This is a genomic window from Bradyrhizobium sp. MI1.11 (genome assembly GCF_055811255.1).
Genome location: NZ_JBVVPM010000052.1, coordinates 1 through 54,404, shown reverse-complemented (window position 1 = coordinate 54,404; position 54,404 = coordinate 1). Strand labels below are relative to the sequence as shown.

51 protein-coding genes and 1 pseudogene are annotated in these 54,404 nt (G+C 64.6%); 27 read left to right on the top strand and 25 right to left on the bottom strand.

Going from position 1 to position 54,404, the window contains the following annotated elements; all coding sequences use genetic code 11:
* Nucleotides 1-148 precede the first annotated feature (148 nt).
* Nucleotides 149-2,989, bottom strand: coding sequence for a preprotein translocase subunit SecA (gene secA / locus AC0L30_RS33950; protein WP_473406164.1), 2,841 nt, complete (start codon nucleotides 2,987-2,989; stop codon nucleotides 149-151).
* Nucleotides 2,990-3,350: 361 nt separating this feature from the next.
* Between secA and AC0L30_RS33945 the strand changes: the two genes are divergently transcribed.
* Together AC0L30_RS33945 and argJ are read left to right on the top strand one after the other, a co-directional pair.
* On the top strand, nucleotides 3,351-4,280 hold the full coding sequence (locus AC0L30_RS33945; protein ID WP_473406163.1) for a peptidylprolyl isomerase: 930 nt from the start codon (nucleotides 3,351-3,353) through the stop codon (nucleotides 4,278-4,280).
* 103 nt (nucleotides 4,281-4,383) lie between these two features.
* Nucleotides 4,384-5,625 (top strand): bifunctional glutamate N-acetyltransferase/amino-acid acetyltransferase ArgJ, encoded by a 1,242-nt coding sequence (argJ, locus tag AC0L30_RS33940; protein ID WP_007599195.1) that lies wholly within the window; start codon nucleotides 4,384-4,386, stop codon nucleotides 5,623-5,625.
* Nucleotides 5,626-5,641: 16 nt separating this feature from the next.
* Here the strand turns inward: argJ and AC0L30_RS33935 are convergent, their stop codons facing one another.
* Entirely contained in the window at nucleotides 5,642-7,198 is a 1,557-nt protein-coding gene (locus AC0L30_RS33935) for a TadE/TadG family type IV pilus assembly protein (RefSeq protein WP_007599194.1), read from the bottom strand.
* Between the two features lie 140 nt (nucleotides 7,199-7,338).
* Between AC0L30_RS33935 and AC0L30_RS33930 the strand changes: the two genes are divergently transcribed.
* A complete protein-coding gene (locus tag AC0L30_RS33930) occupies nucleotides 7,339-7,749 on the top strand; it encodes a (deoxy)nucleoside triphosphate pyrophosphohydrolase (RefSeq protein ID WP_007599192.1) in 411 nt (136 codons plus the stop codon).
* 115 nt (nucleotides 7,750-7,864) lie between these two features.
* Here AC0L30_RS33930 and AC0L30_RS33925 read toward each other — a convergent pair whose 3' ends face one another.
* The gene (locus AC0L30_RS33925) at nucleotides 7,865-8,734 is read right to left on the bottom strand and encodes a methyltransferase domain-containing protein (RefSeq protein ID WP_007599189.1); all 870 of its coding nucleotides are present in this window, start codon (nucleotides 8,732-8,734) and stop codon (nucleotides 7,865-7,867) included.
* A 117-nt stretch (nucleotides 8,735-8,851) separates the two neighbouring features.
* Between AC0L30_RS33925 and AC0L30_RS33920 the strand changes: the two genes are divergently transcribed.
* The 5 genes from AC0L30_RS33920 (at nucleotide 8,852) to AC0L30_RS33900 (ending at nucleotide 11,709) form a co-directional block, all read left to right on the top strand.
* A complete protein-coding gene (locus AC0L30_RS33920; RefSeq protein ID WP_007599187.1) occupies nucleotides 8,852-9,166 on the top strand; it encodes an NIPSNAP family protein in 315 nt (104 codons plus the stop codon).
* Nucleotides 9,167-9,231: 65 nt separating this feature from the next.
* The gene (locus tag AC0L30_RS33915; protein WP_007599185.1) at nucleotides 9,232-10,029 is read left to right on the top strand and encodes a ComF family protein; all 798 of its coding nucleotides are present in this window, start codon (nucleotides 9,232-9,234) and stop codon (nucleotides 10,027-10,029) included.
* 47 nt (nucleotides 10,030-10,076) lie between these two features.
* Nucleotides 10,077-10,352 (top strand): glutaredoxin 3, encoded by a 276-nt coding sequence (gene grxC, locus AC0L30_RS33910; protein WP_035995401.1) that lies wholly within the window; start codon nucleotides 10,077-10,079, stop codon nucleotides 10,350-10,352.
* Nucleotides 10,349-11,227, top strand: a complete 879-nt coding sequence (locus tag AC0L30_RS33905; protein WP_007599182.1) for a carbon-nitrogen hydrolase family protein — start codon at nucleotides 10,349-10,351, stop codon at nucleotides 11,225-11,227. Before grxC ends, AC0L30_RS33905 begins: the two co-directional genes overlap by 4 nt.
* Nucleotides 11,224-11,709: a DUF1178 family protein gene (locus AC0L30_RS33900; protein ID WP_007599181.1), complete on the top strand. Its 486-nt coding sequence runs from the start codon at nucleotides 11,224-11,226 to the stop codon at nucleotides 11,707-11,709. The genes AC0L30_RS33905 and AC0L30_RS33900 overlap by 4 nt, the downstream gene beginning before the upstream one ends.
* On the opposite strand, the gene AC0L30_RS33895 is transcribed toward AC0L30_RS33900, so the two are convergent.
* From AC0L30_RS33895 to AC0L30_RS33885, 3 genes are all read right to left on the bottom strand, one after another.
* Nucleotides 11,706-12,605 (bottom strand): EamA family transporter, encoded by a 900-nt coding sequence (locus AC0L30_RS33895; RefSeq protein WP_007599180.1) that lies wholly within the window; start codon nucleotides 12,603-12,605, stop codon nucleotides 11,706-11,708. The genes AC0L30_RS33900 and AC0L30_RS33895 overlap by 4 nt on opposite strands.
* Before the next feature lie 263 nt (nucleotides 12,606-12,868).
* The gene (gene ubiG / locus AC0L30_RS33890; RefSeq protein ID WP_007599179.1) at nucleotides 12,869-13,642 is read right to left on the bottom strand and encodes a bifunctional 2-polyprenyl-6-hydroxyphenol methylase/3-demethylubiquinol 3-O-methyltransferase UbiG; all 774 of its coding nucleotides are present in this window, start codon (nucleotides 13,640-13,642) and stop codon (nucleotides 12,869-12,871) included.
* Between the two features lie 15 nt (nucleotides 13,643-13,657).
* Nucleotides 13,658-14,125, bottom strand: coding sequence for a PH domain-containing protein (locus AC0L30_RS33885; RefSeq protein ID WP_007599178.1), 468 nt, complete (start codon nucleotides 14,123-14,125; stop codon nucleotides 13,658-13,660).
* 149 nt (nucleotides 14,126-14,274) lie between these two features.
* Between AC0L30_RS33885 and AC0L30_RS33880 the strand changes: the two genes are divergently transcribed.
* From AC0L30_RS33880 to prfA, 3 genes are all read left to right on the top strand, one after another.
* Nucleotides 14,275-15,531, top strand: a complete 1,257-nt coding sequence (locus AC0L30_RS33880) for an aspartate kinase (RefSeq protein WP_027515136.1) — start codon at nucleotides 14,275-14,277, stop codon at nucleotides 15,529-15,531.
* Nucleotides 15,532-15,800: 269 nt separating this feature from the next.
* The gene (gene ptsP, locus AC0L30_RS33875) at nucleotides 15,801-18,068 is read left to right on the top strand and encodes a phosphoenolpyruvate--protein phosphotransferase (RefSeq protein ID WP_007599176.1); all 2,268 of its coding nucleotides are present in this window, start codon (nucleotides 15,801-15,803) and stop codon (nucleotides 18,066-18,068) included.
* 57 nt (nucleotides 18,069-18,125) lie between these two features.
* Nucleotides 18,126-19,211: a peptide chain release factor 1 gene (gene prfA, locus AC0L30_RS33870; protein WP_473406162.1), complete on the top strand. Its 1,086-nt coding sequence runs from the start codon at nucleotides 18,126-18,128 to the stop codon at nucleotides 19,209-19,211.
* A 15-nt stretch (nucleotides 19,212-19,226) separates the two neighbouring features.
* On the opposite strand, the gene AC0L30_RS33865 is transcribed toward prfA, so the two are convergent.
* Entirely contained in the window at nucleotides 19,227-19,709 is a 483-nt protein-coding gene (locus AC0L30_RS33865; protein ID WP_007599174.1) for a MarR family winged helix-turn-helix transcriptional regulator, read from the bottom strand.
* Nucleotides 19,710-19,822: 113 nt separating this feature from the next.
* Nucleotides 19,823-20,440, bottom strand: coding sequence for a hypothetical protein (locus tag AC0L30_RS33860; RefSeq protein ID WP_245285964.1), 618 nt, complete (start codon nucleotides 20,438-20,440; stop codon nucleotides 19,823-19,825).
* Nucleotides 20,441-20,691: 251 nt separating this feature from the next.
* On the opposite strand from AC0L30_RS33860, the gene AC0L30_RS33855 reads away from it, so the two are divergent.
* From AC0L30_RS33855 to AC0L30_RS33840, 4 genes are all read left to right on the top strand, one after another.
* Nucleotides 20,692-22,026, top strand: coding sequence for a substrate-binding protein (locus AC0L30_RS33855; RefSeq protein WP_473406161.1), 1,335 nt, complete (start codon nucleotides 20,692-20,694; stop codon nucleotides 22,024-22,026).
* 100 nt (nucleotides 22,027-22,126) lie between these two features.
* Nucleotides 22,127-23,002, top strand: coding sequence for a branched-chain amino acid ABC transporter permease (locus AC0L30_RS33850; protein WP_007599169.1), 876 nt, complete (start codon nucleotides 22,127-22,129; stop codon nucleotides 23,000-23,002).
* An 11-nt stretch (nucleotides 23,003-23,013) separates the two neighbouring features.
* A complete protein-coding gene (locus AC0L30_RS33845; protein WP_354200595.1) occupies nucleotides 23,014-24,861 on the top strand; it encodes a branched-chain amino acid ABC transporter ATP-binding protein/permease in 1,848 nt (615 codons plus the stop codon).
* Entirely contained in the window at nucleotides 24,858-25,556 is a 699-nt protein-coding gene (locus AC0L30_RS33840; protein WP_354200596.1) for an ABC transporter ATP-binding protein, read from the top strand. Before AC0L30_RS33845 ends, AC0L30_RS33840 begins: the two co-directional genes overlap by 4 nt.
* On the opposite strand, the gene AC0L30_RS33835 is transcribed toward AC0L30_RS33840, so the two are convergent.
* A complete protein-coding gene (locus tag AC0L30_RS33835; protein WP_354200597.1) occupies nucleotides 25,553-25,972 on the bottom strand; it encodes an HIT family protein in 420 nt (139 codons plus the stop codon). The two genes, AC0L30_RS33840 and AC0L30_RS33835, sit on opposite strands and share 4 nt — an antisense overlap.
* 89 nt (nucleotides 25,973-26,061) lie before the next feature.
* Here AC0L30_RS33835 and prmC point away from each other — a divergent pair, with 89 nt between their 5' ends.
* Together prmC and AC0L30_RS33825 are read left to right on the top strand one after the other, a co-directional pair.
* Nucleotides 26,062-26,955, top strand: coding sequence for a peptide chain release factor N(5)-glutamine methyltransferase (gene prmC / locus AC0L30_RS33830; protein WP_473406160.1), 894 nt, complete (start codon nucleotides 26,062-26,064; stop codon nucleotides 26,953-26,955).
* Between the two features lie 462 nt (nucleotides 26,956-27,417).
* Nucleotides 27,418-28,215 carry a DUF4167 domain-containing protein gene (locus AC0L30_RS33825; RefSeq protein WP_007599159.1) on the top strand — a complete coding sequence of 266 codons (798 nt, stop codon included), beginning with the start codon at nucleotides 27,418-27,420 and terminating at the stop codon, nucleotides 28,213-28,215.
* A gap of 73 nt (nucleotides 28,216-28,288) precedes the next feature.
* Here AC0L30_RS33825 and AC0L30_RS33820 read toward each other — a convergent pair whose 3' ends face one another.
* Nucleotides 28,289-29,035 (bottom strand): class I SAM-dependent methyltransferase, encoded by a 747-nt coding sequence (locus AC0L30_RS33820; protein WP_007599158.1) that lies wholly within the window; start codon nucleotides 29,033-29,035, stop codon nucleotides 28,289-28,291.
* A 109-nt stretch (nucleotides 29,036-29,144) separates the two neighbouring features.
* Here AC0L30_RS33820 and gloB point away from each other — a divergent pair, with 109 nt between their 5' ends.
* From gloB to AC0L30_RS33805, 3 genes are all read left to right on the top strand, one after another.
* Nucleotides 29,145-29,912, top strand: coding sequence for a hydroxyacylglutathione hydrolase (gene gloB / locus AC0L30_RS33815; RefSeq protein WP_027515123.1), 768 nt, complete (start codon nucleotides 29,145-29,147; stop codon nucleotides 29,910-29,912).
* A gap of 37 nt (nucleotides 29,913-29,949) precedes the next feature.
* Nucleotides 29,950-30,372: a cupin domain-containing protein gene (locus AC0L30_RS33810; protein ID WP_007599155.1), complete on the top strand. Its 423-nt coding sequence runs from the start codon at nucleotides 29,950-29,952 to the stop codon at nucleotides 30,370-30,372.
* Between the two features lie 75 nt (nucleotides 30,373-30,447).
* Nucleotides 30,448-31,131 (top strand): flavin reductase family protein, encoded by a 684-nt coding sequence (locus AC0L30_RS33805; RefSeq protein ID WP_354200599.1) that lies wholly within the window; start codon nucleotides 30,448-30,450, stop codon nucleotides 31,129-31,131.
* 8 nt (nucleotides 31,132-31,139) lie between these two features.
* Here the strand turns inward: AC0L30_RS33805 and yddG are convergent, their stop codons facing one another.
* From yddG to AC0L30_RS33790, 3 genes are all read right to left on the bottom strand, one after another.
* Nucleotides 31,140-32,009 (bottom strand): aromatic amino acid exporter YddG, encoded by an 870-nt coding sequence (yddG, locus tag AC0L30_RS33800; RefSeq protein ID WP_007599152.1) that lies wholly within the window; start codon nucleotides 32,007-32,009, stop codon nucleotides 31,140-31,142.
* A 141-nt stretch (nucleotides 32,010-32,150) separates the two neighbouring features.
* The gene (phbB, locus tag AC0L30_RS33795) at nucleotides 32,151-32,876 is read right to left on the bottom strand and encodes an acetoacetyl-CoA reductase (RefSeq protein WP_007599151.1); all 726 of its coding nucleotides are present in this window, start codon (nucleotides 32,874-32,876) and stop codon (nucleotides 32,151-32,153) included.
* 240 nt (nucleotides 32,877-33,116) lie between these two features.
* On the bottom strand, nucleotides 33,117-34,295 hold the full coding sequence (locus AC0L30_RS33790; protein WP_007599150.1) for an acetyl-CoA C-acetyltransferase: 1,179 nt from the start codon (nucleotides 34,293-34,295) through the stop codon (nucleotides 33,117-33,119).
* A gap of 303 nt (nucleotides 34,296-34,598) precedes the next feature.
* On the opposite strand from AC0L30_RS33790, the gene phaR reads away from it, so the two are divergent.
* Together phaR and AC0L30_RS33780 are read left to right on the top strand one after the other, a co-directional pair.
* Entirely contained in the window at nucleotides 34,599-35,195 is a 597-nt protein-coding gene (gene phaR / locus AC0L30_RS33785) for a polyhydroxyalkanoate synthesis repressor PhaR (RefSeq protein WP_007599149.1), read from the top strand.
* A gap of 42 nt (nucleotides 35,196-35,237) precedes the next feature.
* Nucleotides 35,238-35,855, top strand: coding sequence for a class I SAM-dependent methyltransferase (locus tag AC0L30_RS33780; protein WP_354200600.1), 618 nt, complete (start codon nucleotides 35,238-35,240; stop codon nucleotides 35,853-35,855).
* An 11-nt stretch (nucleotides 35,856-35,866) separates the two neighbouring features.
* Here AC0L30_RS33780 and AC0L30_RS33775 read toward each other — a convergent pair.
* Nucleotides 35,867-36,753: pseudogene (locus tag AC0L30_RS33775) on the bottom strand (branched-chain amino acid aminotransferase).
* A gap of 117 nt (nucleotides 36,754-36,870) precedes the next feature.
* Between AC0L30_RS33775 and AC0L30_RS33770 the strand changes: the two are divergent.
* Complete coding sequence (locus tag AC0L30_RS33770; RefSeq protein WP_473406159.1) at nucleotides 36,871-37,806, top strand: alpha/beta hydrolase; 936 nt, start codon at nucleotides 36,871-36,873, stop codon at nucleotides 37,804-37,806.
* 48 nt (nucleotides 37,807-37,854) lie between these two features.
* Here AC0L30_RS33770 and AC0L30_RS33765 read toward each other — a convergent pair whose 3' ends face one another.
* The 5 genes from AC0L30_RS33765 to AC0L30_RS33745 all read right to left on the bottom strand — a co-directional run bounded on the left by AC0L30_RS33765 (nucleotide 37,855) and on the right by AC0L30_RS33745 (nucleotide 41,107).
* Nucleotides 37,855-38,100 (bottom strand): hypothetical protein, encoded by a 246-nt coding sequence (locus AC0L30_RS33765; RefSeq protein WP_354200603.1) that lies wholly within the window; start codon nucleotides 38,098-38,100, stop codon nucleotides 37,855-37,857.
* A gap of 110 nt (nucleotides 38,101-38,210) precedes the next feature.
* Complete coding sequence (locus tag AC0L30_RS33760; RefSeq protein ID WP_007599144.1) at nucleotides 38,211-38,771, bottom strand: carboxymuconolactone decarboxylase family protein; 561 nt, start codon at nucleotides 38,769-38,771, stop codon at nucleotides 38,211-38,213.
* A 106-nt stretch (nucleotides 38,772-38,877) separates the two neighbouring features.
* Nucleotides 38,878-39,465, bottom strand: coding sequence for a peroxidase-related enzyme (locus AC0L30_RS33755; protein WP_354159956.1), 588 nt, complete (start codon nucleotides 39,463-39,465; stop codon nucleotides 38,878-38,880).
* Nucleotides 39,465-39,953, bottom strand: a complete 489-nt coding sequence (locus AC0L30_RS33750; RefSeq protein WP_354159958.1) for a CMD domain-containing protein — start codon at nucleotides 39,951-39,953, stop codon at nucleotides 39,465-39,467. Before AC0L30_RS33750 ends, AC0L30_RS33755 begins: the two co-directional genes overlap by 1 nt.
* Nucleotides 39,950-41,107, bottom strand: coding sequence for a PLP-dependent cysteine synthase family protein (locus AC0L30_RS33745; RefSeq protein WP_354200652.1), 1,158 nt, complete (start codon nucleotides 41,105-41,107; stop codon nucleotides 39,950-39,952). The genes AC0L30_RS33750 and AC0L30_RS33745 overlap by 4 nt, the downstream gene beginning before the upstream one ends.
* 86 nt (nucleotides 41,108-41,193) lie before the next feature.
* Between AC0L30_RS33745 and AC0L30_RS33740 the strand changes: the two genes are divergently transcribed.
* From AC0L30_RS33740 to AC0L30_RS33730, 3 genes are read left to right on the top strand one after another with little or no spacing between them, the layout of a single operon-like run.
* Entirely contained in the window at nucleotides 41,194-42,174 is a 981-nt protein-coding gene (locus AC0L30_RS33740; protein ID WP_473406158.1) for a LysR family transcriptional regulator, read from the top strand.
* Entirely contained in the window at nucleotides 42,171-43,631 is a 1,461-nt protein-coding gene (locus AC0L30_RS33735; protein WP_473367755.1) for an NAD(P)-binding domain-containing protein, read from the top strand. The genes AC0L30_RS33740 and AC0L30_RS33735 overlap by 4 nt, the downstream gene beginning before the upstream one ends.
* A 25-nt stretch (nucleotides 43,632-43,656) precedes the next feature.
* Nucleotides 43,657-44,961 carry a citrate-proton symporter gene (locus AC0L30_RS33730; protein WP_473406157.1) on the top strand — a complete coding sequence of 435 codons (1,305 nt, stop codon included), beginning with the start codon at nucleotides 43,657-43,659 and terminating at the stop codon, nucleotides 44,959-44,961.
* Nucleotides 44,962-44,967: 6 nt separating this feature from the next.
* On the opposite strand, the gene AC0L30_RS33725 is transcribed toward AC0L30_RS33730, so the two are convergent.
* Nucleotides 44,968-45,432 carry an Lrp/AsnC family transcriptional regulator gene (locus tag AC0L30_RS33725; protein ID WP_007599137.1) on the bottom strand — a complete coding sequence of 155 codons (465 nt, stop codon included), beginning with the start codon at nucleotides 45,430-45,432 and terminating at the stop codon, nucleotides 44,968-44,970.
* Between the two features lie 164 nt (nucleotides 45,433-45,596).
* On the opposite strand from AC0L30_RS33725, the gene AC0L30_RS33720 reads away from it, so the two are divergent.
* Entirely contained in the window at nucleotides 45,597-46,610 is a 1,014-nt protein-coding gene (locus AC0L30_RS33720; protein WP_007599136.1) for a 1-aminocyclopropane-1-carboxylate deaminase, read from the top strand.
* A 202-nt stretch (nucleotides 46,611-46,812) separates the two neighbouring features.
* Here AC0L30_RS33720 and recQ read toward each other — a convergent pair whose 3' ends face one another.
* The 5 genes from recQ to AC0L30_RS33695 form a co-directional block, all read right to left on the bottom strand.
* Nucleotides 46,813-48,678, bottom strand: a complete 1,866-nt coding sequence (recQ, locus tag AC0L30_RS33715) for a DNA helicase RecQ (protein ID WP_473406156.1) — start codon at nucleotides 48,676-48,678, stop codon at nucleotides 46,813-46,815.
* Between the two features lie 124 nt (nucleotides 48,679-48,802).
* Nucleotides 48,803-49,546 (bottom strand): polysaccharide deacetylase family protein, encoded by a 744-nt coding sequence (locus tag AC0L30_RS33710; protein WP_354159967.1) that lies wholly within the window; start codon nucleotides 49,544-49,546, stop codon nucleotides 48,803-48,805.
* A 104-nt stretch (nucleotides 49,547-49,650) separates the two neighbouring features.
* Complete coding sequence (gene metA / locus AC0L30_RS33705) at nucleotides 49,651-50,652, bottom strand: homoserine O-succinyltransferase MetA (protein ID WP_473406155.1); 1,002 nt, start codon at nucleotides 50,650-50,652, stop codon at nucleotides 49,651-49,653.
* A gap of 12 nt (nucleotides 50,653-50,664) precedes the next feature.
* Nucleotides 50,665-51,966 carry an O-acetylhomoserine aminocarboxypropyltransferase/cysteine synthase family protein gene (locus AC0L30_RS33700; RefSeq protein ID WP_007599130.1) on the bottom strand — a complete coding sequence of 434 codons (1,302 nt, stop codon included), beginning with the start codon at nucleotides 51,964-51,966 and terminating at the stop codon, nucleotides 50,665-50,667.
* A 259-nt stretch (nucleotides 51,967-52,225) separates the two neighbouring features.
* Nucleotides 52,226-53,800 (bottom strand): amidase family protein, encoded by a 1,575-nt coding sequence (locus AC0L30_RS33695; protein WP_473406154.1) that lies wholly within the window; start codon nucleotides 53,798-53,800, stop codon nucleotides 52,226-52,228.
* Between the last annotated feature and the right edge of the window lie 604 nt (nucleotides 53,801-54,404).

Genomic DNA, 54,404 nt, shown 5'->3' with positions numbered 1-54,404 from the left:
CCCCCCGCTCCCTCTTCCTATTTTTTTCGCGCCCCCCCCCCCTTTTTTTTCCACCCCCCCGGGGGGGGGGGGGGGGGGCCCCCCCCCCCCCCCCCCCCCCACGACAGTGGAGTGTGAGGCGCCGACGTCGGCGCTTGACATTCAAGCCTTACGCATACCGCCCGTGGCAGTGCTTGTACTTCTTGCCTGAACCGCACGGACAATCCTCGTTGCGGCCGATCTTGCCCCAGCTGGCCGGGTTCTTGGGATCGCGCAACGCGGCGTCGGTGGCCTGCGCTCCGAGCGTGACGCTGGCGAGCGCCATTTCGTCCTCGCCGGTGTTCGGGTCGAATTTGTGCGCTTCCATCTGAGGCAGCACCGGGGCTTCCTGCTCCGGCGGCACGATCTCGACCCGCATCAGCTGCGCCGTGACGGCCTCGCGCAGATGCGCGCTCATCTCCTGGAAAAGGTTGAACGCCTCGGTCTTGTACTCCTGCAGCGGATCGCGCTGGCCGTAGCCGCGCAGGCCGATGACCTGGCGCAGATGGTCGAGCATGATCAGATGCTCGCGCCAGAGATGGTCGAGCGTCTGCAGCAGAATGGTCTTCTCGACGTAACGCATCACGTCGGGACCCCATTGCCCGACCTTGGCCGCCATGTGCTCGTCGGCGCGGGTCTCGATGCGCGTGAGCAGCTCCTCGTCGGCGATGCCCTCTTCCTTGGCCCAGTCCTCGACCGGCAGGTCGAGATCGAGCACGCGCTTGAGCTCTTCCTTCAGGCCCGCGACGTCCCACTGTTCGGCATAGGCGTGCTCGGGCACGTGCTTGGCGACGAGGTCGTCGATGAAGGCGTGGCGCATGTCGGCGACGGTCTCGGCGACGCTGTCGTCCTTCATCAGGTCGACGCGCTGGTCGAAGATCACCTTGCGCTGGTCGTTCTGGACGTTGTCGAACTTGAGCAAATTCTTGCGGATGTCGAAGTTGCGCGCCTCGACCTTCTGCTGCGCCTTTTCGAGCGCCTTGTTGATCCAGGGATGGATGATGGCCTCGCCCTCTTGCAGGCCGAGACGCTGCAGCATGCTGTCGAGGCGATCCGAGCCGAAGATGCGCATCAGATCGTCTTCCAGAGACAGGAAGAATTTCGAGCGGCCGGGGTCGCCCTGACGGCCGGAACGGCCGCGGAGCTGGTTGTCGATGCGGCGGGATTCGTGGCGTTCAGAACCCATGATGTAGAGGCCGCCGGGCTTCTTCACGGTCTTGGCGGGCTTCGAACCCTTCGCCGGCTCGATCTCGACCTCTTCCTCGGCCTTCAGCACGATGTCGCGGAAGTGCTCGATGTCGGCCTTGATCTGCTCGATCTTCTTGGCCTTCTCGGCCTCGTCCTCGATCGAAGCGGCCTCCTGCTGGATCCGCATTTCCAGCGAGCCGCCGAGCTTGATGTCGGTGCCGCGGCCGGCCATGTTGGTCGCGATCGTGATCGCGCCGGGGACGCCGGCTTCCGCGACGATGTAGGCTTCCTGCTCGTGGAAGCGCGCGTTCAGCACCGCGAACAGCTTTGCCGGCTTGCCGGCGCGGGCCGCGGCGTACAGCTTCTGCATCGAATTTTCGCTGCCGAAATCGATCTGCCGATAGCCGTGCTTCTTGAGATATTCGGCGATCACTTCCGATTTTTCGATCGAGGCGGTGCCGACCAGCACCGGCTGCAGCCGCGCGTTGGCGCGCTCGATCTCGGCCAGGATCGCGGCGTATTTCTCGTTCTGGGTGCGATAGACCTCGTCGTCCTCGTCGAGACGGGCGACCGGCAAATTGGTCGGGATTTCCACGACCTCGAGCTTGTAGATGTCGAACAATTCGTCGGCTTCGGTCAGCGCCGTGCCGGTCATGCCGGCGAGCTTTTCGTACATCCGGAAATAGTTCTGGAAGGTGATCGAGGCCAGCGTCTGGTTCTCGGGCTGGACCTGCACGTGCTCCTTGGCTTCCAGCGCCTGATGCAGGCCTTCCGAATAGCGGCGGCCCTGCATCATACGACCGGTGAACTCGTCGATGATGACGACCTCGTCGTCGCGGACGATGTAGTCCTTGTCGCGCGTGAACAGCGTGTGGGCGCGCAGCGCCTGGTTGATGTGATGCACGACGGAGACGTTCTCGACGTCGTAGAGCGACTCGCCCTTGAGCTGGCCGGCATCGCGCAGCAGCGTCTCGATCTTCTCCATGCCGGCTTCGGTCAGCGTCACTGTGCGCTGCTTCTCGTCGACGTCGTAGTCGGACTTGTCGAGCTTGGGCAGGAAGCCGTCGATGGTGTTGTAGAAGTCGGAGCGGTCGTCGAGCGGACCGGAAATGATCAGCGGCGTGCGCGCTTCGTCGATCAGGATGGAGTCGACTTCGTCGACGATGGCGTAGAAGTGCGGCCGCTGGACCATGTCCTCGAGCCGGTACTTCATGTTGTCGCGCAGATAGTCGAAGCCGTATTCGTTGTTGGTGCCGTAGGTGATGTCGCAGGCATAGGCCGTCTTGCGCTCGGAATCGTCGAGGCCGTGCACGATCACGCCGGTGGTCAGGCCGAGGAAGCCGTAGATCTGGCCCATCCAGGCGGAGTCGCGGCGGGCAAGGTAGTCGTTGACGGTGACGACATGGACGCCCTTGCCGGCGAGCGCGTTGAGGTAGACCGCGAGCGTTGCGACCAGGGTCTTGCCTTCGCCGGTCTTCATCTCGGCGATGTCGCCCTCGTGCAGCACCATGCCGCCGATCAGCTGGACATCGAAATGGCGCTGGCCGAGCGTGCGCTTGGCGGCTTCGCGGACCGTGGCGAAAGCGGGGACCAGAAGGTCGTCCAGGGTCTTGCCCTCGGCGAGCTGCTGCCTGAACTCGACGGTGCGGGCCTTGAGGGCTTCGTCGGAGAGTTTCGAGACCTCGGGCTCCAGCGCGTTGATCGCGTTGACGCGGGACTGATATCCCTTCACCCGCCGGTCGTTGGCGGAGCCGAAAAACTTGCGGGCGAGCGCGCCGATCATGCTTAGTTCCTGTGTTCGCGATTCAACCGCGTTCGCGTTGCAGCCAAGAGGTTGTCACCCGCCTGCCTATCAACTCACCGTGACGCCTGCTGGGCGCCGGAGCCCGGACTGCGGGGGGTCCATCCGCCATATGGGTGGGAGTTGGGCAAGTCTGGGTTCAACGGCCAAAAACGCAGCAAAATAAACGCCATCGCATGGACGCGACCGGGCAGAGATATGGCCCGGTCAGGGCCTTGTCAACGGCGGGTGCATTGCGGCTAATTCATCATTTTGACAGACTTTTCGCGTTGCCAAGGCCCCCTGAATTGGGCGAGTGTCCGCCCCGCTCGAGCAGCCCCCTGCTTCAACAAAAGGATTTTCCATGACCACCTCGTTCCCGGTAACCAAAACCGGCCTGCGCTTCGGCCTCGCCACCGCCCTCGTGGGCTGCCTTGCGCTGGCGCTGATCGCGGGTCCCGGCCGGGCTGCCGACGATCCGGTGCTGGCGAAGGTCAATGGCGCGGAAATCAAGAAGAGCGACGTCGCCATGGCAGAAGAGGAACTCGGGCCGAGCCTCGCCCAGATGGACCCGGCCACCAAGGACGAGAACGTCCTGTCCTTCCTGATCGACATGAAGATCGTCGGCAAGGCCGCCGAGGACAAGAAGCTCGCCGACGGCGAGGAGTTCAAGAAGCGGCTCGCGTTCGCCCGCAACCGCCTGCTGATGGACAGCCTGCTCGCCGGCGAGGGCAAGGCCGCCACCACCCCTGACGCCATGAAGAAGGTCTATGAGGAGGCCTCCAAGCAGATCACCGGCGAGCAGGAAGTGCACGCCCGCCACATCCTGGTCGAGACCGAAGACGAGGCCAAGGCGGTGAAGGCCGAGCTCGACAAGGGCGCCGATTTCGCCGAGCTCGCCAAGAAGAAGTCCAAGGATCCGGGTTCGGCCGACGGCGGCGACCTCGGCTTCTTCACCAAGGAGCAGATGGTGCCGGAATTCTCGGCGGTCGCTTTCGCGCTCGAGCCGGGCAAGATCTCCGACCCCGTGAAGTCGCAGTTCGGCTGGCACGTCATCAAGGTCGAGGAAAAGCGCAACCGCAAGGCGCCTGATTTCGAGCAGGTCAAGGCGCAGATCGAGCAGTATGTCACCCGCAAGGCCCAGGCCGATTACGTCGCCAAGCTGCGCGCGGAAGCCAAGGTCGAGCGGCTGGACCAGCCGGCGGATGCGGCCAAGGACGCCAAGCCGGCTGATGCCAAGCCTTCGGATGCGAAGCCGTCCGACAGCAAGATGGCGCCGCCTGCGAAGAAGTAAGAATTCGCTGTCACTTCGGTGACGTGAAGAGTATCTAACCCTCCGTGATGCCCGGCCCCCGCGCCGGGCATCTGCATATCCAGATCCCATCAAGGCGCCCGCGATGTCCTCCTCCGTCTCTCCCCTCGCCCCGAAACACGTTCCCGACATGCCCGTGATCGCGGGGGTCCGTCTCGCGACGGCCGAGGCCGGCATCCGCTACAAGAACCGCACCGACGTGCTGCTCGCGGTGATGGACAAGGGCACCGCGGTCGCAGGCGTCTTCACCAAGTCGAAATGCCCCTCCGCACCGGTGGAATGGTGCCGCGCCAAGCTGAAGGGCGGCAAGGCGCGCGCGCTGGTGGTCAATTCCGGCAACGCCAATGCCTTTACCGGCAAGACCGGTCGCAGCTCCACGGCACTGACCGCGAAGATCGCGGCCAAGGCCGTCGGATGCACCGAGGGCGAGATCTTCCTGGCCTCGACCGGCGTGATCGGCGAGCCGCTGGATGCGACCAAGTTCGACGGCGTGCTCGGGCGGCTCGCGGAAACCGCCGAGGCCGGCGATTATCTCGCCGCCGCCAAGGCGATCATGACCACCGACACCTTCCCGAAGGTCGCGACCGCAACCGTGAAGCTCGGCAAGGCCAAGGTCACCATCAACGGCATGGCCAAAGGTGCCGGCATGATCGCCCCCGATATGGCGACGATGCTGTCCTTCATCTTCACCGACGCACCGATCGCGCCGGCCGCGCTGCAGGCGCTGCTCAAGAGCGGCGTCGAGGACACGTTCAACGCGGTGACGATCGACGGCGACACCTCGACCTCGGATACGCTGCTGGCGTTCGCCACCGGTGCTGCCGCAGAACACGGCGCGCCGAAGATCAGCCGCGCCAGCGACCCCCGCCTGAAAGCCTTCGTCAAGGCCTTCAACCAGGTGCTCGCCAATCTTTCCGAGCAGGTGGCCCGCGACGGCGAAGGCGCCCGTAAGCTGGTCGAGATCACCGTCGAGGGCGCCAAGACCAAGGCCTCGGCGCGCAAGATCGCGATGTCGATCGCGAACTCGCCGCTGGTGAAGACCGCAATCGCCGGCGAGGACGCCAATTGGGGCCGCGTGGTGATGGCGGTCGGCAAGGCCGGCGAGCCGGCCGACCGCGACAAGCTCTCGATCTCCTTCAACGGCATCCGCGTCGCCAAGAGCGGCGCGCGCGATCCGTCCTATGACGAGGCGCAAGTGTCGGAAGCGATGAAGGCGCCGGAGATCGCGATCAAGGTCTCACTTGGCCTCGGCAAGGGCCGCGACCGCGTGCTGACCTGCGACCTCACCAAGGAGTATGTCGCGATCAACGGCGATTACAGGTCGTAAGCGTCCCGACGGACGACTATTTCGTGATATGCGCGGTGATCAGCGCCTGATTGAACATGGCGTTCAGGGCGGCCGTGATGTCCGCCGGGGTATTCGCCGTATAGAAGTAGCCCGGCGTCGCGCAGCCCTGCAGGCTCGCCGGAATAAGCGGTATGTTCCAATTGGCGTAATCGTCCTCGTCATTGGCAAAAGACGCGTTCACCGGATCGATCACCTGGTAAGGAATGTAGAGCACCGAGATGATGATACCCTTGTCCTTCAAGGGTTTGCAGACGGTCGCCGGATTGATGACCGTGGCATGGTTACTGCCCGACCAGCCTCCATTCGGAACGCCTTTGACTTGCGGATCTTGTGCGCCGTCGGTGACGAGGAATACATAGGGTCGCGCGTTGCTCGAGGCGCTGCCGTCGCCGGCGCTGACGATCAAGCTGTTGAGCGAACTCAACGCGTTATCGATATGGGTGCCGCCCGATCCGAGAGCCGTATTCATGTTGGTGTCGAGCAACGAAGCGAGATTGGCGGCTGCGTAGTTGATTGTCGACGGATTCGTCGAAGAACCGTTGATGCTGGACGTCAGCGGAAAATAGTTCTTATCGAGGTACTGAATGAACGGATAGATACCAATCCGGAATTGATTAGCGACCTTCATGCTGCTGTTGGCGGTGATAAACAGCTGGTTCACGGCGTAGCCGACCGCATCCAGCCGGAGCTGAATGCAGTTATCGGTTCCGGCGGTGGGGCAGTTCGCAACGGTCGGAAGGGTCGAATACAGTGAGCCCGGTAGACCGGACACGACTGAAGACGACAGCTTCTTGCCCTTTGGATACGTTGAATTCACAGTCGTCGTCGAAAGCAGACCGGCATAGCCGCTTTGACTGACGCGCGAGATCGCATAGCCCAGACAGTAATTGTTGGTAGGATATCCCTGCGTTCCGCTATCGGTGCACGCACTGTTCTGGGGCGCGAAATGGCAGGCCAAGGTGCAGCCTGTGGGGTATTGCCTGAAGTTGTCCGGGTTGATCGATTGCATTCGGACGGCCTCGGCCGAGGTCGACGGCAGGCCCATGGATCCGGAGACGTCGAGCGTGAGATAGAAATCGAGATAGGGCGGCAGCGACGCGGAGGCATTCGAGGTGCCGGAGACGCTGAGCTTTTGGTAGCCGAGAATCTTCAGGAAGGTGACGGGGACGTCGGCACTGAACTGGACGCTGGCGGCCACGGCGATCCCAGTCTTCGTCACCGTGCTGTTGCGAGACAAGTTGGGCGGTGCCGTGACATTGCTCATGTTGGCGTCGAACACGTTATTGGCGTCGTTCACGCCCTCCGTGACGGAGCCATTGCCCGTCATGGCTGCGGCAGCGATAAAGCCGGGGGCCTTCTGTGAGACGGCGGCGACAGCGGCGCCATCGGCAGCAGCTTGCAGCTTTGCCTTCATCCTGGTCGCCATCGAATAGTCGACGGCGCAACCGATGAACGTGATCAGGGGGACGCAGCAGATTGCGAAGATCACCGCGACATTGCCGCGGCGATCGCGGAGAAACCGACGGAAGATGGGACGAAACTCAACGCGCATGGATCTGGCCCGGAATGGTTTCAGCGTTTCCACTCTAGGAACCGTGGATTAAATATGACTTATGGAGACCTCGGAAACACGGGCCGTCACAGGGTTAACGAACCGTTGCGGATGATCCTTCAGCGAGCGGAATTCCAGGGATGGCTGATCTCAAACTGACGCTCGTGGTGGCTTGCGCGCTGGTCGACGCCGACAAGCGCGTCCTGATCGCGCAGCGCCCCGAGGGCAAGACGCTGGCCGGCCTCTGGGAATTTCCCGGCGGCAAGTGTGAGCCCGGCGAGCGGCCGGAACAGAGCCTGATCCGCGAACTCCACGAGGAGCTCGGCATCAGCGTCGCGGAGCCCTGCCTGGCGCCGCTGACATTCGCGAGCTACGGCTACGAGACCTTTCACCTCCTGATGCCGCTCTACATCTGCCGGCGCTGGGAGGGACAGGTCACGCCACGCGAAGGCCAGACCCTGGCCTGGGTTCGCGCCAACAAGCTGCGCGACTATCCCATGCCGCCCGCGGACATTCCGCTGATCCCGCATTTGATCGATTTACTGATGTGAGCTCGGACCTCATCCTGAGGAGACCGCGCAGCGGTCGTCTCGAAGGATGGCTGCGGATGAGAGCCGGGCCTGCATGGTTCGAGATGGCGCCGACGCGCCTCCTCACCATGAGGAGTTACGTCCCTCCCGCCTTCTTCACCGCCTCCGCCAGGCTCGCCTTCGCTGATCCGGGCTTGAGCGGCTGCTGCTGGCTCGCATGCGGGGCCCAGCCTGAGAGCCAGATGATGTCGAATGTCGCACGGATGCGGCCGTCGGCATCGGCAAAGCGTTCCGCGTAGATTTCAGCCATCCGCAGCAGCGTCGATCGCCGGCTGGGCGTGCGTCGCCGTTCGATCAGCACATTGGCGGCGCCCATGCGCCTGATATCCTGCATCAGCGCGAAGGCATTGCCATAGCGCACCACGACGCGGTCGACATCGGTGACCGGCAGCGCAAATCCTGCCCGCTGCAACAGCGCGCCAACGTCGCGTAAATCGGCAAACGGCGCCACACGCGGCGAAACACCGCCCTCGCATTCGGCCTCGGCGGCGGCAAAAGCCTGGCGCAGCTCGGTCAGGCTGTCGCCGCCGATCATCGCCGCCAGCAGAAGGCCGTCCGGCCTCAGCGCGCGACGGATTTGCGCGAGCACCCCCGGCAGATCGTTGACGAATTGCAGCGCCAGCGCCGAGACCACGAGGTCGAGGCCCTCGGGCGCAAAGGGCAGCTTCTCCGCACCCGACGTATCGAGCTCAATGCGCTCGATCGAGGGCAGTCGCGCGCGCAACACGGCGAGACCCTCGCCGGGCGTCCAGAGATCGGCCGCTGTACGAAACTCCCGCATCACTGCGGCCAGCCGGTCGGACATGTCCTCGGCGACCCGATCCAGCAGGAAGCTCACGGCACCTTGCGCCTGCGCGCGGCGCTGTCGCGCGTGCAGCAAAGCACGGTCGAACAGAGCGGGCGCGGTTTGCGGGGTTGTGGCCATGGCGCTGGTTACGCCGATCATGCTGGTTCTGGCAATCCACTGCGCGCGGCGCTAGCCTTGCCTCGTGGAGGCCGACGCCGGCCCCCGTGTTCCAAACTAGCAATGCGCACCAGGTCCGCGGCGCCGGAGCGTCAAACGATGATCACCTGTTATCTGCGATACGAGATCCCCCCGGACAAGCTCGCCGAATTCGAAGCCTATGGCAGGATGTGGCTGGAACTGGTGCCAAGATTCGGCGGCATCCACCACGGGTACTTCCTGCCATCGGAAGGCGCGAGCGACGTCGCCCTCGCAATGTTCAGCTTCCCGAGCTTCGCGGCGTACGAACAATATCGGAAGGACAGCGCCGAAGATCCGGACGTCCAGAAAGCGATCGAATTCGCAAGGCAAACGCGCTGCTTTCGCCGTTATGAGCGATCGTTCTTCCGGCCCGTGCTGCCGAAAGAGCCGTAGGCCGGGCGCGGACGAGAACAGCCCATTGGCTTGAGCGTGGCGCAGGACGGCGCTAGCCTTGCCCAATGGGCGCCGAGGCATCACCACCACGCTCCATTTCCAGCCATCTGCGCGGCGCGCTCGAGGCCTGCCGCGGGGTATTGGCCCATCTGCCACGGCTCGCGCTCGACATCGCGCTGCCGACGCTGTGCGTGTCCTGCCGCGAGCCGGTCGATGGCGAGGGCGTGTGCGCTTCGTGCTGGGCGCGGCTGTCGTTCATCGAACGGCCCTACTGCCCACGGCTCGGCATTCCCTTCGTCTATGACCCCGGCCCCGACATGCTATCGATGGAGGCCATTGCGAGCCCGCCGGCCTACCAACGGGCGCGCGCTGCGGTGCGCTATGACGACGTCGCGCGCACCCTGGTGCATGCGCTGAAATACCAGGACCGCACTGATCTCGCGCCGGCCATGGGGCGCTGGATGGCGCGGGCGGGCGGCGAGTTGCTCGCCGGCGCCGACATGCTGGTGCCGGTGCCCCTGCATTGGCGGCGGGCCTGGCGCCGCCGCTACAACCAATCCGGCGCCCTGGCACGCATCATCGAGCGGCAGAGCGGGGTGAAAGTGAAAGCTGAGGTGCTGCGCCGGGTACGCGCCACCGAGCAGCAGATCGGCCTGTCGCGGGCCCAGCGCGCCACCAATGTGCAGGGCGCATTCCAGGTATCCCCGGACCGTCAGGCGGACGTCCAGGGTCGGCGCATTGTCCTCATCGACGACGTCCTGACGTCGGGTGCGACGCTGGATGCCTGCGCGCGAGCCCTGCTCCGGGCCAAGGCGGCGCAAGTGGACGTGCTGGTGTTTGCCCGGGTTGTCGAGAGCCGGTGAAGTCCCATATAATTCAATGAATTCATGACATGAAAGCGCCAGACAAGATGACCGCTGCTGTCGAGATCTACACCAGGCCGGGCTGCGGCTATTGTTCCGCCGCCAAGTCGCTGCTGACCCGCAAGAAGGCGACGTTCACGGAGTTGGATATCGCCAAGAACCCGTCCTGGCGCCAGGAGATGTACGATCGCTCCGGCGAGGGCTCGACCTTCCCGCAGATCTGGATCGGCGGAACCCATGTCGGAGGCTGCGACGAACTCTACGCGCTCGATCGTGAAGGCAAGCTCGACGCCATGCTCGAAAGCGTCAAGGCGGAGTCATGAGCGACAACAGGACCTTCACGGCAGCGATGGTGCAGATGCGCACCGGCCTGATGCCCGAGCCAAGCCTCGCGCAGGCCACCAGGCTGATCCGCCAGGCTGCGGCCAATGGCGCCGACTACGTGCAGACGCCCGAAGTCAGCAATATGATGCAGCTCAACCGCAAGGCCCTGTTCGAGCACCTCCAGAGCCAAGACGACGACAACTCGCTGAGGGCGTACCGGGCGCTCGCGGCCGAACTGAAGATCCACATCCATGTCGGCTCGCTGGCGCTGCGCTTTTCGGACGAAAAAGCGGTCAACCGCTCGTTCCTGATCGGGCCCGAGGGCAATGTGCTCGCGAGCTACGACAAGATCCACATGTTCGACATCGAGCTCCCTGACGGCGAGAGCTATCGCGAATCCGCCAATTACCAGCCGGGCGAGACGGCCGTGATCTCCGACCTGCCCTGGGGCCGCGTCGGGCTGACGATTTGCTACGATGTCCGCTTCCCCGCGCTCTACCGCGCGCTGGCCGAAAGCGGCGCGTACTTCATCACGGTGCCCTCGGCCTTCACCCGCAAGACCGGTGAAGCGCATTGGCACGTGCTGTTGCGTGCGCGCGCGATCGAGACCGGTTGCTTCATCTTCGCCGCGGCGCAGGCAGGGCTGCATGAGAACAAGCGGGAGACCTATGGCCATTCGCTGATCATCGATCCCTGGGGCGAGATCCTCGCCGAAGGCGATGTCGAGCCCGGCATCATCATGGCACAAATCGATCCGGCCAAGGTCGAGACCGCGCGCCGCGCGATCCCCTCGCTCCAGCACGGCCGCCGCTTCGGCGTCGCCGACCCCAAGGCCGGGCCGGACCACCTGCATCTGGTGCGGGGATCGGCATGATCCGCTACGCGCTCCGCTGCGACCGGAGCCACGACTTCGAGAGTTGGTTCCAGAGCTCGGCCGCGTACGATTCTCAGGTGAAGCGCAAGCTCGTGACTTGTCCGATCTGCGGCTCGGCCAAGGTCGACAAGGCGATCATGGCGCCGCGCATCGTCGGCAAGAAGGGCCGCGGACGCGCCACGCCGCCGCCTGAGCCCACCGCCACGACGACCGCGCCCGAGGCTGCGCAATCCGCACCGACCTCGCTGTTGATGGCGCAGGAGCGCGAGCTGCGCGCCAAGCTCAAAGAGCTGCGCGATCACATCGTGAAGAACGCCGACAATGTCGGTGAGCGATTCGCCAATGAAGCCCGCGCGATGCATTACGGCGACAAGGAGCACCGTCCGATCTACGGCGAAGCCTCGCCCGACGAGGCCAAGTCGCTGATCGACGAAGGCATCGAGGTGTCGCCGCTGCCGACGCTGCCGGAAGACCGGAATTAGACTCCCACCAGCACCGCCACGCCGAGCACGATCAGCGCGATGCCGATAATTTCGCGCGGCGCGATCGGCTGCTTGAACGAGTAATAGGCCACGCCTTGCGCGAACAGCACCTCGATCAAGGCCAGCGTGCGGACATTGGCGGCGGCGGTCAGCGCGAACGCCAGGAACCAGAACTGCGAGGCGAAGGCGCCGGTGAAGCCGGCCAGCATTGAGGGCCGCCACATTGAGAGGATGCCCTGAAGCACCTTTGGCGCGCGCCAGAGCAGATAGATCGTCAGGATCAACGTCTGCACGAACAGGCCGAGCACCAGCGTGAACGATGCCGCCGTCACGAACGAGACATCAGGCACGTTGATGATGGCGCCGCGGAAGCCGACCGCTGACAACGCGAACGCCGCCGCCGCGACGAGACCGGTGATGGTCGGCTTCAATTCGGCAAAACTCTTCTCGCCACCGGGCCGTAGCGCGGTGATGACGACGCCGATTGTCGCGATCACGATCGCCAGCACCTTGAGCCATGTCAGATGATCGCCGAGGAAGACGAAGCCGAAGATGGCGGTCTGGATCGCCTCGGTTTTCAGATAGGCCGTCGTCACCACGAAGGAGCGGTCGTTCATGGCGAGCAGCATCAGGCCGGTCGCGACGATCTGGCTGAGCGCGCCGAGCAGCAGCCACGGCCAGAACACACCGGGCGGCATGCCGAGATGATCGCCGGTGGCAACCAGCACCACTGCCAGGAACAGGAGCGAGAACGGAAAGCCGAATAGGAAGCGGATATTGGTCGCGCCCCAAGTCCCCAGCGGCTTTGTCAGTGACCGCTGCATCGCATTGCGCGCGACCTGGCCGAGCGCGGCAATGACGGTGAAGGGAATCCAGAGGCTGGCGATGGTGAACATGGGGAAATGGGTGGGAGGGCCAATGATTGCGGCCAACCTGCCGCTAGCTGTTCAATGGGTCAACCACACGAACGTCATGGGAGCGATGCTATCGCCAAATTCATCGTCGTCCTGGACAAGCGAAGCGCAGATCCAGGACCCATTACCCAGGGAGTGGTTTGGCGAAGACTCGAGATTATCTGTCTCGCGCCACAACTCCTCCCAGGGGTAATGGGTCCTGGCTTTCGCCAGGACGACGCCGAATGTTTGGAAGCAGCAACGCCTCACACCATGCCTTCCGCCACCACCATGTAGTTCACGTCCATGTCTGACGAGAGGGTCCATTTGTCGGCGAAGGGTGAGTAGACGACGCCGGTCTGCTCGGTGATGACCAGGCGGTTGTCGAGCAGGTATTTCGTCAGTTCGTCGGGGGTGACGAATTTGTTCCACTCGTGGGTGCCGCGCGGCAGCCATCGCAGCACATATTCGGCGCCGACGATGGCGAGCGCAAAACTCTTCCAGTTCCGGTTCAGCGTCGAGACCACCATCAACCCGTTCGGCTTCAGCATCGCGGCGCAGCGCTTCAGGAAAACGCCGACGTCGACGACGTGCTCGACCACCTCCATCGCCAGCACGATGTCAAAGCGCTCGCGCGGGTCGATCTCCTCAACCGTGGTGCAGCGATAGTCGATCGCGAGATGCGCCTTGTCGGCATGCAGCTTCGCGGCCGCGATGTTGCTGACCGACGGATCGACGCCGATGACCTGCGCACCCAGGCGCGACAGCGGCTCGCAGAGCAGGCCGGCGCCGCAGCCGATATCGAGCACGCGCAGACCGCCGAGGCAGTTGAGGCTGCGCAAATTGCGCTCGAACTTGCGGCAGGCGGCATCGCGGATGTAGCCGAGCCGCAGCGGGTTGATCCGGTGCAGCGGCGCCATCTTGCCGTTGGGGTCCCACCACTCGGCCGAAAGTTTTGAGAATTTCGCGATCTCGGCGGCGTCGACGGTCGAGCCCGGCTGCGGGCTTGCGGTAGCGGAAGTATTTTGCTGCATGCTCATGGGTTGCGCGCGGTCCTACCGCGTGGTGATCGAACTGCGGAAGGCGAGCGGCGAGGCGATGGTCCGGATGGTTTCGCGACCTTCCCCCACGCCATTGATGGTGACGTCGCCATAGTTGAGAATACGTCCGAGAATGGTCTGATTCACATCGACGCTCTCGACCTTATCCAGCGCCATCTCGAAGGTGCGGCGCTTGATGAAGCCGGTCTTGTGCACGACCCGCAAATTGGTCACGTCGGTCTCGGTGGTAAAGCGATGGAACCAGCCCTTCACGGTCCAGTACAGCGCCGCCAGAGCCACTAGGCCGGCCGCGACCAGACAGAGCAGGACGAGCCCCTCGACGATGGTTTGCCGGGACAGGACGAACAGGACCAGCGCCACGATCCAGGCCAGGATCGCCGGAAAATAGAAGATCCAGTGCGCATTGGTCGAATACAGCACCCGCTCGCCCGGTTGCAGGATCTCGTCGATGTAACGCGCCATGACCTCGAATAACCCATTGCCCGGATTGGCCCGCGCAGGAACCTGCTTGCCCCCGGCCCCGCCCCTCTGTATACGCGCGGTCGGTATCGCAGGCACCCGTCCAGCGCGGGTCACCATACTTATCCTTATGAGGGAATGCACGCGTCGTCATGAGCCGCCTCGTGATGAAATTCGGCGGCACATCCGTCGCCAACATCGAACGTATCCGCAACGTCGCACGCCATGTGAAGCGTGAGGTCGACGCCGGCCATGAAGTGGCCGTGGTCGTCTCGGCGATGTCCGGTAAAACCAACGAGCTGGTGGCCTGGTGCACCGAGGCCTCGCCGATGCACGACGCACGCGAATACGACGCCGTGGTCGCCTCGGGCGAACAGGTGACGTCCGGCCTGCTTGCCATCGTGCTTCAGGGCATGGGTATCCAGGCCCGCTCCTGGCAGGGCTGGCAGATCCCGATCACGACCAGCGACGCCCATGCTTCGGCCCGGATCGAGGGCATCGACGGCAGCGAGATCATCAAGCGCTTCAGGGAGCGCAAGGAAGTCGCCGTGATCGCCGGCTTTCAGGGCATCAACCCCGAGACCAACCGCATCACCACGCTCGGCCGCGGCGGCTCCGACACCTCGGCCGTGGCAATCGCCGCCGCCGTCAAGGCGGACCGCTGCGACATCTACACCGACGTCGACGGTGTCTACACAACCGATCCGCGAATCGTGCCGAAGGCGCGCCGGCTCGATAAGATCGCGTTCGAAGACATGCTGGAGCTGGCCTCCCAGGGCGCCAAGGTGCTCCAGGTCCGCTCAGTGGAACTCGGCATGGTCCACAACATGCCGATTTTCGTCCGCTCCAGCTTCGACAAGCCCGAGGATATCGACCCGCATGCCAACCAGCCGCCCGGCACGCTGATCTGCAGCGAGGAGGAGATCATGGAAAGCCACGTCGTCACCGGCATCGCCTTTTCGAAGGACGAGGCCCAGATCTCGGTACGCCAGATCGAGGACAAGCCCGGCGTGGCCGCGTCGATCTTCGGCCCGCTCGCCGATGCCAACATCAACGTCGACATGATCGTGCAGAACGTCTCCGAAGACGGCAAGACCACCGATCTCACCTTCACGGTCCCGGCCGCCGACTATACCAGGGCCAAGGAGACGATCACCGCGGCCAAAAGCCAGATCAATTATGCCCGGCTCGACACCGCGACCGACGTTGCCAAGATCTCGGTGATCGGCAGCGGAATGCGCAGCCATGCCGGCGTCGCCGCCCAGGCGTTCTCGGCCCTCGCAGGACGGAATATCAACATCCGGGCCATTACAACCTCCGAGATCAAATTCTCGGTTCTGATCGACACCGCCTATACCGAGCTTGCGGTGCGCACGCTGCACACGCTCTACGGTCTCGATCAGGCTTAGGCTAATTTTCTCTTAGCGGTCGCAGCAAACGCTGAGGTCTCCACACTTTCGCGTTTGGCAGGCGTTTTGCTTGGCAAAACAAGCCCCAATTCGCTATACGGCGAACAGGGTGGGCTGCCAGAAACTGTGCCCCAGTTGAGGCGGTGCTGATTCGGCCCAGGCAACCGCCGGGGCCGGCGCCGGACGAGCAAATTTGTTGTTTTTCTGGATTTCTGGGCGAGCCGCCGCGGGCCCTTTCGGCCCCGGCAGACGAAGGAGATTGACGGTTCATGCGGAGCGCGTCGGGAGGTCCCCGCGTCTTGTTGAGACGGCTCCGCGAAACCATGGCGGAGCAGGTCTCGGCCCAGGAGCGGCTCGACAAGATCGTGGTACTGATCGCGGCCAACATGGTGGCCGAGGTGTGCTCGGTCTATGTGCTGCGCGTCGACAACACGCTCGAGCTCTATGCCACCGAAGGCCTCAACCGCGAGGCGGTGCACCACACCGTGCTCAGCGCCCATGAGGGCCTTGTCGGCTTGGTCGCCAGCGAGGCAACCCCTCTCAACTTGAACGACGCGCAGAGCCATCCGGCCTTCTCGTTCCGCCCGGAGACCGGCGAAGAGATCTACCACTCCTTCCTCGGCGTGCCGATCCTGCGCGCCGGCAACACGCTCGGCGTGCTGGTGGTGCAGAACCGCGCCAAGCGCAACTATGTCGAGGAGGAACTCGAGGCGCTTCAGACCACGGCGATGGTGCTGGCGGAGCTGATCGCCTCAGGCGAGCTGTCCGCGCTGGCCCAGCCGGGCCATGAGCCCGCCGCGCGCCATTCGGCGCAGAAGGTCGGCGCCATCCTGTCGGAAGGCATCGCGCTCGGCCACGTCGTGCTGCACGAGCCGCGCGTCGTCATCAAGGACTACATCGCCGAGGACCTGCCGAAGGAGATCAAGCGGCTCGACACCGCGCTCGCCAAGCTGCGCGCCGATCTCGATCGCATGCTGGAGCGCGGCGACGTCGCGGAAGGCGGCGAGCATCGCGAGGTGCTGGAAGCCTACCGCATGTTCGCCAACGACCAGGGCTGGTCGCACAAGCTGCACGAGGCGGTCGCCACCGGCCTGACGGCGGAAGCCGCCGTCGAGCGTGTGCAATCCGACACCCGCGCGCGCATGCTGCGCTCGACCGATCCCTATTTGCGCGACCGGCTGCATGATCTCGAGGATCTCGGCTATCGCCTGATGCGGCAACTGGTCGGCCAGGATCACGCGCCGTCACGCGAACAATTGCCCGACAATGCCATCGTCATCGCGCGCGCGATGGGCCCGGCGGCGCTGCTCGACTACGACCGCAAGCGCCTGCGCGGCATCATATTGGAAGAAGGCACCGCCAATTCCCACGTCTCGATCGTGGCGCGCGCGCTCGGCATTCCCGCGGTCGGCGAAGTCCCGAACGCGCCCGGTATCGCCGATCCCGGCGACGCCGTCATCGTCGACGGCACCTCCGGCATGATCTATGTGCGCCCATCGCAGGAGGTCGAAGCGGCCTTCGCGGAGCGCGTGCGCTTCCGCGCCCGCCGCCAGGCGCAGTATCTGGCGCTGCGCGACCTGCCCTGCGTCACCAAAGACGGCCAGAAGGTCGAGCTGATGATCAATGCGGGTCTCGCGATCGACCTGCCGCACATCGAGGACACCGGCAGCGCCGGCATCGGCCTGTTCCGCACCGAGCTGCAATTCATGGTCGGCCAGAGCCTGCCGCGCACCAGCGACCAGCTCGCGCTCTATCGCACCGTGCTGGATGCCGCCGGCACGAAGCCCGTCACCTTCCGCACCCTCGACATCGGCGGCGACAAGGCGCTGCCTTACATGGAGGCGGTGATCGAGGAGAATCCCGCGCTCGGATGGCGCGCGATCCGGCTCGGGCTCGACCGTCCCGGCCTATTGCGCGGCCAGATCCGCGCCCTGCTGCGCGCCGGCGGCGGCCGCGCGTTGCGCATCATGTTCCCGATGATCTCGGAGGTGGGTGAATTCGATTCGGCGAAGGCGCTGGTCGAACGCGAGCTGACCTATCTGCGCCAGCACGGCCACACGCTGCCGGAGCGGATCGACATCGGCACCATGGTCGAGGTGCCGGCGCTGCTCTATCAGCTCGACGAGCTCCTGAAGAAGGTCGACTTCATCTCGGTCGGCTCCAACGATCTGTTCCAGTTCCTGTTCGCGGTCGACCGCGGCAATGCAAAGGTCTCCGAACGCTTCGACACCATGTCGGCGCCGATCCTGCGTGCGCTGCGCGACATCGCGCGCAAGTCGCAGGAGGCGAAGAAATCGCTGTCACTCTGCGGCGAGATGGCCTCGAAGCCGATCGGCGCACTGGCCCTGATCGCGATGGGCTATCGCTCGCTGTCGCTCTCGGCCACCGCGCTCGGCCCGGTCAAGGCGATGGTGATCGATCTCGACGCCAAGAAGGCCGAAGCGATGCTCGGCCCGTTGCTGGACGCGCCCGCCGGCAGCGTCTCGATCCGGCAGAAGCTGACGGAATTTGCCGAGGCTGAAGGCCTGGCGTTGTAGCGGGCCTGTCGCCCCTTCCTGCCGCCTCGCCCTTTCCCGCATTTTGAGACTGAACCGATGTCGTCACTCCCCGAAGCCAAACTGGACGTCCTGCTCGCGCATCACGCCTCGCTCCAAGCCGAATCGCTCGGTCAGCTCGCCTCCGAACGCTATGTGCAGATCACGCGTGAGCTCGCCGAGCTCACGCCATTGATCGAAGCGGTCAAAACCTATCGTTCGGCCGTCAAGGAGCTCGCCGACACCGAGGCGCTGATCGCCGATCCCGCGACCGATGCCGAGATGCGCGCCATGGCGGAAGCCGAGCGCGACGAGCTGACGCCGAAGATCGAGGATCTGGTCCAGAAAATCCGCGTCGCGCTGCTGCCGAAGGACGCCATGGACGACCGCAACGTGGTGCTGGAAATCCGCGCCGGCACCGGCGGCGACGAGGCTTCGCTGTTCGCCGGAGATTTGTTCCGGATGTACGAGCGCTTCGCGGCCCTGCAGGGCTGGAAGGTCGAGGTGATCTCGGCCAGCGAAGGCAGCGTCGGCGGCTACAAGGAAATCATCGCCGAGGTGCAGGGCCGCGGCGCGTTCTCGAAGCTGAAGTTCGAGTCCGGCGTGCACCGGGTGCAGCGCGTGCCGGACACCGAGACGCAGGGGCGCATCCACACATCCGCCGCCACGGTCGCCGTAATGCCCGAGGTCGAGGAGGTCGATGTCGAGATCCGGAACGATGATTTGCGTATCGAGACCATGCGCGCCGGAGGCGCCGGCGGCCAGCACGTCAACAAGACCGAATCCGCGATCCGCATCACCCACATCCCGACCGGCATCGTGGTGATGATGCAGGACAGCCGCTCGCAGCACAAGAATCGCGCTTCCGCCATGAACATCCTGCGTTCGCGCATTTACGACGCCGAGCAGCAACGCCTCGACGCGGCGCGCTCGGCCGAGCGCAAGGAGAAGGTCGGCTCCGGCGATCGCAGCGAGCGCATCCGCACCTATAATTTCCCGCAAGGACGCGTCACCGATCACCGCATCAATTTGACGCTCTACAAGCTGCCGCAGGTGATGGCGGGCGAAGCGCTGGGCGAACTGACCGACGCGCTCACCACCGAGCATCAGGCCGCACAGCTCGCCGCCCAGGGCGCGGCGGCGTGAGGATCTGACGTCGCGTCAAGCCCCGCTGGAGGCGCGGAACGACTTCAGGAGCCGGCTCAATGCCGGGCTCGCGGCGCGGCGGAGCTCCTCGAGGTTCTTGCGCGAGAGCGCCTGGAGCTTCTGCTCACCCTTTTTCGTCAGCTTGAGATGAACGCGTCTGGCGTCTTCAGGGTCGGCAATGCGGCTGACCAGCCCAAGCTTCGCGAGGCGGTTGATCAGTTCCACGGCGGAGTGATGCCGGATCAGCAGAAACCGCGCGACATCACCGATGCTCGCGGGACCCGGACGCACGAAGCCCTTGATCCCAAGCAGCGCCTGATGTTGCGTCGGCGTCAATCCCTGCTGTGCTGCGGCTGCCTCGCTGAACGCCAGAAAGCTTCGGATCTGGTAGCGGAACTGCGCCAGCCCAGCATAGTCGGAGTCGCGCATCGTGCGGCGGCGTGAAGCCCGCGCAGGTATCGCCGCCGTCGACCGTTGCGCCTTCTTCGCCTGAACCATGCCGTGCCCCTCCGTTCTTGCCACTCGGCAACGCGGGCAGCCCAGCCAAAAGTAGCAAGCAGCAGCGCCGGGACCAACCAGCGGGAACTCCGGATACACAGCTATCCGTCGATCTATTCGAAGCTGGACAGCAGGATCTTCACCAGGATGACCTGGAACGCGATCGGGATGCGGACGCTTTTCCGCCGGATCGAGCGCTGCAGCGCGCCGGCAATCTCGGCGCTGGTCAAGGCACCCGCGGATGCATTGCCAATCAACTCCGCCCACATCTGCGACAGCGAGCCTCCGGGCGGGATCACCGGCTTGATCGTCACGCCACAGCCCTGCGCCCAGTCGATGATTTCCCTCATCGTGTGAGGACCGCAATTGCGCGCGGTCGCGAGGCGTTCGGCCGTCAGCGCAAGCAGCAACTCGCGCGAGGGCGACCAATTCCCCTTCGGCGGCTGCTCGGCAGTGAGCTCGACCGCGAGCTCCTTGAGGACGTTCTGGGCGCGCACGCTCAGCTTCTGCATCGGACCGGGTGCGCGCTTCGCCTGAGCGGGGCCGACGGCGGGCCCGCGCCGGCCGGCCGGCCAATTACGCGGATCCGGCATGCGCGACGCATCGCCGGATTGCGGTGTCGCCCGCTGCCCGTTCGCCTCTTCCACCGGCCACGCCGCCTCCTGCCGCCCCGCACCTTGCGGCCATGACCGTCGCTTCCGGGTACCCGCCACTGTCGTCTGCCGCGCCATTTTTCTCGCCGAACCCGCCAGCCTCGTACTCACAAAGGCTAATATATATCGTGATACGATATGTTTTCACGAGATAATTTTCGGCGTTCGACCAAAGACGAAATTGACAGAAGGCGTTCACAAGCAATGCTTGCGCCCAGGAGCTACACGCGGATGTGACGTGCCCGGCGCGGGCAGGCCCTCGAGGCCGGCCGCCGCCGGACAGGTCGTGCTTTGCCTGCAAACAACAACGATGTTCGGAGGAAACGATCATGACTGACAATCTCGTCCGCCGCGGCCTCTCGCGCCGTGGCCTGCTTCAGACCACCGCGGGCCTCATCGGCGGCGCGGTACTGCCGGGAATGCCGGCGTTTGCCGAGGACAAGCCGGCGATCGGCTCCTACCCCGCGGGGGTTTCGGGCTCCACCGCCTTCATCGGCATCTCGGTGCCGCGCACCGGCACCTATGCCGTGCAGGGTGAAGACGAGCTCAAGGGCTACCAGCTCGCGATCGAGCACATCAATGAAGGCCATGAGCTGATCAAGGAGATCTCGCCCAAGACCAGCAAGGGCGTACTCGGCAAGGAGCTGAAGTTCGGCGTCGCCGATTCCGCGGCCAAGCCGAACGAGGCGGTGCAGGCGCAGCAGCGCTTCATCAGCGAGAACAAGGCGATCATGATCACCGGCGGCACGTCGAGCGCCGTTGCGGTGGCGCTGAACAAGCTCGCCCAGCGCGAACATGTGATTTTCGTATGCGGCATTTCCGGCTCGAACGATACCACTGGCAAGGATTGCGTCCGCTATGGCTTCCGGCAGAACTTCTACGGCCAGACTGCGGCTGCAGCGATCGGTCCGGTGATGGTACGTGAGTTCGGCAAGGGCAAGAAGGCGGCGTATGTGACGCCCGACTACACCTACGGCCACACCGTTACCAAGTCGATGCAGGACTTCCTCGCGACGGCCGGCTGGACCACCGTGACCAACCAGGTCGCCCCGCTCGGCGCCCCCGACTACTCCTCGTACCTGCTGAACGTCGCGAATTCCGGCGCCGACGTGCTCATCAACGTCAACTGGGGCCACGACGCCGTGCTGTCGACCCAGCAAGCCAAGCAGTTCGGCGTGCTCGACAAGATGAAGCTGGTCGTGCCGTACCAGGTGCCTTTCATCGCGCGCGAGACCGGCGGCCTGATGCAAGGCGTCTACGCCGCCACCGACTATTGGTGGACCATCGAAGACAAATTCCCGCTGGCCAAGATGTTCAACGAAGCCTTCGAGAAGAAGTACGGCTACAAGCCCGAATGGGGCGCGGAGAACGCCTATGTCAGCTTCGCGCATTGGGCGCACATGTGCGAGCAGGCCGGCAGCTTCAGTCCGCCCGACGTGATCAAGGCCTACGAGAAAGGCGAGACGATCCCCTCTCTCGTCGGCGACGTGCATTACCGTCCCGAGGACCATCAGTGCGTTCGCCCGGTGATCATCGTCAAGGGCAAGCAGCAAAAGGACATGAAGAACAAGGAAGACTGGTACGACGTCGTCGAGATCGTCCCGGGTGAGGGCCTGATGCAGAAGCCCGACGCCTTCGGCTGCCATCTCGGCGACTACAGCTGAGACCTCGCTAATTCCTGTGACGCCGCGGACTGCACTCCGGTCCTGCGGCGTCACCCTTTTTTGGACGCGCACCCTCGCGCGCCACAACGGCGATTGTTGCATGATAAGTTGGCCCAACCTCGTTTCACAGCTTTTCAACGGGCTCGCGCTCGGCGCCCTGCTCGCGCTGATCAGCTCCGGCCTGACCATCATTTACGGCACGCTCGGCGTGCTCAACCTCGCGCACGGCGCGATGTTCATGATCGGCGGCTATGCCGGCTTCGTCGCTTATCAGTACACGGAATCGTTCATCCTTGCGGTGATCGCGGGCTCGCTGTTCGTGATGCTGCTCGGCGTTCTCATGGAACGCGTCATCATCCGCCATTTCTATCATCGTCCGCACGAGGATCAGCTGCTCGTGACCTTCGGGCTCGGCATCTGTTTCGTCGAGCTCGTGCGCCTGATCTTCTCGAGCCAGTCGCAGCTGGTGCCGCCGCCGGCGCTATTCCAGGGCATCACCAATCTCGGCTTCATGTTCTATCCGACCTACCGCCTGGCCGTCGTCGGCATCGTCGCGGTCGCGCTCGGCGCACTGTTCATCGTCCTCTACCGGACCCGGCTGGGCATGATTGTGCGCGCCGGCATCGAGGATTCGGTGATGGTCGATTCGCTCGGCATCAACGTCTACCGCGTCTTCATGGTGGTGTTCGGCATCGGCGCGATGGCCGCCGGCTTTGCCGGCATCGTCAACGCGCCGGTGGTGTCGCTGACACCGGGCATCGGTGACGACATCCTGGTCCAGACCTTCGTGGTGGTCGTGATCGGCGGCGTCGGCTCGTTCCCCGGCGCGATTCTCGGCGGCCTGATCGCCGGCGAGATCATCAGCGTCACCTCCATGTTCAACCCCGGCTACGCCTATGTGATGCTGTTTGCGGCGATGACGCTCGTACTCGTGGTACGACCGCATGGCCTGCTCGGCGTCCAGGGCCGCGAGTAAGCGATCACCTGATGCTCAAGCAACGCCCGTTTCTGATCGAAGCCCTGACTGCGATCGGCCTGATCGCAGCCCCCTTCGTGCTGCCTCATCTCGGCTTCGCGCCGAACACCGTGAACAGGATCCTGGTCTCGGGCCTGTTCGGGCTCGGCTTCGACATCCTGTTCGGTTTCACCGGCCTGCTCTCGTTCGGCCAGTCCGCCTTCTACGGCACCGGCGGCTTCGTCGCCGCCTACCTGCTGACGCGCGCGGGCTTCGGCAACGTGCTGGGTGCGCTGGTCATCGGCATGATCGCGGCCGCCGCGACCGGCTATCTGATCGGCCTGATCGCGTTGCGCCGCACCGGCATCTACTTCGCGATGATCACCGTGGCGATCGCGGAAGTGTTCTTCTTCGTCGAGTTCAATCCGCTTTCCGATTTCACCGGCGGCGAAAACGGCCTGCCCGGCGTGCCGACGCCGAGCTTCGATCTCGGCTTCACCTCCATCCACTTCACCAATGGCTGGTCGCTCTATCAGTTCATCGCGCTGTGCTACTTCGTCGGCGTCGTCATCGCCCTCAGGATCGTGCGCTCGCCGGTCGGCGCGATTCTGAGTGCGATCCGCGACAATCCGCTGCGCGCCACGGCCGTCGGCCACAACATCCATGGCTACAAGCTGACCGCCTTCGTGATCGCAGCCGCTTATGCGGGCTTCGCCGGCGGCCTGCTCGGCGTGCTCCAGGCTTTCATGCCGCCCGACGCCTTCACCTTCGACACCTCGGGCCAGCTCGTGATGCAGACGGCCATCGGCGGCAGGGGAACGTTGTTCGGACCGCTGGTCGGCGCAACCGTTTGGCTCTTCCTTCAGGACTTCCTCCAGTCGGCGCTCGGCCTCGGCGCGGCCTGGAAGCTGGTGCTCGGCGTCGTGTTCGTGCTGCTGGTCTGCTTCCTGCGCGGCGGCATCATCGGCGGTCTTGCCGATCTCTACCGCCTCGTCTCGGGAAAGCGAAAGCAGACGGACGCGGAGATGGACCAGGAGGCCGCTGACGCCGCGGCCGCGCTGCAACCCCCACCGGCTCCGATGCAGGCCAAGGAAGTCGAGCATCCCGCCTATTCCGGGCCGATCCTGAAGGCCACCGGCCTGACCAAACGCTATGGCGGCCTCGTCGCCAACAGCGACATCGATTTCAGCGTCAATCAGGGCGAGCTGCGCGGGATTATCGGCCCCAACGGCGCCGGCAAATCGACCTTCTTCAAAATGCTGACCTGCGAGATCGCGCCGAGCTCCGGCCAGATCGTGTTCGAGGGGCGCGACATCACGGGATTAAAGATCACCGAGGTCTGCCAGCTCGGCCTCACCAAGAGCTACCAGGTCAACCAGCTCTTCACCGGGTTGACGGTGCGGCAGAACCTGACGATCGCCGCGCTGGCCGAGCTGCGTGGAAAATTCCGGCTCGACCTGTTCCGCAAGCTCTCCAGCGTCAAGGGCCTGACCGAGCAGGTGGAGCACACGCTTGCCCTCGTCAATTTGAGCCGCCGTGCCGATACGCCGGTATCCGAGCTCGCCTATGGCGAGAAGCGCAGACTGGAAATCGGACTCGCGCTCGCCACCTCGCCGCGCCTGCTGCTGCTCGACGAACCGCTTGCGGGCATGAGCCCACGCGAGCGCGTCGAGACCGTCAAGCTGCTCAAATCGATCGCGCGCGGGCGCACCATGATCATCATCGACCACGACATGGATTCGCTGTTCGAGCTGGTCGAGCGCGTGACAGTGCTCCAGGAAGGCAAGGTGCTACTTGACGGCACGCCGGAGGAAATCAAGGCCAACGCTGCCGTGCAGGAAGCCTATCTCGGCGGAGTTCACGGAGAGATCGCCGCATGAGCCTGATCGAGGTCAACGGCCTGAACAGCTATTACGGGGACTCCCACATCCTGTTCGACGTCGCCATGCGGGTCGAGCGTCATGAGGTGGTGGCGCTGCTCGGCCGCAACGGCGCCGGCAAGAGCACGACGCTGAAGAGCCTGATGGGCGTCCTGACGCCGCGTAGCGGCAGCGTGAAGTTCGACGGCATTGATATCGCCGGGCGAAAGAGCCACAGAATCGCCCAGGCCGGCATGCAGCTCGTGCACGAGGAACGCCGCATCTTCGGCAGCCTGTCGGTGGAAGAGAATATCCTGCTCGCCGGCATCACTGCGCCGAAACGCTGGCCGCTCGACCGCATTTACGAGATGTTTCCGCGGCTAAAGGAGCGGCGCAGCAACCGCGGCACCGAGCTGTCCGGCGGCGAACAGCAGATGCTCGCTATCGCGCGGGCGCTGGTGCGCGATCCCAAGATCGTGCTGCTGGACGAGCCGTTCGAGGGGCTTGCACCCGTCATCGTCCACGATCTCGTCAAGGCCTGCCGCGAGCTCGCCGCCGCCGGCCAGACCATCGTACTGGTCGAGCAGAATTTGGCGGCGACGCTGGCGCTGGCGACGCGGATCTACATCATCAACAACGGACATATCGTGCACGAGGGGCCGGCGTGGGAGCTTAAGGCCCAGCCGGAGCTGCTCCAGCGCTATCTCGGCGTCTAGAGTGCGGCGATCATTCGCCTGGCGTGAGCGGCGAGCACCGTCATGTCCTCCTTGTGCGTCTGCGCCGGCAGCAGCTCGATTCCGGCCCTGACAGGCATGACGTGCATGTGCAGGTGAAAGACCACTTGGCCGCTGGCGGGCTCGCTGAACTGCTGGAGGATGATGCCCTCGGCGTCGAACGCCTTCATCGCGGCAATCGCGATTCGCTTGGCGGTTCGGGCGACCGCGGCGAGGTCGTCATCCGCGATGTCGAGGATGCCGCGGGCCGGCGCCCGGGGAACGACCAGCGTGTGCCCGGGCGAACGCGGCATGATATCGAGGAAGGCGAGGCTGTGGTCGTCCCTGAAAACCTCGAAGCAAGGGACCTCGCCGCGCAGGATCTTTGCGAAGACGTTCTGATCGTCGTAGGGCGTCATGGACCCTCCTTCATTGCGAGGCGGGATCTGACGCGCTCCTTTCCGTTGACGCAAGCAAGCCAGCCGATCTATCCACGATGCCAGGCAGGATGGTTCCATTGGCGACAGATTTCGATCCCGGACATAGCATCGAGAGTGCGCGGCGCGCGCTTACGGCACGGCTGCAATCGGCCGGCATCGAGCAGCCCGCCCTTGATGCGCGCCTGCTCGTCGGGGCTGCGCTGAGGCTTGATCTGACCGGCATGGTCACTCAGGCGGCCCGGCAACTCAGACCTGAAGAGGCTGCGCGGCTGGAAGCGTATGCGCAACGCCGGCTCGCGCATGAGCCGGTCGCCCGCATTCTCGGCGCTCGGGAATTCTGGGGCCTGCCGTTCCGGCTGTCCGAGGCCACCCTGGTGCCGCGGCCGGACACCGAGACCGTCGTCGAGCTGGCACTCGAAATCTTTCGCGAGCGGCAAGCCTCCCACCAGATGCGCATCGCCGATATCGGCACCGGATCCGGCGCCATCCTGCTCGCGTTGCTGCACGAAATTCCCGGCGCCTTCGGCGTCGGCACCGATCTCAGTCTGACCGCGCTCAAGACCGCCAGAGACAACGCCGCGGCTCTGGGCCTCGCCGACCGCGCCAGCTTCGTCGCCTGCTCCTATGCAGCGGCGCTCCGCGGCCCGTTCGACCTCGTCGTGTCGAACCCGCCCTACATCCCGTCGGCGGAAATTCCGAAACTGAGCATCGAGGTGCGCGAGCACGATCCGCATCTGGCGCTCGACGGCGGCAATGACGGTTACGACGCCTATCGCGCCCTGATCCCGCAGGCGAGCGAACGTCTCGCCCCCGGCGGGGCACTGATCGTCGAGGCCGGACAGGGCCAGGCCCGAAATATTGAAACCTTGATGATTGCTGCCGCGTTAGTCGTGGACAGGCCGCCCAAGGCCGATTTGGCGGGCATTCCCCGGGCGGTTTCGGCCCGGAAAATGCCCCCATAAAAGCCGGATTGGGCTGCAAAAAACCTCTTGGAATATCCCTTGGGAACGACTACCTTCCGATCAACACATCGGTGCCGGCCCCGTAGACCTACGGGCGAAAGCCGGGCTCTCGGGCGAGAGCTTACTGATAATGGTTCCAAGCCGCAGGTCCTGTTGAGCGCGATGGCCATTTGAGCTGCGCTGCTTACCGACCGCAACGTGAACGAAAGCCTGATATTGCGCTTGAAGACTTACGCAACAAAGCAGGGCTTGTTTCGGCAGGCGATATGAATGGGTTCGCTGGCGATGGATGCTGGCGGTGGGGAACGCGTCTTTTGTTGAACGCGACGGTCGACGAACATCGGCAGGGATCAATCCGCTCTTGCGTGCGGTTGCGCGCAAGCGATGTGAGCCGCTGTCATCAGGTCACTCTCGGCAATCAGTAATGCGTGCAACCTTTAGGGCTGGAATTAAAGGCAGGACATGAGAAACGGTCAGAACAAGCAGCGGATGCGCAACCGCAACAACAATAATAATAACAATAACAACAATAATAACCGGCGCGGCCAGAACCCGATGACCCGGGTCTACGAGTCCAACGGACCCGACATCAAGATCCGCGGCACGGCTTCGCATATTGCTGAAAAGTATCTCCAGCTTGCGCGCGACGCGCGCTCCTCCGGAGACCCCGTTGCGGCCGAGAACTACTACCAGCATGCCGAGCATTATTTTCGCCTGATCGCGACGGCTCAGGAGCAGTTCCGGCAGAACCAGCAGCCGCGCGGCGACGAGCCCATCAGCAACAGCAGCGGCGACGACGGCGAGGACGATGGCGAGAATTTCTCGAACTTCGGCCAGGAGCCGGGTTTTGTCCCACAGCCGCCACCGCAGCCCTTCACGCGCGACCGCGACGGCCAGCGCGATCATCAACCGCGTGATCATCAGCCCCGCGACAACCACTATCAGCGCGACAACCAGCAGCCGCGCGAGCATCGCGAACGCGACCATCGTCCGCAGCCGCAATATCAGCCCCAGCCGCAACCGCTGCCGCTGAACCAGCCCCAGCCCGTCGTCGCCGACGCCGTCAGCGTCGATCGTCTGCCCTCCTTCATCACCGGCCCGCAGCCGCAGGTGAGCGGTGGCGCGCCCGGTCAGGCCGGGTTCGAGGGTGGTGGTGGTGGCGAGCGCTTTCCGCGGCGGCGCCGCCGCCCGAATGGCCCGCGCCCCGAGCGCGAAGCCGCTCCGGCCGCCTCGAGCGACGAAGTGGCTCCCGGCGAGTAAGCCGCATTCACACGTTATCTTGCGCCAGATACCCTGACCTGAATCGTCCCGGCATGTCCGGGACGATTTGTTTTTAGCCGCGCGTCGCCGTCGTCGAGGACGGCACCAGCACCGGCTTCGCCAGTGAGGGAATCAGCCGCGCCCGTTCGCGCTTGGCGGGGATCGCGCGGTAGACCTGCTTGGTCGCCTCGACGATGTGCACGCCGGCGAAGGGCAACGACAGCGCCGCGCCGGCCCGCTCCCACATCTGTGCGGATTTCAGCACCCAGCCGCCGGCATAAGGCGGCATGAACAGCGCCTCGCCCCAGGCGGTCGGGGTGAACCAGGTCTGGCGCAACAGGTCGGTGATCTGCGAGCGCGAATAGGGCCGGCCGTGACCGAACGGCGTGCTGTCGGTGCGGGTCCACACCCCACGCCGGTTCGGGATGACCGCAATCACGCGGCCGGACGGCGACAGCACGCGCCATGCCTCGCGCAGCAGCGCGGCCGGATCGTCCGACATTTCCAGTGCGTGGACCAGCAGGATGCGATCGACCGCTGCGTCAGGAAGCGGCAGCGAGAACTCATCCACCAGCGAGGCGAGCGCCGGCCGTCCCGTCGGCCATTTCAGGACGCCCTGGGCCGACGGCATGAAGGCGATGCAGCGCTCCGCATCCTCGCGGAACAACCCGAGATAGGGCGTGGGATAGCCGAAGCCGAGCACCCGCTGGCCGTCGACGCGCGGCCAGCGCTCCCGAATGCCGCGATTGATCATTTGCCGCGCCACAATCCCGAGGCGACGGGAGTAGAACTCGCGGAGGTCGACGACATCAATGGTCATGATCGCAATGTAACATGCACGAGGTGGCCCCCGCGCGCGGAATATTGCATTGCCTGCGCAACGTTAACGCCATATTTGTCTGACGGAGCTGAGCGCGATCGGAGATGACATGGCCGCCGAAATTCGTACTTTCACCTGTTTAAACGACAATTTCGGTTATCTGATCCACGATGTGGAAACCAAGGCGACGGCGTCGATCGACGCGCCGGAGGCCGGCCCCATCGTGAGGGCGCTCGAGCGCGAGGGTTGGCAGCTCACCGACATCCTGATCACCCATCATCATGGCGATCATGTCGGCGGGGTCGCCGAACTCAAGCAGAAATACAATTGCCGCGTCGTCGCGCCGCATGACAAGACGACCAAAATCGCAGACGTCGACCTGCGCGTCGCCAATGCCGAAATCGTCAAGGTCGGCAGCTTGCTCGGGCGCGTACTGGAGACGCCCGGCCACACGCTCGACCACATCTCCTATGTGTTCGACACCGAGAAAGCGTTGTTCGCCGCCGACACGCTGTTCTCGATCGGCTGCGGCCGCGTATTCGAGGGCACATATCCCATGATGTGGGATTCGCTTCTGAAGCTGCGCGCCCTGCCCGACGACTTCAAGCTCTATTGCGGCCATGAATACACGGCTTCCAACGTCAAGTTCGCGCTGACCGTCGACCCCGACAATGCGGCGCTGCAGGCGCGCGCGGCGGAGGTGGCCAGGCTGCGGGCCGAGAACAAGCCGACCATTCCCTCGCTGCTTGGCGACGAGAAGCGGACAAACGTGTTCCTGCGCGCCGATGAACCCTCGATCGCAGCCAGGCTGCACATGAAGGGCGCGGATGCCACCGCGGTGTTCGGCGAGCTGCGCGAGCGCAAGAACAAGTCCTGAAGATCAAATCTTGAAAAGCAAATCCTGACGGGAATCGATGCCGACCGCAGCCGAGATCATCGCGCGCCTCGAACTCCGCCCGCATCCCGAGGGCGGACATTACCGCGAGACGTTTCGCGACCAGACCACGGACGCCAACGGCCGCTCGCGCTCGACCCTGATCTATTTTCTGTTGGCGCGCGGCGAGCGCTCGCACTGGCATCGCATCGATGCTGTCGAGAGCTGGCACTATTACGCCGGCAGCCCGCTGACGCTGCGTATCGCCCATGACGGCTGCTCCCAGCACGAGGTACGGCTCGGTACGGACCTGTTGAACGGCGAGCGGCCACAGGCGATCGTGCCGGCGGATGCGTGGCAGACGGCGGAGACCACCGGCGAGTGGACCCTGGTCGGCTGCACCGTGGCGCCGGCCTTCGAGTTCGCAAAATTCGAGCTCGCGCCGAAGGGATGGGAGCCCTAAATCTTAATCTGGAATCGGGTGGGTTCGGTTCGCGTCACGCCTTAGGACAGCGCTTCCAGCGAACAGGAGCGCACGATGCACGGAACACTCGGCCCCACCCCCGTCCAGATCGACCCGGCCATTTTGTATTTCGGCACGCCCGTCGTCCTCATCGGCTCAACCAATGAAGACGGCACTTCCAATCTCGCGCCGATGTCGTCGGCATGGTGGGTCGGGTGGCGCTGCATGCTGGGACTGGCCCGGAATTCCAAGACCACCGAGAACATGATTCGCACCGGCGAATGCGTGCTCAATCTGCCGTCCGCCGATCTCGTCGCCGTGGTCGATCGCCTCGCACGGACCACAGGATCGGATCCGGTGCCGCCCGGCAAACTCTATCGCGGCTATCGGCACGAGAAGGACAAGTTCGGTCGTGGCGGACTAACCGTGCTGCCGGGCGAAACAGTCGCCGCACCGCGTGCGGCCGAGTGTCCCGTGCAGATGGAAGCCAAGGTCGCCCATGTCCATGAGATGGCACAAGACGACGCGGTTTGGCGCGGCAATCTCGCTGCGATCGAGGTCCGCATCACCCGCGTGCATGCGCATCCCAACATCATGATGGACGGTGCAAGCAACCGCATCGATCCGGACAAATGGCGGCCGCTGATTCTCAGTTTTCAGGAATTCTACGGCCTGACGCCGCAACGCTTGCAGCGCTCCGAACTCGGACAGATTCCGGAGGCGATGTATCGGCCGCCGGGTTGGCAGCCGGCGCTTTAGCGGCGCCCTCACCGTTTCCTCGACACCATGTCCTTGGCCGCGATCAAGCCGCCGCCGGCGATCAGGATCGCGGCGATGGCGATGTTGGCGCTCGCCTTCGCAAAGCCAGCGGCGATGAGGAAGCCAGTCGAGAGTAGCGGCGTCGCGTAGGATGCGGCGCCGAGCACGCGGATGTCGCCGCGCTTCATGCCGATGTCCCAGGCGTAGAACGCAGCACCGACCGGACCGATGCCGAGCGCGATGACGGAGAGCCATTGCAGCGTCGTGTCCGGCCATACCGTGGCTTCAAGCAGGCCATGCATCAGCGCGGCAAGCAACGCCGTGGCGAGGCAGAATCCCGCGACCGCATCGGTCGGCACCGCCTTCAATCGCCGCGACAACACCGAATAGATCGCCCACACGAAGGCTGCGATGAAGGCCGCGGCCAGACCCGGCAATTGTCCCTGCGTGAAGCCCGAGGTGTTCCCGGCGAACAGCAGCACGGTGCCGACGAGACCGAGCACGGCGCCGACGACGTGATGCACGGCCAGCCGCTCGCCCGGCAGAAACGACGAGAACAGCACGATCAGAAGCGGCCACAGATAATTCAGCAAGCCGGCTTCAGCCGGCGGCGCGAAGCGCAGCGCGAGGAAATAAAGCGCGTGATAGCCAAACAGTCCGCCGACACCGACGATCCACACGGCCAGCGGCTGACGCAGGCTTTTGGCCGCCGAGCCGCGGCCGATCCAGGTGAGCAGGCCGACGAGACCGCCGATCGCGAACGTCATCGCGGCCAGCTGGAACGCCGGGATCTTTCCGGTCGCCACCGTCATCACCGACAGTAACGACCACATCAGGATCGCGGTCAATCCGATCAGCGTCGCAGTGCGGGGAGTCATCGGCCACATACTCTCGTCATGGCGGGCTTGTCCCGGCCATCCACGTTCTTTCGTGGCGACGGATGTTGTAAGGCCGTGGATGCCCGGGACAAGCCCGGGCATGCCGAAGTTACCGATATGATCGAACGTGATGCCTGCGCATCACACCATGTATTGGCCGCCGTTGACGGTCAGCGTCGAGCCGGTGATGGCGCCGGCCTCGTCGGCGGCAAGAAACACGACCGCGCGCGCGATTTCCTCGGGCTCACCGAGACGGCCGATCGGGATCAGCGGCAAGATGGCCTTTTCCAGCACGTCCTTCGGCACCGCCTGCACCATCTCGGTGTTGATGTAGCCGGGGCAGATCGCATTCACGGTGATACCGCCCTTGGCGTTCTCGATCGCCAGCGCCTTGGTGAAGCCGATCTCGCCCGCCTTCGCCGCCGAATAGTTCACCTGACCGAACTGACCCTTCTGCCCGTTGATCGAGGAGATGTTGATGATGCGGCCGAACTTGCGTCCACGCATGCCCTCGATGACCTGGCGCGACATGTTGAACAGCGAGCCGAGATTGGTGCCGATCACGGCGTTCCATTGCTCGAGGCTCATCTTGTGGAAGGCGCCGTCCTTGGTAATGCCGGCATTGTTGACGAGCACGTCGATAGGGCCAACCTCGGCCTCGACCTTCTTCACGCCCTCGGCGCAGGCATCGAAACTGCTGACGTCCCATTTGTAGACGGCGATGCCGGTCTCGGCCTTGAACTTCTCCGCCGCCGCGTCGTTGCCGGCATAGCTCGCCGCAACCTTGTAGCCGGCCGCCTTCAGCGCCTTGCCGATGGCAGCTCCGATGCCCCGCGTACCACCCGTCACCAATGCAACACGTGCCATATCGTATTTCCTTCCCTTGGACTCTTCGGACGTTTCTGTGTGATCGCTTTTAACGGTGGATTATGCGGTTGGTTTGACGGACATCAAGAACAAAACGCCCGGCATCGAGCCGGGCGTTTCTCTTTAGTCGAGGCTTGTACGGTTGCGAAGAATATTTGATTTGCAACCGCTGCTTTTTTAATCGCGTGCAACGCACTCAGTCACGTGTGCAACGCACGCGCAAATGACGCACCAACTATCTCAGTCGCGCGCCACACACATCGCGATACCCATGCCGCCGCCGATGCACAGCGTGGCGAGACCCTTCTTCGAATCCCGCTTCTGCATTTCGTGGAGCAGCGTCACCAGCACGCGGGCGCCGGAGGCACCGACCGGATGGCCGATCGCGATCGCGCCGCCGTTGACATTGACCTTCGAGGTATCCCAGCCGAGATCCTTGTTGACGGCACAAGCCTGCGCCGCGAAGGCTTCGTTAGCTTCGATCAGGTCGAGATCGCCGACGTTCCAGCCGGCCTTCTTCAGCGCGGCGCGCGAGGCCGGGATCGGGCCCGAGCCCATGATCTTCGGATCGACGCCCGCCTGCGCCCAGGACACGATGCGCGCGAGCGGCGTCTTGCCTTCCTTGGCGGCCTGTTTGGCGGTCATCAGCACCACGACGGCGGCGCCGTCATTGATGCCGGAGGCCGAACCCGCGGTGACCGTGCCGTCCTTCTCGAAGGCGGGACGGAGCTTCGCCATCGCGTCGACCGTTGCGCCATGGCGCGGATATTCGTCGGCGCTGACGACGACATCGCCCTTGCGTCCCTTGATGGTGACGGGAACGATTTCGTCGTTGAATCTACCGGCCTTCTGCGCGGCCTCGGCCTTCTGCTGCGAGGCGACCGCGAACTCGTCCTGCTGGGCGCGGGTGATCTGCCACTGCCGCGCGACGTTCTCGGCGGTGTTGCCCATGTGATAGCCGTTGAAGGCGTCCCACAGGCCGTCCTTGATCATGGTGTCGATGAATTCGACCGCGCCCATCTTGACGCCGCCGCGCAGATACTGGGCGTGCGGAGCCATGCTCATGGATTCCTGGCCGCCGGCCACCACGATCTCGGAATCGCCGTTGAGCAGCGCCTGATAGCCGAGCGCAACAGTGCGCAGGCCCGAACCGCAGAGCTGGTTGACGCCCCAGGCCGGGCTCTCGACCGGAATGCCGGCATTGATCGAAGCCTGGCGAGCCGGGTTCTGGCCTTGGGCGGCGGTCAGGATCTGGCCCATGATGACTTCGGAGACCCGGCCGGGCTCGATGCCGCCGCGCTCCAGCGCGGCCTTGATGGCGATGGCCCCGAGATCATGGGCGGGAAGGGTTGCGAACGCTCCGTTGAAGCTTCCGACCGGGGTGCGGGCGGCGCTGACGATGACGACATCGTCTGACATGGGCATCTCCTGGGTTGAATGGGGGCAGAGGGGGCTGGGGAAACGGCTCGCCAGTCTCGGACGGCATCCTGTTAACGTCGTTGAGGCATGTCAATCGGCTGGCGGCCGAATTCATCCCGCAGCGCATTCAAAATAGCGTTCTTGGCGCTTTCGCAAGCACGTTTTTGCTGCCCGATTAACCGTGGCGCACAAAACGGTAGCGTGACCCCTTTGAAAATGCTTATTTTGTTGCGTTGCGTACTCTTCCCGCCCTGCGGCATAGCCCGACAGGTTCCCGTTCTCCGCGCTTGCAAGTGAGAGCCCATGGCGAAATCAGACCAACCCACCACCATCAAGAAATACGCGAACCGCCGGCTCTATAACACCGGAACGAGCACTTACGTGACGCTGGAAGACCTCGCCTCCATGGTCAAGGACGGCGAAGATTTCCTGGTCTACGACGCCAAGACCGGCGACGACATCACCCGCTCCGTGCTTGCCCAGATCATCTTCGAACAGGAGAACAAGGCCGGCCAGAACCTGCTCCCGACCACCTTCCTGCGCCAGCTGATCCGCTTCTACGGCGACAGCATGCAGATGGTGGTGCCGAAATATCTGGAGCAGGCCATCGCCTCGCTCACTCAGGAGCAGGAGAAGTTCCGCAAACAGATCGCCACCTCCCTGTCCGGAACCCCGTTTGCGCCGCTGGAGGAACAGGTCCGCCGCAACATGGAGCTGTTCCAGCAGACCTTCTCGATGTTCAAGCCTTTCGCGCCCGGCGCAGCCCGCCCCGCGGGCTCCGCGGAGCCGGCCCCCGAGGCGACTGCCGAAGCGCCGAAGGACAGCAACATCGACGATCTGCGCCAGCAGATGAAGGACATGCAGGAACGCCTCGAGCGGATGTCGAAGAAGGACGAGTAGATCGTCCCTCTGCGCCGGCTCCCGGCAAGCCGGAGGACGCGCATGTCCGACCGAAGCACCCATTGGGACAATGTTTACGCCACCAGGGGCGAAGCCGAGGTCAGCTGGTTTCAGAACAGTCCGGCGACTTCGCTTGCAATGATCCGGGCGGCCAATCCGGACCGCGCGGCCGCCATCCTCGACATCGGCGGCGGCGCATCGCGACTTGTCGATGCTCTCCTGCTGGACGGATATCGCGACGTCGCCGTGCTGGATCTCTCAGCCAATGCGCTTGACGCTGCAAAGAAACGAATCGGCCCAGCCGCTTCGACGGTCGACTGGATCGTTGCCGACGCCACGACATGGCACCCGGCAAAGACCTACGATCTATGGCACGATCGGGCGGCGTTTCACTTCCTGACCGACTCCCGCGACAGGACCGCATACATCGAGCGGCTGCGGTCGGCGGTTGCGCCCGGCGGCCACGTCATCATTGCGACGTTTGCACTCGACGGCCCCGAGAAATGCAGCGGCTTGCCGGTGCAGCGTCATGACAGCGCGAGTCTTGCGGCGGAGCTCGGGCCGGGATTCGAGCTCGTCGAAACGCGCAACGAGGCGCACCAGACGCCGTGGAATTCGATGCAGGCGTTTCAGTTCAGCCGGTTCAAGCGACGCAGCTAGGACAGTGCTATTCAAGCCGCCAGCTTCACGGCATGGGCAAAGTCCCAATAGAGTTGCGCGCGCGAATGTAGAGCGGGCCCGGCTGCAGCTCGCGATCGTCAATGCGGATCACCGGCGCGACTTTTGCGAAATTTCCGGTGGAAAATATCTCGTCGGCGGCGAGGAAGTCGGCGTAACGCAGCGTCTTCTCGACCACGGTAGCGCCGTCGGCGCAAAGCAGGCTGATGACGCGCTGGCGGGTGATGCCGTTGAGGAAGGTGCCGTTCGGCACCGGCGTGTAGACCACGCCGTCCTTGGCCATGAACACGTTGGAATTGCCGAACTCCGCGACGTTGCCGAGCATGTCGAGCATCAGCGCGTTCTGGAAGCCGCGCGAGGCGGCCTCGGCAAGCGCGCGCGAATTATTCGGATAGAGACAGGCGGCCTTGGCCTCGACCGGCGCGCACTCGGCGGTGGGCCTGCGGAACGGCGACAGCGTGATCGCATTGCCGACGGGTTTCGGCATTGGCGCCTCGTAGATGCATAGGCACCAATCAGTGGTCTCGGGATCGAACAGCACGCCGCCGCCCGAGCCGTTCTGCGCCCAATACATCGGACGGACGTAGAGCTCGGCATTCGGCGCGAAGCGCGCGATGCCCTCATTTGCGAGTGTCATCCAGGTTCCGGTATCGACCACCGGCTTCAGCCCAAAGTTGATGGCGGACTGATTGGCGCGGGCAACGTGGCGGTCGAGATCGGGCGCGACGCCTTCGAACACCCGCGCGCCGTCGAACACGACCGAGCCGAGCCAGGCCGCATGCGTGCGCGGACCCATGATCGGCACATTGCCGTCATGCCATTTGCCCTCGAAGAAGGTCCAGCTTGGCGAATATGCAATGGGCTTTTTGATCTCGGCCATGACCGGCCTCTCCCTTGGCGTGGTGCCGCATTATAGCGCCACTATTGGGCGCAATTTCTAAATGATTCCCTGCGGGAAAATGGTGAGTTACCCTCCCGGACGGGGAAAGGAAGCACCATGCCGCTCGATCCGCTCGCAAAGCGTTTGTTGACCATGATGGCTGCGGCTGCGCCGCAGGCACGGAGCCGGCCCAGCGTGGAGGCACGGCGGCAATCATTGGCAAAGCTGATGCAGTTTGCGCGAGCCGATGCGCCTGACGTGACGACGTCCGACGGCATGCTGCCTGGTCCCGGCGGCGCGCTGCCCTATCGCCTCTATTCACCGGCAGGCGCCGATGATCGCGCGCCCGGCTTCGTGTTCTTTCACGGCGGCGGGCTCGTTGCCGGCAGCATTGCCACGCATGACCGCATCGCGGCGGCGCTGGCACATGCGACCGGCTGCCGCCTCGTCTCGGTCGATTACCGGCTGGCGCCCGAGCACAAATTCCCCGCCGCCGTGGACGATGCGGTTGCTGCCACCGAATGGGTGGCGCGCGAGGCCGCATCGCTCGGCATCGACGCCGGACGTCTGGTGCTCGGCGGCGATTCCGCCGGTGCAACGCTCGCCGCGATCGTGTGTCAGGAGGCGGCGCAGACAGCTGGCCTTTCCATCGTCGCGCAATGCCTGATCTGCCCGGTGCTGGATTTCGAGGAGGCCTCGCCGTCGCGGCAGGCGTTCGCCGAGGGGCACCTGATCGACCGCGTCACGATCGAAGCCGATCTCGCCGATTATCTGCCCGAGGACCTTGATGCTGCCGATCCGCGCATCTCGCCCTTGCGCGCGACACGGCTTGCGGGCCTGCCGACCGCCATCATCCACACCGCCGAGTTCGACCCGATGCGCGACGAGGGCAATGCCTATGCCCGCAAGCTGCTCGCTGCGGGCGTCACGGTCGAGCACGTCTGCCACGAGGGCATGGTCCACAATTTCCACGCCATGGGCGCAATCCTGCCGCAGGCGCAGCTCGTGCTGTCGCAGATCGGTGAGCAGGTCAGGCGGGCGGTGGGGGCGTGAAGCACCTCCTCTTGCCGTCTCCCGCAACGGGAGAGGAAAGAGAATGCCTCACGCTCTCGCCTCGATGACGGAACGCGCCGCCGCGACGTAGTTTGGCCAATGCGCATCCGCATAACGCTCGGCCTGTCGCGCGCAGGTGACGTCGGGCGCATGCGCAGCCGCGATTATGCGCGCAAAGCGCTCTTCGGCGACCGTCACGTCGTCGGACGCGGCCGAGGGCGCGGCTCCTGCGGCGGTCGGCGCAACGGCGAGTCCCGCCAGTCCGGCGAGCAGGATGCGGCGTGACGTGTCCATGGCTGTCGTTCCCTCTTCATTGCACTTCGATCGTGACCGGCGATGCGTCGCCATGGCGGCGGCAGGGTACCGTGACGCCTCCGTCCAGTCCAGCAGCTGAGCCAGCGTGGTCAGTCTGGCACCGGCACGTCGAACGTGTTGAGCGTCACCGACACCATGCAGTAAATGCCGACGAGATAGGACAGTTCGGCCGCGCCGTGCTCGCCGAATTCCTTGACGGCGGCCCGATAAGTCAGTTCCGGCAGCACGCCGCCGCTGACCAATGCGGACGCCACATCGTAGGCGACCGCCTCCTGCTTGGTGAGATCGACCGGCCGCTGTCCGGCGACGATGGTCGCGAGCTTCTCGTCGGAGAGGCCGCGCTGCTCGGCGACCAGCACATGCGCATAGAGCTCGTAGCCGGAGCGGAAATGCGAGCCGGTGACGAGGATCGCGACCTCACGCACCGGCGCCGGCAGCAGCGGGTTCGCCGCGATCGCCTTGACCAGCTCCCACACTGGCTTGCCGAAGCGCGGCTCGCGGATCCATGGATTCCAGGGCCCGAGCAGCGCGCCATCGTCGCGCATGTTCACAAAGCCCTTGAAGTGATCCTTGATGCCGGCTCGCATGTCGTCGTAGAGCGGCTTCTGTTCGGCACTCAGGTCTTTCGGATCGAGAATGGGAAGGCGCACGGCAGGTCTCCTCGTTGAGAAGCCGCGAAACTCGCCCGCACGCGCGCGCAAGGCAAGTGAAGTTGCCGTGACATTCGGTTCGGGGCGAGCGACCCGATGGCGTCGGTTACGATGCCTCCGGCCGCACCAGCGGCTCGCCCAGCGTATGCATCAGCCGGTTGGCCCAGCCGAAGATCGCGGCCGACAGCACCAGGTCGAGCTGCTCAAGCTCGCTGAGCCCGGCCTCGCCAAGTGCGCGCGCATCGTCTGCGCTCGCTTCGATCGGAGTCGTCGAGAGTTTTGTAGCGAAATTGAACAGGGCCTGCTCGCGTGCCTCCAGCGTGGCATCGCGCTCGTCGGTAAAGATCTCCTCGACGACCTCTTTGCGCCCGGAGTAATTGATGAAGCGTGAGGCGTGCACGGCGGCGCAATAGATGCAGCGGTTGACGACCGAGGCACTCAGCGCGCCGAGCTCGCGCTCCGCCGGGGACAGTCCGTCCTTGCCATACATAATGAGGTTGAACAGCGGCGAGCGCACCGCGAGCGACTCCGGGTCATGCGCCAGCGTCAGCACGTAAGGCGAGACGCCCTTGTTGGAGGGGGTGACCTTCATCGCCGCGAGCTGCTCGGGCGTCGCCGAGGCGAGCTCGACCGGCGTGACATAAGGCGACCAGGTCGGGATCGTGGTAGTGAAGTTGTGGACGACCTCGCTCATCAGGCTTCGACCTCTTTCAGGAGCCTGAGGCCGGCAAGGACCCGCAGCTGGTAGTTCACGAAGGCGCCAAGCTCGGACAGCCGCACGATATCGGCCTCGCTGACGCCGGCCGCCTTCAGCGCCGCGATGTCCTGTCGCGTCGACTCGCGCGGCGAAAGCGTCAGCAGATCGGCGTGGCGGGCCATGGCATCGTGCAGGGGATCGCCACACACACCGCCGGGCCGGGCGAGCACGGCGAAGTCAAGATCGCTCGAATGCGCCAGATAGGAGTCGTAGTGCGCGGTCAGCGCCTCGTCGCCGACATGCCGGCACATCCGCGCCGCGAGTGCCGCCCGCAAGCCGTGGCTCAGACCGCCGGGCTCGCGCGGCAGCAGCACCGCGTCATGGGCTGCTTCGCTGAGGCGCAAAATCTCGGTGCGGGCGTTCAGAGCGTGGCCGAGCCGCGACGCCGCGGGCACCCCGACAATGGTTTCGATCAGCGTGGTCAAGCACTGCTCCGCAAGGTCTGTGGATTGGCGACGTCCTCGACGGCGAGCGCCGGCGGCTGCGCCGTATCGAGAAACCCCGACAGGGCAGCCTCGATCGGCATCGGATCAAGGCCGCGAGCTTTTAGCCACGCGGGATCATAATAGGTCTGCCGGTAGCGCTCGCCGGAATCGCAGATCAGCGTGACCAGCGATCCGGTTTGGCCGGCGCTGCTCATCTCCGAGGCAATGCGGCACAGCGCCAGGAAATTGGTGCCGGTCGAGCCGCCGACTGGCCGGCGGAGCCGGCGCGACAGCACGTTCATCGCTGCGATCGTTGCGACATCCGGGATCTTCATCATGCGATCGACGACGCCCGGCACGAAGGAGGGTTCGCAGCGCGGCCGACCGACGCCTTCGATCAGCGAAGGCCGCTCGCAGACATGGGAGCGGTCCTGCGAGCGGAAGCAGTCGAAGAAGGCGGAATGCTCGACATCGGCAACGCACAGCCGCGTCGGGTACTGGCGATAGCGCAGATAGCGTCCGAGCGTGGCCGAGGTGCCACCGGTGCCCGCCCCCATCACGATCCAGTCCGGCAACGGACGCGTCTCGCCCTTCAATTGCGTAAAGATCGATTCGGCGATGTTGTTGTTGCCGCGCCAGTCGGTGGCGCGCTCGGCGAAAGTGAACTGGTCCATATAGTGGCCGTTCAGCCGGGCGGCGAGCGCCGCCGCTTCCGCATACAGTGCACGGCCGTCATCGATCAGATGGCAGTTGCCGCCGTAATGCTCGATCGCAGCGATCTTCTCCGCCGAGGTCGTGCGCGGCATCACGGCGTAGAAGGGCACGCCGATCATCTGCGCGAAATAGGCTTCCGACACCGCGGTCGATCCCGACGAGGCTTCGACGACGGGCGTGCCTTCGCGGATGTGGCCGTTGCAGAGCGCGTAAAGGAAGAGCGAGCGCGCGAGCCGGTGCTTCAGGCTGCCGGTCGGATGCGTGGACTCGTCCTTCAGATAGATGTCGATGCCTGATAGCGCCGGCACGATCAGCCGGATCAGATGCGTGTCGGCCGTGCGGCACTGGTCGGCTTCGATCGCCGCCACAGCCTCATCGACCCAGCCGCGCCGATAGGCCGGTCCGGCCGGATTGTGGTGGCGAAAGGGGTTTGGCTCCATCGACATGACCTCAACTTCTCATAATACCTATTGCACATCAAGAAATATTGTTCATTCTATATTCGCATAATTCGGACAACCAGACCATGAACCAGGACGTTATCGACATTCGCCTTCTCGAGGCCTTCGCCGCCGTGATGTCGGCCGGCAGCATCACCGGTGCGGCGCGGTTGCTCGGCCGTTCGCAGCCGGTCACGACGCGTCAGATCCAGGATCTCGAGGCCGACGTCGGCTATCTCCTGTTCACCCGGAATGGCCCGCGCATCAGCCCGACACCGAAAGGCCTCCTGTTTCATGCTGAGGTCGAGCGGCTTCTGATGGGCCTGAAGCACATCCGCCAGCGTGCCAACGCGATCGGCGCGGGTGCGCTTCCCGTGCTCAGCCTGGCGGCGATCCCGGCGCTGGCGGCCGGCTTCGTCCCGGCTGCGCTCGCAGCGCTCGAACGCGAGTTGCTACCAAGCCAGATCCACGTGCAGGCGCTCTCGGCCGAGAATGTGGTTCAATCGGTGCTGTCGCAGTCGGTCGATTTCGGTCTTGCGAGCCTGCCGATCCAGCATCCCGGACTCGACGTGCAGTGGGTCTGCGAGGTGCCGTGCGTTGCGTGCCTCGCGATGGATCACCCGCTGGCGAAGAAGAAGGTCATTCGCCTGAAGGATCTTGGTGGCGTCCGGCTGCTGACGATGGCCAACCCCTACCGGCTTCGCCGCCGCGTGGAGGAGGCGCTGGAGCGTGAAGGTGTCGTGCCCGCTGAGGTCATCGACACCAACGCTTCACTGACGGCGATTGCCATGGCCAAGCAGTCGCTCGGCATCGCCGTGGTCGAGCCGGTGCTGACTTCCAGCCTGCCGGTTGAAGGCGTCGTCACCCGGCCGTTGGATGTGTCCATTTCGTTCCTGTTCGCCGCGATTGCGCCGACCGGGCGCGAGCTGACGCCGACGGTTGCCGCACTCAACGGCGCTCTGCGCGCCGCGGTCGCGCTGATGCCTGGCGCAAGGCTGCATAGCGGCGCCATCGCGCTAGCCGAGGCCGGCGACGAAACCACTAAATTCGAGAAAGCTCCCTCATGACGACGATGACACCTGGTGCGGCGGGCCTCGGGGCACTTGAAGCGCGCCTGAAGCAGGATCTGGCCTGGCTCGAACTGCCGGCCAAGTCATGGGTGCCCCGCCGCGTCGTCGATGGCGAGGGCGTCGTCGACGTCGTCATCGTCGGTGCCGGCATGGCCGGCCTCGTCGCCTCCGCCATGCTCAAGCGTCTCGGCGTCGACAACCAGCTCGTGCTCGACCGCGCGTGCGCAGGCGAGGAAGGTCCCTGGGTCACGTTCGCGCGGATGCGGACGCTGCGCTCACCCAAGGAATTGACCGGCCCCGCGATGGGCATGCCGGCGCTGACCTTCCGCGCCTTCTACGAGGCGCAATATGGCGAGCAAGCCTGGCAGGCGCTCGACCGCGCGCCGCGCACGGTATGGATGGATTACTTGATATGGTACCGCAAAGTGCTGGGCCTGCCGGTCCGCAACGGGGTCTCCGTTGAGCGTATCCACGCGCGCCCCGATGAATTGTTCGAGCTTGAAATCAGCGAAGATGGCACGTCGCGACACATTCTCGCGCGTCACGTCGTGCTGGCGACGGGGCGCGACGGCCTCGGCGGCGCTTACGTGCCGCCGCTCGCCGACGGCATCGACCGCCGCTTCTGGGCCCATTCCTCCGACCCGATCGACTTCGAAAAGATTCGCGGCAGGCGCGTGGCCGTCGTCGGCGCGGGCGCATCCGCGATGGACAACGCGGCGATGGCGCTGGAGGCGGGCGCCGCGCGCCTCGATCTCTTCATCCGGCGCGCAGACATCCCGCGCGTCAACAAATTCACCGGCATCGGCAGCCAGGGGGTCGTGCACGGCTTTGCCGGCCTGACGGACGACTGGAAATGGCGCTTCCTCGATCACACGCTGAAAGCGCAGACGCCGCCGCCGCGGCAGAGCGTGCTGCGCGTCTCCGCCTATCCGCAGGCGCATTTCCATCTCGCAAGCCCGATCGATGATCTCGTCGTCAAAGAGGATCATCTCATGGTGACGACGCCGAAGGGCCGCTATGCGACCGACTTCATCATCTTCGGCACCGGCTTCAAGGTCGACCTCGCGTTGCGCGACGAGCTTGCCGCGTTCGCGCCGCATATCCGCTTCTGGAGCGATCGCTTCCCGACGCCTGACGGCATGAACAATGCGGAGCTGGAAAACTCGCCCGACCTCGGCGACAGCTTTCAGTTCCTGGAGAAGCAGTCAGGCGCCTGCCCGATGCTGGCACGGCTGCACTGTTTCAACTATCCGGCGACGCTGAGCCACGGGAAACTTTCCGGCGATATTCCGGCGATCAGCGAGGGCGCCGACCGGCTCGCGCGCGGCATCGTCCGCCGCCTCTTCGTCGAGGATCGCGAGATTCATTTCGCCAACCTCAAGGCCTTCGCAACGCCGGAACTCGCCGGCGACGAATGGCAGGATGCCGACGCCACCCATCAACCCGCCGAATAGGCACAACCGGACAGGCAAGCGAGAGATGCAGACGAACAGGAAGGCCATCGTGGCCGCGGTCGCCGGCAACGCAATGGAGTGGTACGACTTCACCGTGTTCGCGCTGATGACACCGGTCATCAAGAACCTGTTCTTTCCGGTCGACCCCAATATTCCGGGCAGTGAGATCAACGCGCTGCTGCTGACGACCGCGCTGTTCGGCACCGGTTTCTTCATGCGGCCGATCGGCGGCCTCGTGCTCGGCTATTTCGGCGATCGCAAGGGGCGGAAGGCGGCGATGACGCTCGGCATGGGCATCATGGCGCTGTCGGTCGCGCTGTTGGCATTGACGCCGACCTACGCGACAGCCGGCATTGGGGCACCCCTGATCGTGCTGCTGGCGCGGCTGTTACAGGGCTTTTCGGTCGGCGGCGAGTTCGGTACCTCGACCGCCTATCTGATCGAAGCGGCGCCTCCCGGCCGCACCGGCTTCTATGGCTCGTGGCAAATCGCCGGCCAGCTCATGGCCAACGTGCTCGGCGCAGTGCTGGGCGCCGCCCTGACGCTGACCTTCACGCAGGAGCAGCTTGCCGCCGGCGCCTGGCGTATCCCCTTCTTCGTCGGCCTCGTGATCGTTCCGATCCTGCTTTATATGCGCGCCAGCGTCATCGAGCCCGAAGCGTCCCGGCGCAGCATGGCGACGGTGCACAAGGAAGATTTCATCGCCGCGCTGAAGAATCCCGGCCGCAATTTCCTGATCGGCATGGGCATGGTGGTGGCAAGCGCCGTGTCGTTCTACGTCACCTTCGGCTACACCGTGACCTACGCCAAGGAGGTGCTGAAGCTGCCGCTGATGCAGAGCTTCCTGGTTCAGATGATCGCGGCGATCGTGATGGTGATCGTCGTTCCCGTTGCCGGCGCCGTCTCCGACCGCTACCCGCGCAGGCCGCTGCTGCTGGTCTCGCTCATTGGCTATTTCGTCTCGCTGTATCCGCTCTATAGCTGGGTGATCTCCGAGCCGTCGATCGCAAGGCTCCTGGTCGCCCAGGTCGTCATCGGCTTCTTCAGCGCCTTCTTCCTCGGCGTCTACTGCACCACGCTGGTCGAGCTGTTCCCGATCCGCGTCCGCTCGACCGCGCTTGCCATCGTCAACAATGTCGCGGTGCTGGTATTCGGCGGCTTTGCCCAGTTCTTCGTGACATGGCTGATCGCGCTCACCGGCTCCCCGCTGGCGCCGATCTTCTATGTGATGATCGGCGTCGGCCTCGGGCTGATCGCGGTGATCGCGATGCGACCGGAGGACGCCGGACGGGAGCAGGTCGCGGACGGCATCGTCGAACAGGCGTTGTGAGGCCGTTCAAAACTCCAGCGGTGCGTTGTCGACGACTTCCTTCATCACGAAGAAGGTGCGGGTCTGGCGCACGCCGGGCAGCGCGATCAGCTGCTCGCCATGGATACGGTTGAAGTCCTCCATGTCGCCGACGCGGATCTTGAGGAAATAGTCGAAGTCGCCGGCGACGAGGTGGCAGTCGAGCACGAATTTCAGCCTGGTGATCGCCTGCTCGAAGATCGCAAAGCTCTCCGGCGTCGAACGGTCGAGCACGACGCCGACCATCACCAGCGTGCCCTTTGCCACCTTCTTCGGCGCGACCATGGCGCGGACGGCGGCGATGAAGCCGTGCTCGAACAGGCGTTGGGTGCGGCGATGACAGGTGGCGGGACTGATGGCGACGGTTTCGGCCAGCTCGGCGTTGCTGAGCCGGCCGTTATTTTGCAGCAATCGCAACATCTTAAGGTCGATACGGTCGAGGCGGGCGGACATGGAAGAAGCTTCCGTGGCGAGCGTCTATTCCGGAAGGAATAGCACATATTGGCGCCCTTATCGCAAGATCGAGCGCAATAAACGCGCAATATTTGAAAGCACCTTTTTGCGGCGCGATGTTAGTGTTTTCGCAGACATTTAACGCCAATCGGGATGACCTGACGATGCTCGAAAAATTCGCGCGCTATCCGCTGACCTTTGGTCCGACGCCCATCGAGAAGCTGGAGCGGCTCTCGAAGCATCTCGGCGGCAATGTCGAGGTCTACGCCAAGCGCGAGGACTGCAATTCCGGGCTCGCCTATGGCGGCAACAAGCTGCGCAAGCTCGAATACATCATCCCCGACGCGATCGCCTCGAACGCCGACACGCTGGTCTCGATCGGCGGCGTGCAGTCCAACCACACCCGCATGATCGCGGCGGTCGCTGCCAAGATCGGCATGAAGTGCCGCCTGGTGCAGGAAGCCTGGGTGCCGCACGAGGACGCCGTCTATGACCGCGTCGGCAACATCATGCTGTCGCGCATCATGGGCGCCGACGTGCGCCTGGTCGACGACGGCTTCGATATCGGCATTCGCAAGAGCTGGGAGGAGGCCATCGAGGAGGTGAAGGCGGCGGGCGGCAAGCCCTACGCGATTCCCGCCGGCGCCTCCGTGCACAAATTCGGTGGGCTCGGCTATGTCGGCTTCGCCGAAGAAGTGCGCAAGCAGGAAGCCGAGCTCGGCTTCAAGTTCGACTACATCGTGGTCTGCACCGTCACCGGCTCCACCCATGCCGGCATGCTGGTCGGCTTCGCCGCCGATGGCCGCGCGCGAAAGGTGATCGGCATCGACGCGTCGTTCACCCCGGCGCAGACCAAGGCGCAGGTGCTCTCGATCGCGCAGAACACGGCCAAGCTTGTCGAACTCGGCCAGGATCTCGTCGCAGACGACGTCGTTCTGATCGAGGATTACGCTTATCCAGCCTACGGCGTGCCGTCGGAAGAGACCAAGGAGGCGATCCGCCTCACCGCGCGTCTCGAAGCCATGATCACCGATCCCGTCTACGAGGGCAAGTCGATGCAGGGCCTGATCGACCTTACGCAGAAGGGCTATTTCGAGAAGGGCGCGAAGATCCTCTACGCCCATCTCGGCGGTGCACCGGCGCTGAACGGCTACGGGTATGCGTTCCGGAACGGCTAGCGCGTCGGTGATGTGAGGCGGCGCGCACCTCCCCACGAGTGTCGTCCTGGCGAAAGCCAGGACCCATTACCCCGACTGCCAATTGTTGAAACACGCTGAGGCATTCAGCGTGCCTTTTCCTACGGCCTGTGGCTATGGATCCCGGATCGGGCGCTCCGCTTCGCTGCGCTTGTCCGGGATGACGGCGGGGGTGTGGCGCGCCCTACCGCGTCCTGACAATCTGCAGCAGCTCGTCGCCGTAATGCTCGAGCTTCTTGTCGCCGATGCCGGGCACATTGCGCAGCTCGTCCAGCGTGGTCGGCCATGCGCGAACGATGCCGTCGATGGTGGCGTCGTGCAGCACGACGTAGGCCGGCACGCCACGTGCGCGGGCAATCTCCGAGCGCCATGCTCGTAGCCGCGCGCGCAATTCAGGATCGACATCGCCCTGCGCCGCGCCGGCCGCAGGCGCAAGATCACCGCGGCGGGACTTGGCGCGGCTTGAACGGATCCGGGCGCCGGGCGCTTCTTCGCGCAGCCACACTTCCGTTTCGCCCCGCAGCACGCCGCGCGACGAATCCGTCAGCTTAAGCGCGCCGAACGCTTCGCTGTCACTCAGCAAATGTCCCATCGCCACGAGCTGCCGCAGCACCGTGCGCCACTGCTTCTCGTTGAGCTCGCGTCCGATGCCGAAGACGGTGAGCTTGTCGTGACCGAACTGCGTCACCTTCTCGGTGAGCCGTCCGATCAGCACGTCGATGAGGTGCATCGCGCCGAAGCGCTGCCCGGTGCGATAGGCACAGGATAGCAGTTTTTGCGCCAGCACCTTGCCGTCGCGCATTTTCGGCGGCATCAGGCAATTGTCGCAATTGCCGCAGCCCTCGCCCATCACGATCTCGCCGAAATAGGCGAGCAGCCGCCGGCGCCGGCAGTGCGGCGTTTCGGCCAGGCCAACAAGCGCATCGAGCTTGCCGATCGAGACCCGCTTGAATTCGTCGGAGCCGCTCGACTCGTCGATCATACGGCGCTGCTGCACGATGTCCGAGAGACCGTAGGCCATCCAGGCCGCCGACGGCTTGCCGTCACGGCCGGCGCGCCCTGTCTCCTGGTAATAGGCCTCGATGCTCTTGGGCAGATCGAGATGCGCGACGAAGCGCACGTCGGGCTTGTCGATGCCCATGCCGAAAGCGATGGTCGCGACGATGACGATGCCGTCCTCGTTGAGGAAGCGGTCCTGGTTGCGCGAGCGCACGCTGCTGTCGAGCCCGGCGTGATAAGGCAACGCGGCAATGCCGGCGTCGTCGAGCGCGGCGGCGACCTCCTCGACCCGTTTGCGGGACAGGCAATAGACGACGCCCGCATCTCCCGCGTGACGCTCCCGGATGAAATCCTTGAGCTGCGACACCGCGTTGCGCTTGTCGACGATCTCGTAACGGATGTTGGGACGATCGAAGCTGGAGACGAAGTGCGGACTGTCTGCAAGCGCAAGCCGCTCGACGATCTCCTTGCGGGTCAACTCGTCGGCAGTCGCGGTCAGCGCGATGCGGGGAACGTCGGGAAAACGCTCGGCGATGACCGACAGGCCGACATATTCGGGGCGGAAATCATGGCCCCATTGCGAGACGCAATGCGCCTCGTCGATAGCGAACAGCGCCACCTTCGCCCGCGCCAGCAGCGCCAGGCAGCGCGGCGTCAGCAGCCGTTCCGGCGCGACATAGAGCAGGTCGAGATCACCCGCGATCAGGCGCCGCTCGATGTCGGACGCTTCCTGCGGGGTCAGCGATGAGTTCAGCGCGGCGGCGTTGACTCCTGCTTCGAGCATGGCGGCGACCTGATCGCGCATCAGCGCAATCAAGGGCGACACCACGACACCGCAGCCTTCGCGCAGCAGTGCCGGCAATTGATAGCACAGCGACTTGCCGCCGCCGGTCGGCATCAACACCAGGCAATTGCCGCCGTCCGTGACGTGCCGGATGATCTCACCCTGCGCGCCGCGGAACCCGGGCAGGCCGAACACCGAACGCAGCACCGACAACGCATCGCGGCCCTGGGCCGGCGCGGACAGCGGAGCGGTGGAAGGAGAGGACATGGGCATGTCGGGGTGAGGCCGTGAGATTCGTCCCAAGGCCAGTCGCATGACCGCGCAGGCGTGGCAAGACCGTTTGCTCCGCCGGACGCCGCCTTCCCCCACCCTTTGTGGGAAGAAAACTTTCTTACGCCCCGATCCTTCGCAGCGCTTCCGCGACCGTGACGATCGGCATGTCGCGTTTCCCGGCGGCCTGCAGCGCATGGCGCATCAGGTGCGGCGTGCAGCCATATGGGCTCGGCGCGTCGGCGACGTCATGACCGTAGAAGATCAGCCATCCGCCGCTCTCGACCGCCTCGTCGAAATAGCGATCGACACCCGTCGTATTGATCTCGCGATCGACCAGGGGCGAGGCGCGCAGGAACTGGAGGTCGATGACGTCGCGATTGACTCCGGGAAGGATGCCGCGCGCCGAGCGGAAGGTCTTGGCGAGCTGCGGCTTGCGCCACACCGACGCGATGCCATAGGGGTAAGCGAAATTTTCCAGCGTGATCGAGGAATCAATGCCGCGAAAATGGCTGCGGTTTCGCTCGATCTCCCGGGCCATGGCGGTCTCGTCGAGACCGACCGCGCTCTGGTGCGAGAAGGTGTGGCAGGCAATCTCGTGTCCGGCCCGGTGAAGCCGCACGATGGCGTCGTTCGACAGGCCGTGCCAGTGGTCCGAGGGACGATCGACCAGGCTGCCGGCGAGATAGAAGGTACCGCGACCGCCATGCTGCTCCAGAAGCCCGGCGCCCTCGCCTGCGGCGCTATCGGGGGCATCGTCGAAGGTGAAGCTCACCATGGGCGCATGCGCGGGCAGCCGATGCGGCGCGGCGCGGAAATGCCGGGCCAGCCGATTGCTCACGCGTCCCTGGAGTGCCGACCACACGACTCGCATTTCCTGTCTGTCCCGCCCCTCACTGAAGCATTCGTACGCTGCTCGAGGCAAGCTTCACACTTCGTTAGTCCTAACGTCGAGCTCGTCGTCCCGACCTAACGCGCAAGCACCGACGCATCGGTCCCCGCGCCGAGATATTGCAGCCAGTTCCGGAACAATGCCGCCGCGGCGCTGCCAGCGGCGATATCGGTGCGCAAATTCAGCGCGGGCAGCTCGTTGCTGAGCGCGGGGTGGCGCTGGTGCCTTGCCTGCTTCTCGAAGCGGACCAGCTTCTCTTCCGTCGCAGCGTCAAAATAGCTCACGGGCAAATGCGGATAATTGTCGCGCTCACGCGCGAGATAACGGCCGATGTCGCGCAGATATTCACGCTGAAGCGACAGCGCGTCATATTCCGGATGGCCCTGGAAGAACACGAAGCGGCTGGCATATTGCCGGACGAAGATGTCGACGCCGGCCTTTGCCGAACGCGTCAGCACCTGGTAGCCGGCCTGCGCGAGGTCGCTCTCGGCGATCTCGTTCAGGCGCGAATGCGAGACCTTGAGCGGCGCAGGCGCGGCCCGCGTCAGCGGATCGCCGGTCACGGCTTCGCAGTCGAAAATGCCGTGACATTTGGCGGCGAGCGGCCGCCGTTCGATGCGGTCGAGATGCAGCACCGCGGCGTGCGCAGCGAGGCACGACCAGATCGTCGAGCGCGTGTTGACCTTGGCCCAGTCGATCAGCTCGGTGAGGTCGCGCCAGTACGGTTCCTGGTCGAGCTCGGGCGCGATCGGCTCGGCGCCGGTCACGATCAGGCCGTCGAACCTGTGGCGCCTGAGCTCGGTGAGTTCCGAATATTCGCTATCGACATGCCACTTCGCTTCCGGCGAGCGCTTGACCGAGGGCAGCGAGAAGCAGTGAAAGCGGATGCGGCGCGGACCTGCTGCGGCTCGCAGCAGCTTCATGAACTGCCGCTCGGTCGCCTTCAGCGCCGGATCCGGCATGTTGTTGATCAATCCGATGGTGAGCTCTGTGTCGCCGTGCTCGCGCGCCAGATCGCCCGCCCCCGGCACCAGCGCCGGGCTCGATATGCCTTGATCCCTGTCGATCAGGATCGTCATCGGCGCCGCCGCCTACTCCGCGGCCTGGAGGCGCGCGGACCGGCAGGCCTTTTCCAGGGCCTGGTCGAGGTCCTCGATGATGTCCTGGCAATGCTCGATGCCGATCGACAAGCGGATCGTTTCCGGCAAAACGCCGGCGACCCGCTGCTGCTCGGCAGACATCTGCCGGTGCGTCGTCGAGGCCGGATGGCAGGCCAGCGACTTGGCATCGCCGATATTGACGAGGCGCGTGATCAGGTTCAACGCATCGTAGAAGGACTTGCCGGCTTCCATGCCGCCCTTGATGCCGAAGGTGAACAGCGACGAGGCGTTGCCATCGAGATATTTCTGGACCAGCGGATAATAAGGACTGTCCGGGAAACCGGTGTAATTGACCCAGGCCACGCGCGGATCCTTGCGCAGGAATTCGGCGACCTTGCGGGCATTCTCGCAGTGGCGCTCCATGCGCAGCGCGACGGTCTCGATGCCCTGGAGCAGCAGGAAGGCGTTGAACGGCGACAGCACCGAACCCATGGTGCGCTGATAGATGCTGCGCGCGCGCTCAATGTACGCCGTCTTGCCGAAGCGCTCGGCATAGACGAGGCCGTGATAGGAGGCGTCCGGCTTGTTGTAGCCGGGGAAGCGATCGACGTGCTTGGCCCAGGGGAAATTTCCGGAATCGACGATGGCGCCGCCGAGCGTGGTACCGTGGCCACCCAGGAATTTCGTCAGCGAATGCACGGCGATGTCGGCGCCGTAATCGAACGGCTTGAGCAGGATGGGGGTTGCAACGGTATTGTCGACGATCAGCGGCACGCCATGGGCATGGGCGATCTTCGCCAGCGCTTCGATGTCGCAGACATTGCCGGCGGGATTGCCGATGGTTTCGGCGAACACGGCGCGGGTGTTCTCGTCGATCAGCTTTTCGATTGCTTCGGGCTTGTCGCTCTCGGCGAAGCGGCCGGTGATGCCCTGCCGCGGCAGGATGTGCGAGAGCAGCGTATGCGTGGTGCCGTAGAGCTGCGGCACGGAAACGATGTTGCCGCCGTGATCGGCGACGTTGACGAAGGCGAAATGCAGCGCGGCCTGCCCGGTCGCGACCGCAAGCGCGCCGACGCCGCCCTCGAGCTCGGCGATACGTTTCTCCAGCACCGCGCTGGTCGGATTGGCGATGCGGCTGTAGCGATAGCCTTCGGTCTCGAGATTGAAGAGCGCCGCGCCGTGATCGGCGCTGTCGAAGGCGTAGGCCGCGGTCTGGTAGATCGGCACGGCAACAGCGTGCGTGGTGGCTTCGGGCTCGTAGCCGGCGTGAATAGCGATCGTCTCGTTGCGCATCGTGCCACCTCCGCGTGGAGCGGGCCGCACTTATGGGCCTGTATGAGGCATGTGCGTTGTCCGCCGTCCCTCTGTTAGAGGCGGGTGGTAAAGCGGACAATAATTCGTCTAGAGATCGAGGAAGTAACCCTAACGGTTATTGGGGAATTGGCTAAAATTCGAGTCAAATTGGATGAATGAAATTTTGCGGTTTGCGGCAGCGACCACGCTGCACTCCCTCTCCCACAAGGGGGGAGAGGGAAACACCCTTCGCTACCTCTCAGTCCATCTGTTCCCACAGCCGATGGGCGAGCACGCCGGCCCGCTTCTCGATCGCGGCCGCCGCGTCGAGCGCCAGGTCCTCGCGATAGCGCCCGGCGATGAGCTGCACGCCGATCGGCTTGCCATCGTGCAGCGTCACCGGCACCACGGCGCCGGGCAGGCCCAGCACGTTGATCGCGGAGATGAAGCGGATCTCGCCCCAGAAAATCTCGCGCACGCGCTCGGGGCTGACAGTGTCCTCGCGCGGGCCAGCCGTCGGCTTCACCGTGGTCGGTGCCAGCACCACCGGATACTCCTCGAAGAACAATTGCCAGGCGCGGATGTGGCCGTTGCGCGCGGCGGTCGCCTGCATCCAGGCCTTGAGGTCGAGCACGTTGGCCTTGGCTTTCATGCCGCCCCACGCCTTGTGGAAGTCTTCGGACGTCACCTTCAGCATGCCGGCTTCCTGCATCACCATCGTCTCGTTGGTGATGATGTCGCACCAGGTCTGCCAGACGCCGTCGATGTCGGGCACGTCGACCTCGCTGACACGATAGCCGGAACGCTCCAGATGATCGGCGGCCTGGCGCAACGCCGCCGCGACGTGCGGATCGACGTCCATGTCTTCAGGGATCCTGGCGAGCGCGACCTTGATTGGCCCCTTCGACTTCGGTCCGACCAGCGGCGCCGGCACCCACCAGGGATCGCGCGGATCGCGCTGGCTCATCACCTCCAGCGCGAGCCTGACGTCGGCGACGTGGCGGGCGAGCGGCCCCTGCGCCGACATCAGATGCGCCAGCATCGGCCGCTCGGCGGTTGCGCTCGCGTTGAACGCAGGAATACGCCCCTGCGTCGGCTTGATGGTTGCAACACCGTTGCAATGCGCCGGCCAGCGCAGCGAGCCGCCGATGTCGTTGCCGTGCGCGATGGTGCCGATGCCAGCCGCGACGGCCGAACCCGCACCGCCCGAGGAGCCGCCGCAGGTGATATCAGGATCCCAGGGATTGAGCGTCAGCCCGTGCAAGGGATTGTCGGTGAAGCCGCGGAAGGAGAATTCCGGCGTGTTGGTGAGGCCGATAACGATCGCGCCGGCCTTCTTCAGGTTGCGCACCACGGGCGAATCCGACGGCGCGATGAGATCCTTGTTGGCCGGCACGCCGTTGAAATTGGGACGGCCTTCGTAATCGACATTCTCCTTGATCGTGATCGGTACGCCGTGCAGAAGGCCGAGCTCGCCGCCCTTGGCGCGCCGCTTGTCGGCCGCATGGGCCGCAGCCAGCGCCTCCTCCGAGAGATCGACGACGACGGCGTTCAGCCTCGGATTGACGGCACGCATGCGCTCCAGATGCGCCTCGGCAGTCTCGACCGCGGAGATGGCGCCGGAGCGGATTGCGGCTGCGGTCTCGACCGCCGACCATTGCCAGGCCGGGCCTTTTGGGCGGCGTGGTGCTGATGATTTGCGCTGGGGGGCCCGCTTCACCGGCTTCGTTGCAGCCTTCGCGACCTTGCTCTTGCGAACGGCGCTTTTCTTGCTGGAGGTCTTCGCTGCTTTCTTTGCAGCACTTTTCTTCCTGGTCGCCGTCTTCTTCGCCACGTCGCATCTCCTCAAATTGCGCTGCCGAAGTTATGGAGCTCACGCGACCGTGTACAGGCGCGTTTCTGCATGGCGCGGCGTCGGGGCGCGTTGTGGCGGCCGAAGGCGCGCGAGACGCTCATGAGGTCGTCTCCCGTGACGCATGTATCGGTTGAATGATGGAATGAACTGCCGCCAGATTGCGGCATCGCGAGCGGGTTTTTGACGCCGCCGTTTGGAGAGTGACAAATTGGGACGTTTGCCTACAGCCACACAGCATCCCATGTCGGTGGCGATCGCCGATGGAAGGGGGCGTCGCGGGCGTGCGCGAGGGACGGGAGGTGGTAGCGGGAGCGCTACCACGGACCAATTGCCTTACCAAGGGCTGGAGACGGGCAGAAGAGTTGGAGAAAGCCCCAATCGAGACCAGAAGGTCAAACGGTCCCGTGCGTCAACACTGGAAATACATCGGAAAACTTTGCCATCAGAGCACTCGTCTCCCCTTCGCGCAAGAAGCAGCCCTCCCCGGCCGTGACCCTCGACGGACGGTAACCCTACGCGGTAGGCCGCAGCGCGCTGATCTTTCCAGTTAACCGTTAGAGCTCGTCGGACTCCTCGGTTTTCG

Coding starts and splice junctions, on each gene's coding strand:
- AC0L30_RS33720 (WP_007599136.1), top strand. CDS start 45,597: ATGCTCGAAAAATTCGCGCGCTATCCGCTGACCTTTGGTCCGACGCCC.
- AC0L30_RS33935 (WP_007599194.1), bottom strand. CDS start 7,198: ATGCGCGTTGAGTTTCGTCCCATCTTCCGTCGGTTTCTCCGCGATCGC.
- argJ (WP_007599195.1), top strand. CDS start 4,384: ATGTCCTCCTCCGTCTCTCCCCTCGCCCCGAAACACGTTCCCGACATG.
- AC0L30_RS33930 (WP_007599192.1), top strand. CDS start 7,339: ATGGCTGATCTCAAACTGACGCTCGTGGTGGCTTGCGCGCTGGTCGAC.
- AC0L30_RS33765 (WP_354200603.1), bottom strand. CDS start 38,100: ATGGACACGTCACGCCGCATCCTGCTCGCCGGACTGGCGGGACTCGCC.
- AC0L30_RS33855 (WP_473406161.1), top strand. CDS start 20,692: ATGACTGACAATCTCGTCCGCCGCGGCCTCTCGCGCCGTGGCCTGCTT.
- AC0L30_RS33865 (WP_007599174.1), bottom strand. CDS start 19,709: ATGGTTCAGGCGAAGAAGGCGCAACGGTCGACGGCGGCGATACCTGCG.
- AC0L30_RS33770 (WP_473406159.1), top strand. CDS start 36,871: ATGCCGCTCGATCCGCTCGCAAAGCGTTTGTTGACCATGATGGCTGCG.
- AC0L30_RS33885 (WP_007599178.1), bottom strand. CDS start 14,125: ATGGCGCGTTACATCGACGAGATCCTGCAACCGGGCGAGCGGGTGCTG.
- AC0L30_RS33925 (WP_007599189.1), bottom strand. CDS start 8,734: ATGATCGGCGTAACCAGCGCCATGGCCACAACCCCGCAAACCGCGCCC.
- AC0L30_RS33745 (WP_354200652.1), bottom strand. CDS start 41,107: ATGGAGCCAAACCCCTTTCGCCACCACAATCCGGCCGGACCGGCCTAT.
- AC0L30_RS33835 (WP_354200597.1), bottom strand. CDS start 25,972: ATGACGCCCTACGACGATCAGAACGTCTTCGCAAAGATCCTGCGCGGC.
- AC0L30_RS33895 (WP_007599180.1), bottom strand. CDS start 12,605: ATGTTCACCATCGCCAGCCTCTGGATTCCCTTCACCGTCATTGCCGCG.
- AC0L30_RS33780 (WP_354200600.1), top strand. CDS start 35,238: ATGTCCGACCGAAGCACCCATTGGGACAATGTTTACGCCACCAGGGGC.
- secA (WP_473406164.1), bottom strand. CDS start 2,989: ATGATCGGCGCGCTCGCCCGCAAGTTTTTCGGCTCCGCCAACGACCGG.
- AC0L30_RS33915 (WP_007599185.1), top strand. CDS start 9,232: ATGGGCGCCGAGGCATCACCACCACGCTCCATTTCCAGCCATCTGCGC.
- AC0L30_RS33945 (WP_473406163.1), top strand. CDS start 3,351: ATGACCACCTCGTTCCCGGTAACCAAAACCGGCCTGCGCTTCGGCCTC.
- AC0L30_RS33700 (WP_007599130.1), bottom strand. CDS start 51,966: ATGCGCAACGAGACGATCGCTATTCACGCCGGCTACGAGCCCGAAGCC.
- recQ (WP_473406156.1), bottom strand. CDS start 48,678: ATGTCCTCTCCTTCCACCGCTCCGCTGTCCGCGCCGGCCCAGGGCCGC.
- AC0L30_RS33805 (WP_354200599.1), top strand. CDS start 30,448: ATGCACGGAACACTCGGCCCCACCCCCGTCCAGATCGACCCGGCCATT.
- grxC (WP_035995401.1), top strand. CDS start 10,077: ATGACCGCTGCTGTCGAGATCTACACCAGGCCGGGCTGCGGCTATTGT.
- AC0L30_RS33810 (WP_007599155.1), top strand. CDS start 29,950: ATGCCGACCGCAGCCGAGATCATCGCGCGCCTCGAACTCCGCCCGCAT.
- yddG (WP_007599152.1), bottom strand. CDS start 32,009: ATGACTCCCCGCACTGCGACGCTGATCGGATTGACCGCGATCCTGATG.
- AC0L30_RS33730 (WP_473406157.1), top strand. CDS start 43,657: ATGCAGACGAACAGGAAGGCCATCGTGGCCGCGGTCGCCGGCAACGCA.
- AC0L30_RS33880 (WP_027515136.1), top strand. CDS start 14,275: ATGAGCCGCCTCGTGATGAAATTCGGCGGCACATCCGTCGCCAACATC.
- AC0L30_RS33725 (WP_007599137.1), bottom strand. CDS start 45,432: ATGTCCGCCCGCCTCGACCGTATCGACCTTAAGATGTTGCGATTGCTG.
- ubiG (WP_007599179.1), bottom strand. CDS start 13,642: ATGAGCATGCAGCAAAATACTTCCGCTACCGCAAGCCCGCAGCCGGGC.
- AC0L30_RS33860 (WP_245285964.1), bottom strand. CDS start 20,440: ATGGCGCGGCAGACGACAGTGGCGGGTACCCGGAAGCGACGGTCATGG.
- phbB (WP_007599151.1), bottom strand. CDS start 32,876: ATGGCACGTGTTGCATTGGTGACGGGTGGTACGCGGGGCATCGGAGCT.
- metA (WP_473406155.1), bottom strand. CDS start 50,652: ATGACGATCCTGATCGACAGGGATCAAGGCATATCGAGCCCGGCGCTG.
- AC0L30_RS33850 (WP_007599169.1), top strand. CDS start 22,127: ATGATAAGTTGGCCCAACCTCGTTTCACAGCTTTTCAACGGGCTCGCG.
- AC0L30_RS33840 (WP_354200596.1), top strand. CDS start 24,858: ATGAGCCTGATCGAGGTCAACGGCCTGAACAGCTATTACGGGGACTCC.
- AC0L30_RS33740 (WP_473406158.1), top strand. CDS start 41,194: ATGAACCAGGACGTTATCGACATTCGCCTTCTCGAGGCCTTCGCCGCC.
- AC0L30_RS33735 (WP_473367755.1), top strand. CDS start 42,171: ATGACGACGATGACACCTGGTGCGGCGGGCCTCGGGGCACTTGAAGCG.
- AC0L30_RS33825 (WP_007599159.1), top strand. CDS start 27,418: ATGAGAAACGGTCAGAACAAGCAGCGGATGCGCAACCGCAACAACAAT.
- prmC (WP_473406160.1), top strand. CDS start 26,062: ATGGTTCCATTGGCGACAGATTTCGATCCCGGACATAGCATCGAGAGT.
- phaR (WP_007599149.1), top strand. CDS start 34,599: ATGGCGAAATCAGACCAACCCACCACCATCAAGAAATACGCGAACCGC.
- AC0L30_RS33920 (WP_007599187.1), top strand. CDS start 8,852: ATGATCACCTGTTATCTGCGATACGAGATCCCCCCGGACAAGCTCGCC.
- AC0L30_RS33905 (WP_007599182.1), top strand. CDS start 10,349: ATGAGCGACAACAGGACCTTCACGGCAGCGATGGTGCAGATGCGCACC.
- AC0L30_RS33845 (WP_354200595.1), top strand. CDS start 23,014: ATGCTCAAGCAACGCCCGTTTCTGATCGAAGCCCTGACTGCGATCGGC.
- AC0L30_RS33820 (WP_007599158.1), bottom strand. CDS start 29,035: ATGACCATTGATGTCGTCGACCTCCGCGAGTTCTACTCCCGTCGCCTC.
- AC0L30_RS33900 (WP_007599181.1), top strand. CDS start 11,224: ATGATCCGCTACGCGCTCCGCTGCGACCGGAGCCACGACTTCGAGAGT.
- prfA (WP_473406162.1), top strand. CDS start 18,126: ATGTCGTCACTCCCCGAAGCCAAACTGGACGTCCTGCTCGCGCATCAC.
- gloB (WP_027515123.1), top strand. CDS start 29,145: ATGGCCGCCGAAATTCGTACTTTCACCTGTTTAAACGACAATTTCGGT.
- ptsP (WP_007599176.1), top strand. CDS start 15,801: ATGCGGAGCGCGTCGGGAGGTCCCCGCGTCTTGTTGAGACGGCTCCGC.
- AC0L30_RS33790 (WP_007599150.1), bottom strand. CDS start 34,295: ATGTCAGACGATGTCGTCATCGTCAGCGCCGCCCGCACCCCGGTCGGA.
- AC0L30_RS33755 (WP_354159956.1), bottom strand. CDS start 39,465: ATGAGCGAGGTCGTCCACAACTTCACTACCACGATCCCGACCTGGTCG.